The following is a 57,671-nucleotide window of genomic DNA, read 5'->3' as shown; positions in this document are numbered from 1 at the left end:
GTTCCCGGTCAAGGCCATCGACCAGGCCTGCCAGGACGTGCTGCGCGAACAAGGGGCCGCCGCCCTGCAGTATGCCGCCACCGAGGGCTTCGCCCCCCTGCGCCAGTACATAGCCGACCGCTATCTGGCCCGCCACGGCATGCGCGTCAACCCGGACAACATCCTCATTACCAGCGGCTCCCAGCAGGCGCTGGATCTGCTGGGCAAGGTGCTGATCGACGAGGGTCAGGATCTCATCATCGAAGAGCCGGGTTACCTCGGCGCCATCCAGGCCTTCTCCGTCTATCAGCCCGCCTTCAAGCCTATCACCCTCGGTGAAGAGGGACTGGATCTGGCGGCGCTGGATGCGCTGCTGGCCAGCGGCTCCAACGCCAAGCTGCTGTACGGCGTGCCCAACTTCCAGAACCCGAGCGGCGTCTCCTACAGCCGTGCCAACCGCGAGGCGCTGGCCGAGCGACTGGTCAGCCACGAGCTGCTGATGGTGGAAGACGATCCCTATGGCGAGCTGCGCTTCGAGGGCGAACACCTGCCCCCCATCGCCAAGCTGGCGCCGAACAATACAGTACTGCTCGGCTCCTTCTCCAAGACGGTGGTGCCCGCCTTCCGCCTCGGCTGGATGCTGGTGCCGGACTGGCTGCGCAAGAAGGTCACCATCGCCAAGCAGGCCACCGACCTGCACAGCAACGCCTTCAGCCAGCAGGTGCTGCACCGCTTCCTGATCGACAACTCGCTGGATGCCCATCTGGAGAAGATCAAGGAGGTCTATGGCCGCCAGCGTGCCGCCATGGAGGCCGCCCTGGCCCGTCACTGCCCGCCCGGCGTGAGCTACACCCGGCCGGAAGGGGGCATGTTCCTCTGGCTGACCCTGCCTTCGAGCGTCAGCGCCATGGCGCTGTTTGACGAGGCGATCAAGGAGAAGGTGGCCTTCGTGCCCGGCGCCCCCTTCTATGTGCGCCCCGAGATCCAGAACACCCTGCGGCTGAGCTTCTCCTGCGTGGACGAGGCCACCATAGAGGAGGGGGTCAAGCGCCTGACCCGCGCCCTCGCCCGCATGCTCTGACGAGCCACGGCATGAAAAAAACCAGCGACCTCGGTCGCTGGTTTTTTTATGTCCCGCCCTCTGCGGAGCCGGACCGCTCAGGCGCTCAGCGCGCTGGCGAACGCCTTCATCGGCATGGGGCGGCCATAGAGATAGCCCTGCAGGAAGGTCACCTGACGCGCTCTCAGGTAAGCGGCCTGCACCTCGTTCTCCACCCCTTCGGCAACCAGCAGCAGACCGAGCCGGGTCGCCAGATCGATGACGTTCTCGACGATGTGGCTGGAGAGCGCATCCGAGCCTATCATGCCGACGAAGCTCTGATCGATCTTGAGAAAGTCGACCTGGAACTGCTGCAGATAGGTGAGGCTGGAGTGGCCGGTACCAAAGTCATCGATGGCGATGAAGACCCCCAGCTGGTGCAGCTCGGCGAAGAGCCGATCCGTCACCTCGTCCGCCACTATCAGCTCCCGCTCGGTCAGCTCCAGCACCAACTTGATGGGGTTCTCCCTGAAGGCGTTGATGAAGTCACGGCAATCCGCCACCAGGCTCAGATCCTTGCAGTGGCTGGCACTGATGTTGAAGCCAAAGTGGAATCCCCTGGGCAGGGTATGCACAGCGCCGGCAAACTGATCGCGCACCTGCTCCATCAGCAGCCGGGTCATGGGCACTATCAGGCCGCTGTCTTCCGCCAGCGGAATGAAGCGATCCGGCGAGATCAGTCCCTGACGGGGATGCTGCCAGCGCATCAGCACCTCGCAGCCGCACCAGTGGGCGTCGTCGCCGGTCACCACGGGTTGCAGATAGGGGATGAACTCCCGCTGATCCAGCGCCCGCCGCAGCTCTTGCGAGGGGGACGTCGAGCGGCCGGTCAGCCAGAACACGCCAAACCCCACCAGTATGCCCAGCAGGGGATAGATGATGATGCTGGCCTTGGAGTAGTGCCAGATGTGGCTGCCGTACTCATCGTGGGACAGGTCAGTAACCACCCGGTATTGATACTTCTCCGACACCTGTTCCAGATAGCCGCGTGTTTTGGGCGGGATCTCCTCGCTGACCATGCCGCTGGCCAGCATGGCCTGCGACCCTACCACCAGCGCCAGCGGCGAATTGCGGCTCAGCATGTCGAGAATGTTGTGCAGATAGTAGCCATCCACCCCGACCAGCACGCTGTAATCCCCCACCGCCTGCCGATAGACAACCAGCGGCCGATCCGGCGTCACCGGGTTGCCCCGCATCAGGTCGAGCTGACCACCGGCATAGTCGGCCAGCGCAAAGGGGCCGCTATAGGCGCCATAGAGGGAGGAGCAATAGATGGTCTCTCCCCTGGCCAGGTTGACGGTGCGCACATCCGGCACTGTCGCCACCTGATCCCGCAGCCCCTGTACCACCTCGGCGCAAGGTCGCCCCACACCGCCCTGCACCATGGACGCAGCTCGATGGGCATTGTCCAGGGTACGGTCAAACATGCGTCTGGCATGCAGCAACCTATCCTCGGCATCCTGCTTCATGCCAGAGAAGGTCTGCCATGAGATGATCAGCACCCCCAGCAACACGGGGAGCAGACTCGCCAGCAGGGAGGCCCCCAGCCGGGTGTAGAACTGGCGTAACCTTAAACGACGAAATGGCATGGTCATCCTCACGGCAACGGCGAAAAAGCGGGCAAGTCTACTACTCTCCGCCCCCCTGACAAGTCATTCTGATACAAACAACAGCAAGAAAGTTTGGCCTGATTGGCACCGAACCTCGTCGAAACTGGGCTTGCAGCCACATCTTCAACGGCTCTGGAGCCTGACAGCCTTGCCTCCCCTGGCAGGGTCCAAGCCTGGCTCCCCTCTGCGCAGTGAAGATTATAATCTTTGCAAAAACAGTTGCTTGTTCATCTTGCGCCAGCCCACTAGAGTAGAGCCAACAGCGTCAGGGAGTCTGGACATGAAAATACTGATCACGGGAGGAACCGGTTTTATCGGCCGCCGTCTGGTGGCCCATCTCAAGGTCAACCACGAGGTGGTGGTACTGACCCGTCAGGGCAGCCGCGCCTATGAACTGCTCGGCCACGACGTCAAACTGCTCGACAACCTGGATCGGCTCGACGACCTCAACGACGTGGATGCCGTCATCAACCTGGCGGGCGAGCCCATCGCCACCGGGCGCTGGAGCGAGCAACGCAAGCAGCTGCTGTGTGACAGCCGCTGGCTGCTGACCGAGCAGCTGGTCGATCTCATCAAGCTCTCCAGCACGCCGCCCAGGGTGCTGATCAATGCCTCCGCCATCGGCTGGTATGGCAGGCAGGGGGATGTGGCGCTGGACGAGCAGTGCCGGACGCCCCACGACGAGTTCACCCACCAACTCTGCCAGCAGTGGGAAACCCTGGCCCGCGAGGCCCGCAGCAACCGCACCCGGGTCTGCATAGTGCGCATCGGGCTGGTGCTCGGCACAGATGGCGGCGCCCTGCCCAGGATGCTGACCCCCTATCGCCTCGGTCTCGGCGGCCCCATGGGCTCGGGCCAGCAGATCATGAGCTGGATCCACATTCAGGATCTGGTGCGCGCCATGCTGTTCCTGCTGGAGCATGAGGAGTGCGACGGCATCTTCAACGGCACGGCGCCACAGCCGGTCAGCAATCGCGAGTTCAGCCAGAGCCTGGCCAGCGCCCTGCATCGACCACACCTCTTCTTGGTGCCGGCCCCCCTGCTGCAACTGCTGATGGGCGAGGCGGCCGACCTGCTGCTCACCGGCCAGAAGGTGCTGCCCGCCCGTCTGCAAGAGGCCGGCTTTCACTTCACCTACCCGGAGCTGCCCCAGGCCCTCACCAATCTGTTGAGCACGCCCCGCTGACTGGATCCTGCAAATCAGGCAACCGGATAGCAATCAGCCCGGCCATTGGCCGGGCTGATCCGTTATTGCGCCTGGTGGCATCCGCGCAGGATGTGGCGATTACAGCAGGCCCTGACCCAGACCACGAAGCCGATCGCTCAAGGTGCCCGCCAGCAACTGGCGTTGCATGCCCTGCCCCGCCAGCGTCACCAGCAGGGCGCCCAGCAAGGGCAGGCCGGCCCAGATGGCCCAGTGGAACTGCCACTGCCCCTCGAACCACCACCATTGCAGGCCGAAAGAGCAGAGCTCGACCACAATGGCGGCGCACAGCCCCGCCAGCAGACCGCTGGCGACCAGCTCCCAGCGCAGCATCTTCTTGAGCAGCTCGCTGCTGGCCCCCAGGGTGCGCATCAGCAACAGCTCGCGACGGCGGTGGGCCATGCTGGCCTGGGTCTGGGTCAGCAGCACCAGCAGCGCCGCCACAGTCACCAGCCCCAGCATCAGCCCCAGCGCCCGGCTCACCTGCTCAGATACGGCCGTCAGCCGCACTATCAGATCGTCCACATCGATGAGGCTCACCGTGGGGTGTCTGCGGATCAGCTCCACCTCCGCCACCCGCCCCTGCTCCGGCAGCCGATAGCTGCCGAGCCAGGTCTGGGAGAAGGGGGCCAGCACGTCCGGCGAGAAGATCATGTAGAAGTTGGGCCGCATGTTGTCCCACTTGATGGCCCGCAGGCTGGTCACCTGCGCCTTGAAGCTGCGCCCCTCTATGGTGAAGCCCAAGGTGTCGCCGAGCGCTATGTCGAGCCGCTTGGCCAGATCCTTGTCCACCGACACCTGGCCGGGGCCATCCAGCCAGCGCCCCGCGGTCAGGGTATTGTCCGGCGGCAGGCCGGTGGTGGTGGTGAAGTTGAGCTCGCGGTTCACCCCTTCACGGCCATCCTCATCGCTGTCTCGCACCGCCTCGCTGGCGATGCTGACCAGCCGGCCCCGCACCATGGGATAGAAATCCGAGGTCAGGGCACCGGCACTGTGCAGATCGGCCAGGATCCCCTCCCGCTCATGGTCGGCTATGTTGACCAGGAAGCGGTTGGGGGCATCCGCCGGCAGGCGGGCGGAGAAGTCATCGAGCAGATCGACCCGCACCGCCCACAGCAGACCGAACAGCATGAGCGCCAGCGCAAAGCCCGCCAGCTGGAACAGGCCGCTGCCGCGCTCGCGGGAGAGGTGACTGATGGCCAGACGCAGCGCATGGGGGCCCTTGACCCGGCGACCAAACCGCAGCAGCAGGGAGGCGATCAGCGCCAGCAGGCCCATCAGCAGGCCCATGCCGCCGATCAGCCCCAACGCCAGGGTCACATCGGCGGTAAAGCCCCACACCAGACCAAACAGGCCGAGCAGGGCGACCGGCAGCGCCAGCCAGGGCGGGATCCCCGCCTCCAGCTCGCGGCGCAGCACCCGCAGCGGCGGCACCTTGAGCAGCCGCAGGAAGGGCACGAAGGCCAGCAGCAGGGTGATGAAGAAGGCGACCGCCAGACCGAGGGCAAAGGGCCGCCACGACGGCGGTGGCAGATCCGCCGGCAGCAGGTTGCCCAACAGATACAGGGTCAGCCACTGCATGGCGCTGCCCGCCACCAGACCGATGAGCGCCCCCGCCAACGTCAGGGAGAACAGCAGGGTGCCCATCAGTTGCCAGAGCGTGCGACGGGAGGCCCCCAGCGTCTTGAGCAGGGCCACCATGTTGGTCTGGCGCTCGGCGAAGTGGCGCACCGCTATGCCCATGGCCAGCGCCCCCAGCAGCACCCCGGCCAGGGAGGCGAGCCGGAAGAAGCGCTCGGCATTGGCCAGCGAACGCCCCACCTGGGAGCCCTGATCGTCCGGCTTGATCAGCTTCTGCCCCGCTTTGAGCTTGGGCCTGAGCCAGCGCTCATAGCCAGCAACGTCCTCGCGTGCCCCCTTGACCAGGTAGCGCCACTGCTGGCGACTGCCCGGCAGCAGGGCACCTGTCGCCTCTATGTCGGCGCTGTGGATCAGGGCCCTGGGCGCCAGCAGGAAGGGGCTGAAGCCCTGATCCGGCTCCTGCCCCAGCTCACCCGCCACCTTGAGGAGGGTGTTGCCCACCTCCAGTTCATCGCCAATTTTCGCCTCCAGCAGCTGCATCACCCGGGCCGAGAGCCAGATCTCGCCGGGCGCCGGCGCGCGCTGGGGGCTAAGTTCCAGCTTGCCGTAGAAGGGGAAATCGCTCGGCACGGCCCGGATGGAGGCCAGTTGCAACGCATCGCCATGAAACAGCATGCTGTTGAAGCTGACCGTGGTCTGCACCGACAGGCCCGCTTTTTCCGCCTGCTTGAGCCAGGCAGCCGGGGCCGGAGTAGCTGAACGCAGCGCCCGATCGGCGCCGATAAAGTCACGCCCCGAGGCCTTGAGCCCCGCATCCAGCCGGTCCGCCACCAGGGCCACGCTCAGCACGCAGGCCACACTCAATGCCAGCGCCAGCACGAACCAGCGCAGCTCGCCGCTGAAGCCTTCCCGCCGCAGCAGCTTCACACCCAATCGCCACCGACTCATAGCAGCTCCCTGACTCGAGAGGCCGCACCGGATGCTGGCGCATCCACCTCCAGTCGCCCCGCCGCCATCACCAGTTGCCGCTGGCAACGCTGAGCCAGCTCGTGGTCATGGGTGACCACCACGAGCGTGGTGCCGTGCTCGCGATTGAGCTGGAACAAGAGTTCGATCACCGTCTCCCCTGTCTTGCTGTCCAGGTTGCCGGTCGGCTCATCGGCCAGCAGCAGGCTGGGCCTTGTCATGAAGGCGCGGGCGATGGCGACCCGCTGCTGCTCACCGCCTGAGAGGCGCGGCGGCAGATGGTGCAACCGCTCGCTGAGCCCCACAGCCGCCAGCAACTCGCGCGCCCTCGGCTCGCAACGGGTCTCGCCGCGCAGCTCGGCGGGCAGCATGACGTTCTCCAGTGCGCTCAGGGTGGGCAGCAGCAGGAAGGACTGGAAGATGAAGCCCACCTGCTCGGCACGCAGGCGGGCGCGCCCCTCCTCGTCCAGCTGCACCAGCGACTGGCCGAGGATCTCTATATCCCCCTGGCTCGGCAGATCCAGCCCGGCCAGCAGCCCCAGCAGGGTGGATTTGCCGGAGCCGGAGGCACCGACCAGCGCCAGGGTCTCGCCGGTATTGACTTGCAGGTCGATCCCTTCAAGGATGGTGAGACTTTCCTGGCCCAGGCGAACGGTTTTGCCCAGACCCTTGACGACAATGATGGGAGTTGAACTCATGATGCGTTTCCTGTTTGCCCGGGCCAAAAAGTGGGGAGTGAACCCGTGATGTCTATCCTGCTCACCCCGGCATTGAATGACAATGCATGCCGGGTGTTGGCATCATCACACGTATCCCCTTTGCCCGGATCCTTGATGACAATGAATGATGGGAGTTGAATGCATGACACGTTTCCTGTTCGCCTTGTGTTGCCTGGTTTCATCGGTGCAGGCCCAGACCCTGCTGGTGCTGGGCGACAGCCTGAGCGCTGGCTATCAGATGCCGGCGGAGCAGAGCTGGCCTGCCCTGCTCAATCAGAAATGGCAGCAGCAGGGCGGCGAGCATCAGCTGGTCAACGCCAGCATCAGCGGTGAGACCACGCAGGGAGCCCTGGCCCGCCTGCCTGCCCTGCTCAAGGAGCATCAACCGGACTGGGTGCTGATCGAACTGGGTGGCAACGACGGGCTGCGCGGGTTCGCGCCCGCCATCACCCGTGACAATCTGACCAAGATGGTGGCCTTGACCAAGGCGCAGCAGGTGAAAACCGTGCTGACCCAGATCCAGCTGCCCCGCAATTACGGGGCCCGCTACCTGCGCCAGTTCGAGCAGATCTTCCCCGAGCTGGCGGCCGCCAACCAGCTGCCGCTGATGCCCTTCTTCATGGATGATATTGCGCTGCGCCCTGAACTTATGATGAACGATGGTATCCACCCCACGGCCGCAGCCCAGCCGCAGATCCGCGACCGGGTCGCCAGCTTTATCGAGCCCCTGCTGACCCAATGACGCCCCAATCGCCATACGCAGAAAAGGGCACTGTCGGCCCAAAACAAAGATCCCGCCGAGGCGGGATCTTTGTTTGCATGAGCATCAGCGTTCCAGTATCTGGCGCAGCCGCTCCTGGGCCACCCCGACCAGCAGATCTGGCTGGAATTTGGAGATGAAGCGATCACACCCCACCTTCTTGACCATGGCCTCGTTGAAGTTGCCACTCAGGGAGGTATTGAGGGTGATGAAGAGATCGGACATGCGGGCATCGCTGCGGATCTCGTGGGTCAGCCGGTAACCGTCCATCTCCGGCATCTCCGCATCCGTGATCATCAGCAGGATCTCGTCGGTCACCTTCTTGCCCGCATCGCACCAGCCCTTGAGCAGATTGAGCGCCTGCAGGCCATCCTGGCATTCGATCACCTCCAGACCCAGCTGACCCAGAGTTTCCCGCACCAGATTGCGGGCCGTGCTGGAGTCATCGACGATGAGCACCTTGCGGCCATGCATCTCGGGCAGTATCTCCCGATCCAGCACCTCTTCCGAGATGCGGATGTCGTAGGTGATGATCTCGGCCAGCACCTTCTCCACGTCGATGATCTCGACGATCTGGTCGACGCCGTCCTCGGGAATGCGGGTGATGGCGGTCAGGTAGTTCGCCCGCCCGGCGGAGCGCGGCGGCGGCAGTATGTCCTTCCAGGTCATGTTGACGATATGGGCCACCTGCCCCACCAGGAAGCCCTGAATGGTGCGGTTGTACTCTGTGATGATGAGGTTGGACTCGCTGTCGATGGGCATGGCGCGCATGCCGATGGCGCTGCGCAGGTTGATCACCGGGATCGAGGTGCCACGGATGTTGGCCACCCCGCTGATGTTGTGGTGCGCCCCCGGCATCTTGTTGAGATGGGGCAGCTTGACCACTTCCCGCACCTTGAACACGTTGATAGCAAACAGCTGTCGGGATCCCAAACGGAACATCAACAACTCCAGACGGTTCTCCCCTACCAGCTGGGTACGTTGATCCACTGAATCCAATATGCTCGCCATATAAAGCCCTTACGTCCGTTTCCCGAGTCTCGCCATAGTATAGAAGGGTCAGAATCCCAACACGACCCGTATTCTTATCCTATGTCGGCAAGATGATGACGGAACTTGATGAAAAAAAGCGAGATTCGGCTCAAGGCCGGACTCTCTTCACACTTATCAATAGCAAACTGGCCGTTCGATCGGGCCCAGGGCGGCCTGTGTGGGGCACATCCTTGATATCCGTCGCAAAAGCCCCGCCATCAGCGTGGCTCCCTCGATAACCAGACATAAAAAAAGCGGCAGATTGCTCTGCCGCTTGTTGTGCTGCCCTGACGGAATTACTTGTCGATATCCAGCAGATTGTTGCTCAGCATGTAGTCGATCACCTGGGAAGAGGTGGACGCCGCACTGCCGGTGAGGCTGTCGAACGTGTGGTTCATCAGCACTATCTCCTGAGTCACAGGGGCCGTGCTGGTCTCCTTGACCTGCAAGTGCACACCCTCGCTGTCCTGGAAGACAGAGAGCAGGCTCTTCAGATCAGTCTGGTTGTGGGAACCATCGTGATCCAGCAGATCGCTCAGATCCAGCTTGTCACCCTCAGCCTTGGAGAAGTCGACCACGTAATCCTTGGCGATGGCGCCTGCCGTGGTATCCCCCTGCTGCCAGGTGAAGATATCGGCCCCCGCATCCCCCTTGAGGATGTCGTTGCCCAGACCACCGACCAGAATGTCGTTGCCCAGACCGCCGCTCAGGGTGTCGTTGCCGGCGCCACCATACAGGGTATCGTTGCCGCTACCACCATAGAGCTGGTCATCGCCCAGACCGCCGAGCAGCATGTCGTCACCGGCACCGCCGAACAGTATGTCGTTGCCAGCACCACCATCCAGAATGTCGTTGCCACCCTGACCGAACAGAATGTCATTGCCCTCCCCGCCGATCAGTACATCCGCCTTGTCATTGGTGGAGGACTGATCAAAGTCGGCGGCATGGCCCGTGATGTAGTCATGAACCTGAGCATCGGTCACAGAACCGGTACTCAGCTTGCCAGCCACGTACTGCTTGATGGCCGCGTAGCCTTCTCCGTTGATACCGGCGAAGTGAACCGCATCACCGAACAGGATATCGTCACCGGCACCGCCATCGATCCGGTCACTGCCCGGCAGGTTGTTGACCGAGGTGCCCAGGATGGCGCCGGCCAGATCGTTGGCATTGACGCCCGTCATGATGACACCGTCAGAGTCATAGGACTTGAGATCGTTGTAGGAGATGTTGGCTCCCAGGCCGATCGCCTCCACCGTCACGCCCATGCCGGTCAGCAAGGCAAAACCAGCCACTGCATTGGCAATCGTCGTACTGCTGGTGGAGCTTCCTGTACCCGCCAGAGTCGAGTAGACATATCTTCCGGTCCCATCAGGTCTCATATAACCAATCTGGTTCCCGTTGTAGTCATAAACCACACCATTGGCGTTGATGACTGTGCGGTTACTTACCGTGTATATCTGCCCCTGAACGTAGTTACTGCCGATGACATTATTCAAATACACGTCATTCACTGTACCACTACGATCTCGGATCATCGGGTTGCTACCCTCATTCTCCAGATAGTAAGTAGGCTGCCCATCCGTGATGAAGTAGGTCAGGTTCTTGGCATTGGTGTTGCCCTGAGCGGTCGAACCGTTGAACCAGTTGGCCGTGGTCTTGAACACGTCTTCGTAGTTGGTACCGCCGCCGTTGTCCGAGCTGCCATCCATGCTGTCGAGAATCGCCTGCAGCTGGCTAAGGGCATTGCTGTCTTTCAGGTTCACGCTGACCGACTTGTTGGACAAGGTATCGAAGTCCACCAGGAAGACATTCACCTTGCCAGCCCCATCGGTGCCAGCGCTGGTCTTGAGGCTATTAAAGACCTGTGCCAGCTGGCTCTTGATGGTATTCATGGCCGTGCTACCGATACTGCCAGAGCTGTCGACCATAAAGGCGATGTTGTAGTTCTGGCCTGGCAGCACAACGCTGCCGTCCAGGTCGCCGACCACGATATTGTGCTCGCTGCCGTAGACGCGGTTTTGATCGCCCGGCTCCCCTTCGGTGGAGAGGAAGTAGCTCATGCGGATCGAATCCTGATCCGATGCGCTGCTGGTCTGGTCGGTCACCACCTCCTTGGCGATGGCCTCCACCTTGAGGTCAAACTGACCCGCATTACTGCCCGGCACCCGCAGGGTCAGACCGGTCAGCTTGACGTCCAGCGCACTCTGGTTCCAAAGGCCAGTAAGCGTCAACTTGCCATCCGCACCGACGGTTCCCAGCGCAGTGCCGCCCTGATACAGGGTCGCACCACTCGGCATTCCGCTCAGCACCAGGCTGTCGAGCTGCTCACTGCCATCTCGATCGGCAAGGGAGGCACTGATCTCGAGGGGATAATCCACCACGCTGGGCTGTACTGCCGTCAAAGTGCCATCGGTCTGGTTGAACTGGTAGATACCGTCATCAAACTGAACCAGCTCGATGTCATAAAGTGACTTGCTGATGGTGGCGCCGTTCTCCTTCACCAGGAAGTTGAAGCCGCCATCACTTCTGCGCTCGATGACATAGTTGGCGCGCGAGCCCATCAGTACGGCCAAGTCTGTACCTGCGCCGCCAAACAGGGTGTCACCACCCAGCCCGGCCACCAGAATATCGTTACCCACGCCGCCATCGAGCGTATCGCCCGAGACAGAGTTGCCACCGACCAGCACGTCATTGCCCAGGCCGCCGACGAAGTAGTCGCCGCCGCCCTTCACGCTGACGATGTAGTCGTTGCCGTTGCCGCCCACCACCTGATCCTGGGTGGAGGTGCTGTCGGTCAGGCTATTGGTGATGTCGAAGCTGCCCTTGTTGAAATTGCCGCTCTGGAACGCACCGGTCGAGATACCGGACGACGGGTATTGGGTATAGAGCGGTATGCCATTGCCGGTCAGGCTGATATCCACCACAGGTTTGTCAGCCACGGCAGCGATGTCGATCACCAGCTTGCCGCTATTGCTCAGGTTGGCACCGTCGCTGATCTGGTAACCCAGGCTGGCGTAGTCCCCTTGCTGGTTGCCCGTCGTCGCACCGTTGCCATTGACTGCACTGGTGCTGGATTCATTGAGACCGGGTACAAAGCGCAGATGGCCACTGTCGATATCAGCGTAGGAGATGAGATCCCCCGCCTTCACGGCAATCCACTGACCGGCCGCATTGAGATACTCCAGCTTGCCATTTTGCGGCAGGGTATTGATCTGCACGCTCAGATCAGACGCGGCCTGATCATCGCTGGCACCAAACTGGGACCACTTCAGTACCAGCGGCGTGTCTTCCGTCCCTGCACCGTGACCACCCGTGGTCACAGGAGCACGGTCGTTGTCGATGATGGTACCCGTGCCGTTCTGGCCACCCACGGTCACCGTCAGGGTCTCGTTCGCCTCGACCAGGCGATCGTTCACGGTCGGTATGGTCACGGTAAAGCCGGATACCCCGGCCGGCACAGTGATCTTGCCGGTGGCGCTGTTGTAGGTCACCCCATTGCTGAACTGGGCTGTGCCCCAATCAAGGCTGGAAGCCGGGTTGCTACCGCTGCCCCCAATGGCGAAGTCATACTGGGTCGCCTCCTGGGTCGCGTCAGACAGGGCCACCGTATGCAGCAGATTGCCGCCTTCCACTGTGTTCTCACTGGACACCGACTGCACTATCGGAGTGAACAGTGGCTTGGTCGCGAAAGAGCCCAGGCTGGAATCGCCATCCGCATCCACCACCTTGATCTGGAAGTCGATGTCGCCGTCTCCCAGTGGCCTGGACATGTTCTGGTACTGGAAGAACTCCCACTTGCCGGTGGCCGGGGTAAATTCCAGACGGAACACCAGGGTGCCATCGCTGGCCTTACCTATCAGGGTATTGGCCGACTCCATGGTAGTGGTGATCATCTTGCCGGTGGCCGTGGTCAGCCCGGTCTCGTTGGAGCCAAGCAGCTGCATATAGCCCTTGCCATCTGCCCCCCACTGCGGAGTAACGGAGCCGGAACCGTAGGCGATGGCCGGCGCCGTGGTGGCACCGAGGAACTCGATGCTCTTCACGGTGAAGTCGCTGTTGTCGGCGTACAGACCGTTACCATTGTTGGTGGCCTTGATGACCATGGTATCGAAGCCACCCTGCTGCACCTGGAAATTGCCCGCATAGTCGCCACCCGCAGCATTGGAGCTGAAGGTCTGGGTGCCGATCAACACGCCACCGCGATAAAACTCGACCACGCCGCTCTCCAGCTCGCCACCAAACATCTGGCTGAACTTGATATTGGCACCATAGGCAACCTTGCCCGCATCCAGCTTGATGGTGAGCTGCTCGGAAGCCGAGGTGCCATTTGCAAAGTGGCGGAAATCAACTTCGTTGGGGAGGTTGTGATTGGGCGAGCCCACGCTGGAGACCCCCAGCCCGGAGCTGGAGCCATTCACATTGGCCGTGACCAGCGCCGAGCTGGTTGACGAGGCAAAGCCCAGCGCCGTGATGCTGAAGCCTGACACGTTCAGGGTCGTCTGATTGCTGCCACTGTACTTGGTCAGATCAAACAGGCCGGTCAGGGTGTCAGGAATATTGGTCTTGATGACGGATACGGCCGCGGCATCGCCAGCGATCGGCGCATCATCCTCGACGGTGACATTCAGCTTGCCTGTGGTCGTGCCATTGCTATCGGAGACCTTGACGTCCAGCTGGAACGACAGGGAATCCTCCTGGCCCTTGACCGGATGGTCGAGCGGCGCCTTGAGGGTCAGATCATAGGTCCAATCGCCCTTGCCGCTGGCGTTCGGTGCGGTCAGTTTGACCTCGACCACCGCCTTGTAGCCGTCGCTTCCCAGAGTGCCGGTATAACCAACCAGCGTCTTGCTGCCGGCATCCCAGCTCCACTTCACCTCGGCGCCACCGGAGGTCAGCCCTGCCGGTCCACCCAGTGAAACAGCCACGCTGCTGCTGTCCACATCACCGACGGAGATAGTGCCAGACATGCTCTTGGCATCCGTGGTATCCGGGTTGCCACTGTTATCGGCTATGCCGTTGGGCAAGCCCTCTTCGGAAACAGTTGCACCATTGGAGATAGACAGGGTTGGCAAGTCATTGGTGCCGTTGATCACCACTGTCACTGTGTGGCTGGTGCCATCCACCGACTGCACGGTGAAGCTCTCGACCTTGGTTTCGCCCAGGCCCAGGTACTGCACCTTGCTGTTGTCGACGTTGTAGTTCCAGGTACCGTTCTCAGCGATGGACAGGTTGCCCAGCGCACCAGCACTGGCCACGCCCGCCCCGACCACAAACTTGGCCTGCCCCTGATCCGCATCGCTCACGGTCAGCACGCCAGTGTCGGTCAGCTTGCCGCTCACCACGTTCAGATCTTCGGTCACCGCACCCAGGTCATCGCCCGCCACCACGGCACCGTCATTGACGCCGGTGATGGTGATGGTGACGGTATGCTCGGTGCCATCCAGGCTCTTGACCACAAAGGTCTCGACCTTGGTTTCACCCTGCCCCAGATACTGCACGTCGCCGTTGGCCACGTTGTAAGTCCACTCACCGCCTTCGGTGATGGTCAGGCTGCCCAGCGCGCCATTGCTGGCCACGCCGTTGCCGGCCACAAACTTGGCCTCGTCGGCGCCGTCCACGTCGGTCACGGTCAGGCTGCCAGTCTCGGTCAGGATCGGGGTGCTTTCATCTTCAGTGACGCCGCCCTTGTCGTTGCCGCTGATCACCGCGCTGTCATTGACGCCGGTAATGGTGATGGTAACCGTGTGCTCGGTGCCATCCAGGCTCTTGACCACGAAGGTCTCAACCTTGGTTTCACCTTGACCCAGGTACTGCACGTCGCCGTTGGCCACGTTATAAGTCCAGACACCGCCTTCGGTGATGGTCAGGCTGCCCAGCGCGCCATTGCTGGCCACGCCGTTGCCGGCCACAAACTTGGCCTCATCGGCACCGTCCACGTCGGTCACGGTCAGGCTGCCAGTCTCGGTCAGGGTCGGGGTGGTTTCATCTTCCACCACGCCGCCGGTGTCATTGCCGCTGATCACCGCGCTGTCGTTGACGCCGGTGATGGTGATGGTGACGGTATGCTCGGTGCCATCCAGGCTCTTGACCACAAAGGTCTCGACCTTGGTTTCACCCTGCCCCAGATACTGCACGTCGCCATTGGCCACGTTATACGTCCAGGCACCGCCTTCGGTGATGGTCAGGCTGCCCAGCGCATCGGCACTCGGGGTGCCCGCACCGGCCACGAACTTGGCTTCGTCCGCCCCGTCCACGTCAGTCACGGTCAGCACGCCGCTGTCTGTCAGCACATCCGGGCTGGCATCTTCGGTAACCGCGCCAGTGTCAGCACCGCTGATCACCGCGCTGTCATTGACGCCGGTAATGGTGATGGTGACGGTATGCTCGGTGCCATCCTGGCTCTTGACCACGAAGGTCTCGACCTTGGTTTCACCCTGCCCCAGATACTGCACGTCGCCGTTGGCCACGTTATACGTCCAGGCACCGCCTTCGGTGATGGTCAGGCTGCCCAGTGCATCGGCACTCGGGGTACCCGCACCGGCCACGAACTTGGCTTCATCCGCCCCGTCCACGTCAGTCACGGTCAGCACGCCACTGTCTGTCAGCACATCCGGGCTGGCATCTTCGGTAACCGCGCCAGTGTCAGCACCGCTGATCACCGCGCTGTCGTTGACGCCGGTGATGGTGATGGTGACGGTATGCTCGGTGCCATCCTGGCTCTTGACCACAAAGGTCTCGACCTTGGTTTCACCTTGACCCAGGTACTGCACGTCGCCATTGGCCACGTTATACGTCCAGGCACCGCCTTCGGTGATGGTCAGGCTGCCCAGTGCATCGGCACTCGGGGTGCCCGCACCGGCCACAAACTTGGCCTCGTCGGCGCCGTCCACGTCGGTCACGGTCAGGCTGCCAGTCTCAGTCAGGGTCGGGGTGCTTTCATCTTCCACCACGCCGCCGGTGTCGTTGCCGCTGATCACCGCGCTGTCGTTGACGCCGGTGATGGTGATGGTGACGGTGTGCTCGGTGCCATCCAGGCTCTTGACCACGAAGGTCTCGACCTTGGTTTCACCCTGCCCCAGGTACTGCACGTCGCCATTGGCCACGTTATACGTCCAGGCACCGCCTTCGGTGATGGTCAGGCTGCCCAGCGCACCGTTGCTGGCCACGCCGTTGCCGGCAATAAACTTGGCCTCATCGGCACCGTCCACGTCGGTCACGGTCAGCACGCCGCTGTCTGTCAGCACATCCGGGCTGGCATCTTCGGTAACCGCGCCAGTGTCAGCACCGCTAATGACCGCGCTGTCATTGACGCCGGTGATGGTGATGGTGACGGTGTGCTCGGTGCCATCCAGGCTCTTGACCACGAAGGTCTCGACCTTGGTTTCGCCCTGCCCCAGATACTGCACGTCGCCGTTGGCCACGTTGTAAGTCCACTCACCGCCTTCGGTGATGGTCAGGCTGCCCAGCGCGCCATTGCTGGCCACGCCGTTGCCGGCCACAAACTTGGCCTCGTCGGCGCCGTCCACGTCGGTCACGGTCAGGCTGCCAGTCTCAGTCAGGGTCGGGGTGCTTTCATCTTCCACCACGCCACCGGTGTCGTTGCCGCTGATCACCGCGCTGTCGTTGACGCCGGTGATGGTGATGGTGACGGTATGCTCGGTGCCATCCAGGCTCTTGACCACGAAGGTCTCGACCTTGGTCTCGCCCTGCCCCAGATACTGCACGTCGCCGTTGGCCACGTTATAAGTCCAGACACCGCCTTCGGTGATGGTCAGGCTGCCCAGTGCATCGGCACTCGGGGTGCCCGCACCGGCCACGAACTTGGCTTCATCGGCCCCGTCCACGTCGGTCACGGTCAGGCTGCCAGTCTCAGTCAGGGTCGGGGTGCTTTCATCTTCCACCACGGCACCGGTATCGTTGCCGCTGATCACCGCGCTGTCGTTGACGCCGGTGATGGTGATGGTGACGGTGTGCTCGGTGCCATCCAGGCTCTTGACCACGAAGGTCTCGACCTTGGTTTCACCTTGACCCAGGTACTGCACGTCGCCGTTGGCCACGTTATAAGTCCACTCACCGCCTTCGGTGATGGTCAGGCTGCCCAGCGCGCCATTGCTGGCCACGCCGTTGCCGGCCACAAACTTGGCCTCGTCGGCGCCGTCCACGTCGGTCACGGTCAGGCTGCCGGTCTCGGTCAGCGTCGGGGTGCTTTCATCTTCCACCACGGCACCGGTGTCGTTGCCGCTGATCACCGCGCTGTCATTGACGCCGGTGATGGTGATGGTGACGGTATGCTCGGTGCCATCCAGGCTCTTGACCACGAAGGTCTCGACCTTGGTTTCGCCCTGCCCCAGATACTGCACGTCGCCGTTGGCCACGTTATAAGTCCAGGCACCGCCTTCGGTGATGGTCAGGCTGCCCAGTGCATCGGCACTCGGGGTTCCCGCACCGGCCACAAACTTGGCTTCGTCGGCGCCGTCCACGTCGGTCACGGTCAGGCTGCCAGTCTCGGTCAGGATCGGGGTGCTTTCATCTTCAGTGACGCCGCCCTTGTCGTTGCCGCTGATCACCGCGCTGTCGTTCACGCCGGTGATGGTGATGGTGACGGTGTGCTCGGTGCCATCCAGGCTCTTGACCACGAAGGTCTCGACCTTGGTTTCACCCTGCCCCAGATACTGCACGTCGCCGTTGGCCACGTTGTAAGTCCAGACACCGCCTTCGGTGATGGTCAGGCTGCCCAGCGCGCCATTGCTGGCCACGCCGTTGCCGGCCACAAACTTGGCTTCATCGGCCCCGTCCACGTCGGTCACGGTCAGGCTGCCAGTCTCAGTCAGGGTCGGGGTGGTTTCATCTTCCACCACGGCACCGGTGTCGTTGCCGCTGATCACCGCGCTGTCGTTCACGCCGGTGATGGTGATGGTGACGGTGTGCTCGGTGCCATCCAGGCTCTTGACCACGAAGGTCTCAACCTTGGTCTCGCCCTGCCCCAGATACTGCACGTCGCCGTTGGCCACGTTATAAGTCCAGACACCGCCTTCGGTGATGGTCAGGCTGCCCAGCGCGCCATTGCTGGCCACGCCGTTGCCGGCCACAAACTTGGCCTCGTCGGCGCCGTCCACGTCGGTCACGGTCAGGCTGCCGGTCTCGGTCAGCGTCGGGGTGCTTTCATCTTCCACCACGGCACCGGTGTCGTTGCCGCTGATCACCGCGCTGTCATTGACGCCGGTGATGGTGATGGTGACGGTGTGCTCGGTGCCATCCAGGCTCTTGACCACGAAGGTCTCGACCTTGGTTTCACCCTGCCCCAGGTACTGCACGTCGCCGTTGGCCACGTTGTAAGTCCAGACACCGCCTTCGGTGATGGTCAGGCTGCCCAGCGCGCCATTGCTGGCCACGCCGTTGCCGGCCACAAACTTGGCCTCGTCGGCGCCGTCCACGTCGGTCACGGTCAGGCTGCCAGTCTCAGTCAGGGTCGGGGTGCTTTCATCTTCCACCACGGCACCGGTGTCGTTGCCGCTGATCACCGCGCTGTCGTTGACGCCGGTGATGGTGATGGTGACGGTGTGCTCGGTGCCATCCAGGCTCTTGACCACGAAGGTCTCGACCTTGGTTTCACCTTGACCCAGGTACTGCACGTCGCCGTTGGCCACGTTGTAAGTCCACTCACCGCCTTCGGTGATGGTCAGGCTGCCCAGTGCATCGGCACTCGGGGTACCCGCACCGGCCACGAACTTGGCCTCATCCGCGCCGTCCACGTCGGTCACGCTCAGCACGCCGCTGTCAGTCAGCACATCCGGGCTGGCATCTTCGGTCACGGCACCAGCGTCAGCACCACTAATGACCGCGCTGTCATTGACGCCGGTGATGGTGATGGTGACGGTGTGCTCGGTGCCATCCAGGCTCTTGACCACGAAGGTCTCGACCTTGGTTTCACCCTGCCCCAGATACTGCACGTCGCCGTTGGCCACGTTATAAGTCCAGACACCGCCTTCGGTGATGGTCAGGCTGCCCAGCGCGCCATTGCTGGCCACGCCGTTGCCGGCCACAAACTTGGCCTCGTCGGCGCCGTCCACGTCGGTCACGGTCAGGCTGCCGGTCTCGGTCAGCGTCGGGGTGCTTTCATCTTCCACCACGGCACCGGTGTCGTTGCCGCTGATCACCGCGCTGTCGTTCACGCCGGTAATGGTGATGGTGACGGTGTGCTCGGTGCCATCCAGGCTCTTGACCACGAAGGTCTCGACCTTGGTCTCGCCCTGCCCCAGATACTGCACGTCGCCGTTGGCCACGTTATAAGTCCAGACACCGCCTTCGGTGATGGTCAGGCTGCCCAGTGCATCGGCACTCGGGGTGCCCGCACCGGCCACGAACTTGGCTTCATCGGCCCCGTCCACGTCGGTCACGGTCAGGCTGCCAGTCTCAGTCAGGGTCGGGGTGCTTTCATCTTCCACCACGGCACCGGTATCGTTGCCGCTGATCACCGCGCTGTCGTTGACGCCGGTGATGGTGATGGTGACGGTGTGCTCGGTGCCATCCAGGCTCTTGACCACGAAGGTCTCAACCTTGGTTTCGCCCTGCCCCAGATACTGCACGTCGCCGTTGGCCACGTTATAAGTCCAGACACCGCCTTCGGTGATGGTCAGGCTGCCCAGTGCATCGGCACTCGGGGTGCCCGCACCGGCCACGAACTTGGCCTCATCCGCGCCGTCCACGTCGGTCACGGTCAGCACGCCGCTGTCAGTCAGCACATCTGGGCTGGCATCTTCGGTCACGGCACCAGCGTCAGCACCACTAATGACCGCGCTGTCATTGACGCCGGTGATGGTGATGGTGACGGTGTGCTCGGTGCCATCCAGGCTCTTGACCACGAAGGTCTCGACCTTGGTCTCGCCCTGCCCCAGGTACTGCACGTCGCCGTTGGCCACGTTGTAAGTCCAGACACCGCCTTCGGTGATGGTCAGGCTGCCCAGCGCGCCATTGCTGGCCACGCCGTTGCCGGCCACAAACTTGGCCTCGTCGGCGCCGTCCACGTCGGTCACGGTCAGGCTGCCAGTCTCGGTCAGGATCGGGGTACTTTCATCTTCAGTGACGCCGCCCTTGTCGTTGCCGCTGATCACCGCGCTGTCGTTCACACCGGTAATGGTGATGGTGACGGTGTGCTCGGTGCCATCCAGGCTCTTGACCACGAAGGTCTCGACCTTGGTTTCACCCTGCCCCAGGTACTGCACGTCGCCGTTGGCCACGTTATACGTCCAGGCACCGCCTTCGGTGATGGTCAGGCTGCCCAGCGCACCGTTGCTGGCCACGCCGTTGCCGGCAATAAACTTGGCCTCATCGGCACCGTCCACGTCGGTCACGGTCAGCACGCCGCTGTCTGTCAGCACATCCGGGCTGGCATCTTCGGTAACCGCGCCAGTGTCAGCACCGCTAATGACCGCGCTGTCATTGACGCCGGTGATGGTGATGGTGACGGTATGCTCGGTGCCATCCAGGCTCTTGACCACGAAGGTCTCAACCTTGGTTTCGCCCTGCCCCAGATACTGCACGTCGCCGTTGGCCACGTTGTAAGTCCACTCACCGCCTTCGGTGATGGTCAGGCTGCCCAGCGCGCCATTGCTGGCCACGCCGTTGCCGGCCACAAACTTGGCCTCGTCGGCGCCGTCCACGTCGGTCACGGTCAGACTGCCAGTCTCAGTCAGGGTCGGGGTGCTTTCATCTTCCACCACGGCACCGGTGTCGTTGCCGCTGATCACCGCGCTGTCGTTGACGCCGGTGATGGTGATGGTGACGGTGTGCTCGGTGCCATCCAGGCTCTTGACCACGAAGGTCTCGACCTTGGTTTCACCCTGCCCCAGATACTGCACGTCGCCATTGGCCACGTTATACGTCCAGGCACCGCCTTCGGTGATGGTCAGGCTGCCCAGCGCATCGGCACTCGGGGTGCCCGCACCGGCCACGAACTTGGCTTCATCGGCCCCGTCCACGTCAGTCACGGTCAGCACGCCGCTGTCTGTCAGCACATCCGGGCTGGCATCTTCGGTAACCGCGCCAGTGTCAGCACCGCTGATCACCGCGCTGTCATTGACGCCGGTAATGGTGATGGTGACGGTATGCTCGGTACCATCCTGGCTCTTGACCACGAAGGTCTCGACCTTGGTTTCACCCTGCCCCAGATACTGCACGTCGCCGTTGGCCACGTTATACGTCCAGGCACCGCCTTCGGTGATGGTCAGGCTGCCCAGTGCATCGGCACTCGGGTACCCGCACCGGCCACGAACTTGGCTTCATCCGCCCCGTCCACGTCAGTCACGGTCAGCACGCCACTGTCTGTCAGCACATCCGGGCTGGCATCTTCGGTAACCGCGCCAGTGTCAGCACCGCTGATCACCGCGCTGTCGTTGACGCCGGTAATGGTGATGGTGACGGTATGCTCGGTGCCATCCTGGCTCTTGACCACAAAGGTCTCGACCTTGGTTTCACCCTGCCCCAGATACTGCACGTCGCCATTGGCCACGTTATACGTCCAGGCACCGCCTTCGGTGATGGTCAGGCTGCCCAGCGCATCGGCACTCGGGGTGCCCGCACCGGCCACGAACTTGGCTTCGTCCGCCCCGTCCACGTCAGTCACGGTCAGCACGCCGCTGTCTGTCAGCACATCCGGGCTGGCATCTTCGGTAACCGCGCCAGTGTCAGCACCGCTGATCACCGCGCTGTCATTGACGCCGGTAATGGTGATGGTGACGGTATGCTCGGTGCCATCCTGGCTCTTGACCACGAAGGTCTCGACCTTGGTTTCACCCTGCCCCAGATACTGCACGTCGCCGTTGGCCACGTTATACGTCCAGGCACCGCCTTCGGTGATGGTCAGGCTGCCCAGTGCATCGGCACTCGGGGTACCCGCACCGGCCACGAACTTGGCTTCATCCGCCCCGTCCACGTCAGTCACGGTCAGCACGCCACTGTCTGTCAGCACATCCGGGCTGGCATCTTCGGTAACCGCGCCAGTGTCAGCACCGCTGATCACCGCGCTGTCGTTGACGCCGGTGATGGTGATGGTGACGGTATGCTCGGTGCCATCCAGGCTCTTGACCACGAAGGTCTCGACCTTGGTTTCGCCCTGCCCCAGATACTGCACGTCGCCGTTGGCCACGTTATACGTCCAGGCACCGCCTTCGGTGATGGTCAGGCTGCCCAGTGCATCGGCACTCGGGGTGCCCGCACCGGCCACGAACTTGGCCTCATCCGCGCCGTCCACGTCGGTCACGCTCAGCACGCCGCTGTCAGTCAGCACATCCGGGCTGGCATCTTCGGTCACGGCACCAGCGTCAGCACCACTAATGACCGCGCTGTCATTGACGCCGGTGATGGTGATGGTGACGGTGTGCTCGGTGCCATCCAGGCTCTTGACCACGAAGGTCTCGACCTTGGTTTCACCTTGACCCAGGTACTGCACGTCGCCGTTGGCCACGTTGTAAGTCCACTCACCGCCTTCGGTGATGGTCAGGCTGCCCAGCGCGCCATTGCTGGCCACGCCGTTGCCGGCCACAAACTTGGCCTCGTCGGCGCCGTCCACGTCGGTCACGGTCAGGCTGCCAGTCTCAGTCAGGGTCGGGGTGCTTTCATCTTCCACCACGGCACCGGTGTCGTTGCCGCTGATCACCGCGCTGTCGTTGACGCCGGTGATGGTGATGGTGACGGTGTGCTCGGTGCCATCCAGGCTCTTGACCACGAAGGTCTCGACCTTGGTCTCGCCCTGCCCCAGATACTGCACGTCGCCGTTGGCCACGTTGTAAGTCCACTCACCGCCTTCGGTGATGGTCAGGCTGCCCAGTGCATCGGCACTCGGGGTGCCCGCACCGGCCACGAACTTGGCCTCGTCGGCGCCGTCCACGTCGGTCACGGTCAGGCTGCCGGTCTCGGTCAGCGTCGGGGTGCTTTCATCTTCCACCACGGCACCGGTGTCGTTGCCGCTGATCACCGCGCTGTCGTTCACGCCGGTGATGGTGATGGTGACGGTGTGCTCGGTGCCATCCAGGCTCTTGACCACGAAGGTCTCGACCTTGGTTTCACCTTGACCCAGGTACTGCACGTCGCCGTTGGCCACGTTATAAGTCCAGACACCGCCTTCGGTGATGGTCAGGCTGCCCAGTGCATCGGCACTCGGGGTGCCCGCACCGGCCACGAACTTGGCTTCATCGGCCCCGTCCACGTCGGTCACGGTCAGGCTGCCAGTCTCAGTCAGGGTCGGGGTGCTTTCATCTTCCACCACGGCACCGGTATCGTTGCCGCTGATCACCGCGCTGTCGTTGACGCCGGTGATGGTGATGGTGACGGTGTGCTCGGTGCCATCCAGGCTCTTGACCACGAAGGTCTCAACCTTGGTTTCGCCCTGCCCCAGATACTGCACGTCGCCGTTGGCCACGTTATAAGTCCACTCACCGCCTTCGGTGATGGTCAGGCTGCCCAGCGCGCCATTGCTGGCCACGCCGTTGCCGGCCACAAACTTGGCCTCATCGGCACCGTCCACGTCGGTCACGGTCAGGCTGCCAGTCTCGGTCAGGGTCGGGGTGGTTTCATCTTCCACCACGCCGCCGGTGTCATTGCCGCTGATCACCGCGCTGTCGTTGACGCCGGTGATGGTGATGGTGACGGTGTGCTCGGTGCCATCCAGGCTCTTGACCACGAAGGTCTCGACCTTGGTTTCACCCTGCCCCAGGTACTGCACGTCGCCGTTGGCCACGTTGTAAGTCCAGACACCGCCTTCGGTGATGGTCAGGCTGCCCAGCGCGCCATTGCTGGCCACGCCGTTGCCGGCCACAAACTTGGCCTCGTCGGCGCCGTCCACGTCGGTCACGGTCAGGCTGCCAGTCTCGGTCAGGATCGGGGTACTTTCATCTTCAGTGACGCCGCCCTTGTCGTTGCCGCTGATCACCGCGCTGTCGTTCACACCGGTAATGGTGATGGTGACGGTGTGCTCGGTGCCATCCAGGCTCTTGACCACGAAGGTCTCGACCTTGGTTTCACCCTGCCCCAGATACTGCACGTCGCCGTTGGCCACGTTATACGTCCAGGCACCGCCTTCGGTGATGGTCAGGCTGCCCAGCGCACCGTTGCTGGCCACGCCGTTGCCGGCCACAAACTTGGCTCATCGGCACCGTCCACGTCGGTCACGGTCAGCACGCCGCTGTCTGTCAGCACATCCGGGCTGGCATCTTCGGTAACCGCGCCAGTGTCAGCACCGCTAATGACCGCGCTGTCATTGACGCCGGTGAATGGTGATGGTGACGGTATGCTCGGTGCCATCCAGGCTCTTGACCACGAAGGTCTCAACCTTGGTTTCGCCCTGCCCCAGATACTGCACGTCGCCGTTGGCCACGTTGTAAGTCCACTCACCGCCTTCGGTGATGGTCAGGCTGCCCAGCGCGCATTGCTGGCCACGCCGTTGCCGGCCACAAACTTGGCTCGTCGGCGCCGTCCACGTCGGTCACGGTCAGCACTGCCACGTCTTCAGTCAGGTCCGGGTGCTTCATCTTCCACCACGCGCCAGTGTCGTTGCCGCTGATCACCGCGCTGTCGTTGACGCCGGTGATGGTGATGGTGACGGTGTGCTCGGTGCCATCCAGGCTCTTGACCACGAAGGTCTCGACCTTGGTTTCACCCTGCCCCAGATACTGCACGTCGCCATTGGCCACGTTATACGTCCAGGCACCGCCTTCGGTGATGGTCAGGCTGCCCAGCGCATCGGCACTCGGGGTGCCCGCACCGGCCACGAACTTGGCTTCATCGGCCCCGTCCACGTCAGTCACGGTCAGCACGCCGCTGTCTGTCAGCACATCCGGGCTGGCATCTTCGGTAACCGCGCCAGTGTCAGCACCGCTGATCACCGCGCTGTCATTGACGCCGGTAATGGTGATGGTGACGGTATGCTCGGTACCATCCTGGCTCTTGACCACGAAGGTCTCGACCTTGGTTTCACCCTGCCCAGATACTGCACGTCGCCGTTGGCCACGTTATACGTCCAGGCACCGCCTTCGGTGATGGTCAGGCTGCCCAGTGCATCGGCACTCGGGTACCCGCACCGGCCACGAACTTGGCTTCATCCGCCCGTCCACGTCAGTCACGGTCAGCACGCCACTGTCTCAGCACATCCGGGCTGGCATCTTCGGTAACCGCGCCAGTGTCAGCACCGCTGATCACCGCGCTGTCGTTGACGCCGGTAATGGTGATGGTGACGGTATGCTCGGTGCCATCCTGGCTCTTGACCACAAAGGTCTCGACCTTGGTTTCACCCTGCCCCAGATACTGCACGTCGCCATTGGCCACGTTATACGTCCAGCACCGCCTTCGGTGATGGTCAGGCTGCCCAGCGCATCGGCACTCGGGGTGCCCGCACCGGCCACGAACTTGGCTTCGTCCGCCCCGTCCACGTCAGTCACGGTCAGCACGCCGCTGTCGTCAGCACATCCGGGCTGGCATCTTCGGTAACCGCGCCAGTGTCAGCACCGCTGATCACCGCGCTGTCGTTGACGCCGGTGATGGTGATGGTGACGGTATGCTCGGTGCCATCCAGGCTCTTGACCACGAAGGTCTCGACCTTGGTTTCACCTTGACCCAGGTACTGCACGTCGCCGTTGGCCACGTTATAAGTCCAGACACCGCCTTCGGTGATGGTCAGGCTGCCCAGTGCATCGGCACTCGGGGTGCCCGCACCGGCCACGAACTTGGCTTCATCGGCCCCGTCCACGTCGGTCACGGTCAGGCTGCCAGTCTCAGTCAGGGTCGGGGTGCTTTCATCTTCCACCACGGCACCGGTATCGTTGCCGCTGATCACCGCGCTGTCGTTGACGCCGGTGATGGTGATGGTGACGGTGTGCTCGGTGCCATCCAGGCTCTTGACCACGAAGGTCTCAACCTTGGTTTCGCCCTGCCCCAGATACTGCACGTCGCCGTTGGCCACGTTATAAGTCCACTCACCGCCTTCGGTGATGGTCAGGCTGCCCAGCGCGCCATTGCTGGCCACGCCGTTGCCGGCCACAAACTTGGCCTCATCGGCACCGTCCACGTCGGTCACGGTCAGGCTGCCAGTCTCGGTCAGGGTCGGGGTGGTTTCATCTTCCACCACGCCGCCGGTGTCATTGCCGCTGATCACCGCGCTGTCGTTGACGCCGGTGATGGTGATGGTGACGGTGTGCTCGGTGCCATCCAGGCTCTTGACCACGAAGGTCTCGACCTTGGTTTCACCCTGCCCCAGGTACTGCACGTCGCCGTTGGCCACGTTGTAAGTCCAGACACCGCCTTCGGTGATGGTCAGGCTGCCCAGCGCGCCATTGCTGGCCACGCCGTTGCCGGCCACAAACTTGGCCTCGTCGGCGCCGTCCACGTCGGTCACGGTCAGGCTGCCAGTCTCGGTCAGGATCGGGGTACTTTCATCTTCAGTGACGCCGCCCTTGTCGTTGCCGCTGATCACCGCGCTGTCGTTCACACCGGTAATGGTGATGGTGACGGTGTGCTCGGTGCCATCCAGGCTCTTGACCACGAAGGTCTCGACCTTGGTTTCACCCTGCCCCAGGTACTGCACGTCGCCGTTGGCCACGTTATACGTCCAGGCACCGCCTTCGGTGATGGTCAGGCTGCCCAGCGCACCGTTGCTGGCCACGCCGTTGCCGGCAATAAACTTGGCCTCATCGGCACCGTCCACGTCGGTCACGGTCAGCACGCCGCTGTCTGTCAGCACATCCGGGCTGGCATCTTCGGTAACCGCGCCAGTGTCAGCACCGCTAATGACCGCGCTGTCATTGACGCCGGTGATGGTGATGGTGACGGTATGCTCGGTGCCATCCAGGCTCTTGACCACGAAGGTCTCAACCTTGGTTTCGCCCTGCCCCAGATACTGCACGTCGCCGTTGGCCACGTTGTAAGTCCACTCACCGCCTTCGGTGATGGTCAGGCTGCCCAGCGCGCCATTGCTGGCCACGCCGTTGCCGGCCACAAACTTGGCCTCGTCGGCGCCGTCCACGTCGGTCACGGTCAGACTGCCAGTCTCAGTCAGGGTCGGGGTGCTTTCATCTTCCACCACGGCACCGGTGTCGTTGCCGCTGATCACCGCGCTGTCGTTGACGCCGGTGATGGTGATGGTGACGGTGTGCTCGGTGCCATCCAGGCTCTTGACCACGAAGGTCTCGACCTTGGTTTCACCCTGCCCCAGATACTGCACGTCGCCATTGGCCACGTTATACGTCCAGGCACCGCCTTCGGTGATGGTCAGGCTGCCCAGCGCATCGGCACTCGGGGTGCCCGCACCGGCCACGAACTTGGCTTCATCGGCCCCGTCCACGTCAGTCACGGTCAGCACGCCGCTGTCTGTCAGCACATCCGGGCTGGCATCTTCGGTAACCGCGCCAGTGTCAGCACCGCTGATCACCGCGCTGTCATTGACGCCGGTAATGGTGATGGTGACGGTATGCTCGGTACCATCCTGGCTCTTGACCACGAAGGTCTCGACCTTGGTTTCACCCTGCCCCAGATACTGCACGTCGCCGTTGGCCACGTTATACGTCCAGGCACCGCCTTCGGTGATGGTCAGGCTGCCCAGTGCATCGGCACTCGGGGTACCCGCACCGGCCACGAACTTGGCTTCATCCGCCCCGTCCACGTCAGTCACGGTCAGCACGCCACTGTCTGTCAGCACATCCGGGCTGGCATCTTCGGTAACCGCGCCAGTGTCAGCACCGCTGATCACCGCGCTGTCGTTGACGCCGGTAATGGTGATGGTGACGGTATGCTCGGTGCCATCCTGGCTCTTGACCACAAAGGTCTCGACCTTGGTTTCACCCTGCCCCAGATACTGCACGTCGCCATTGGCCACGTTATACGTCCAGGCACCGCCTTCGGTGATGGTCAGGCTGCCCAGCGCATCGGCACTCGGGGTGCCCGCACCGGCCACGAACTTGGCTTCGTCCGCCCCGTCCACGTCAGTCACGGTCAGCACGCCGCTGTCTGTCAGCACATCCGGGCTGGCATCTTCGGTAACCGCGCCAGTGTCAGCACCGCTGATCACCGCGCTGTCGTTGACGCCGGTGATGGTGATGGTGACGGTATGCTCGGTGCCATCCAGGCTCTTGACCACGAAGGTCTCGACCTTGGTTTCACCTTGACCCAGGTACTGCACGTCGCCGTTGGCCACGTTATAAGTCCAGACACCGCCTTCGGTGATGGTCAGGCTGCCCAGTGCATCGGCACTCGGGGTGCCCGCACCGGCCACGAACTTGGCTTCATCCGCCCCGTCCACGTCAGTCACGGTCAGCACGCCACTGTCTGTCAGCACATCCGGGCTGGCATCTTCGGTAACCGCGCCAGTGTCAGCACCGCTGATCACCGCGCTGTCGTTGACGCCGGTGATGGTGATGGTGACGGTATGCTCGGTGCCATCCAGGCTCTTGACCACGAAGGTCTCGACCTTGGTTTCGCCCTGCCCCAGATACTGCACGTCGCCGTTGGCCACGTTATAAGTCCAGGCACCGCCTTCGGTGATGGTCAGGCTGCCCAGTGCATCGGCACTCGGGGTGCCCGCACCGGCCACGAACTTGGCTTCGTCCGCCCCGTCCACGTCGGTCACGGTCAGGCTGCCAGTCTCGGTCAGGGTCGGGGTGGTTTCATCTTCCACCACGCCGCCGGTGTCATTGCCGCTGATCACCGCGCTGTCGTTGACGCCGGTGATGGTGATGGTGACGGTATGCTCGGTGCCATCCAGGCTCTTGACCACAAAGGTCTCGACCTTGGTTTCACCCTGCCCCAGATACTGCACGTCGCCATTGGCCACGTTATACGTCCAGGCACCGCCTTCGGTGATGGTCAGGCTGCCCAGTGCATCGGCACTCGGGGTGCCCGCACCGGCCACAAACTTGGCTTCGTCGGCACCGTCCACGTCGGTCACGGTCAGGCTGCCAGTCTCGGTCAGGATCGGGGTACTTTCATCTTCAGTGACGCCGCCCTTGTCGTTGCCGCTGATCACCGCGCTGTCGTTCACACCGGTAATGGTGATGGTGACGGTGTGCTCGGTGCCATCCAGGCTCTTGACCACGAAGGTCTCGACCTTGGTTTCACCCTGCCCCAGGTACTGCACGTCGCCATTGGCCACGTTATACGTCCAGGCACCGCCTTCGGTGATGGTCAGGCTGCCCAGCGCACCGTTGCTGGCCACGCCGTTGCCGGCAATAAACTTGGCCTCATCGGCACCGTCCACGTCGGTCACGGTCAGCACGCCGCTGTCTGTCAGCACATCCGGGCTGGCATCTTCGGTAACCGCGCCAGTGTCAGCACCGCTAATGACCGCGCTGTCATTGACGCCGGTGATGGTGATGGTGACGGCATGCTCGGTGCCATCCAGGCTCTTGACCACGAAGGTCTCAACCTTGGTTTCACCTTGACCCAGGTACTGCACGTCGCCGTTGGCCACGTTATACGTCCAGACACCGCCTTCGGTGATGGTCAGGCTGCCCAGCGCGCCATTGCTGGCCACGCCGTTGCCGGCCACAAACTTGGCCTCATCGGCACCGTCCACGTCGGTCACGGTCAGGCTGCCAGTCTCGGTCAGGGTCGGGGTGGTTTCATCTTCCACCACGCCGCCGGTGTCATTGCCGCTGATCACCGCGCTGTCGTTGACGCCGGTGATGGTGATGGTGACGGTATGCTCGGTGCCATCCAGGCTCTTGACCACAAAGGTCTCGACCTTGGTTTCACCTTGACCCAGGTACTGCACGTCGCCATTGGCCACGTTATACGTCCAGGCACCGCCTTCGGTGATGGTCAGGCTGCCCAGCGCATCGGCACTCGGGGTGCCCGCACCGGCCACGAACTTGGCTTCATCGGCCCCGTCCACGTCAGTCACGGTCAGCACGCCGCTGTCTGTCAGCACATCCGGGCTGGCATCTTCGGTAACCGCGCCAGTGTCAGCACCGCTGATCACCGCGCTGTCATTGACGCCGGTAATGGTGATGGTGACGGTATGCTCGGTACCATCCTGGCTCTTGACCACGAAGGTCTCGACCTTGGTTTCACCCTGCCCCAGGTACTGCACGTCGCCGTTGGCCACGTTGTAAGTCCAGACACCGCCTTCGGTGATGGTCAGGCTGCCCAGCGCGCCATTGCTGGCCACGCCGTTGCCGGCCACAAACTTGGCCTCGTCGGCGCCGTCCACGTCGGTCACGGTCAGGCTGCCAGTCTCGGTCAGGATCGGGGTACTTTCATCTTCAGTGACGCCGCCCTTGTCGTTGCCGCTGATCACCGCGCTGTCGTTCACACCGGTAATGGTGATGGTGACGGTGTGCTCGGTGCCATCCAGGCTCTTGACCACGAAGGTCTCGACCTTGGTTTCACCCTGCCCCAGGTACTGCACGTCGCCGTTGGCCACGTTATACGTCCAGGCACCGCCTTCGGTGATGGTCAGGCTGCCCAGCGCACCGTTGCTGGCCACGCCGTTGCCGGCAATAAACTTGGCCTCATCGGCACCGTCCACGTCGGTCACGGTCAGCACGCCGCTGTCTGTCAGCACATCCGGGCTGGCATCTTCGGTAACCGCGCCAGTGTCAGCACCGCTAATGACCGCGCTGTCATTGACGCCGGTGATGGTGATGGTGACGGTGTGCTCGGTGCCATCCAGGCTCTTGACCACGAAGGTCTCGACCTTGGTTTCACCCTGCCCCAGATACTGCACGTCGCCATTGGCCACGTTATACGTCCAGGCACCGCCTTCGGTGATGGTCAGGCTGCCCAGCGCATCGGCACTCGGGGTGCCCGCACCGGCCACGAACTTGGCTTCATCGGCCCCGTCCACGTCAGTCACGGTCAGCACGCCGCTGTCTGTCAGCACATCCGGGCTGGCATCTTCGGTAACCGCGCCAGTGTCAGCACCGCTGATCACCGCGCTGTCATTGACGCCGGTAATGGTGATGGTGACGGTATGCTCGGTACCATCCTGGCTCTTGACCACGAAGGTCTCGACCTTGGTTTCACCCTGCCCCAGATACTGCACGTCGCCGTTGGCCACGTTATACGTCCAGGCACCGCCTTCGGTGATGGTCAGGCTGCCCAGCGCGCCATTGCTGGCCACGCCGTTGCCGGCCACAAACTTGGCCTCGTCGGCGCCGTCCACGTCGGTCACGGTCAGGCTGCCAGTCTCAGTCAGGGTCGGGGTGCTTTCATCTTCCACCACGCCGCCGGTGTCATTGCCGCTGATCACCGCGCTGTCGTTGACGCCGGTGATGGTGATGGTGACGGTATGCTCGGTGCCATCCAGGCTCTTGACCACAAAGGTCTCGACCTTGGTTTCACCCTGCCCCAGATACTGCACGTCGCCATTGGCCACGTTATACGTCCAGGCACCGCCTTCGGTGATGGTCAGGCTGCCCAGCGCATCGGCACTCGGGGTGCCCGCACCGGCCACGAACTTGGCTTCGTCCGCCCCGTCCACGTCAGTCACGGTCAGCACGCCGCTGTCTGTCAGCACATCCGGGCTGGCATCTTCGGTAACCGCGCCAGTGTCAGCACCGCTGATCACCGCGCTGTCATTGACGCCGGTAATGGTGATGGTGACGGTATGCTCGGTGCCATCCTGGCTCTTGACCACGAAGGTCTCGACCTTGGTTTCACCCTGCCCCAGATACTGCACGTCGCCGTTGGCCACGTTATACGTCCAGGCACCGCCTTCGGTGATGGTCAGGCTGCCCAGTGCATCGGCACTCGGGGTACCCGCACCGGCCACGAACTTGGCTTCATCCGCCCCGTCCACGTCAGTCACGGTCAGCACGCCACTGTCTGTCAGCACATCCGGGCTGGCATCTTCGGTAACCGCGCCAGTGTCAGCACCGCTGATCACCGCGCTGTCGTTGACGCCGGTGATGGTGATGGTGACGGTATGCTCGGTGCCATCCAGGCTCTTGACCACGAAGGTCTCGACCTTGGTTTCACCTTGACCCAGGTACTGCACGTCGCCGTTGGCCACGTTATAAGTCCAGACACCGCCTTCGGTGATGGTCAGGCTGCCCAGTGCATCGGCACTCGGGGTGCCCGCACCGGCCACGAACTTGGCCTCATCCGCGCCGTCCACGTCGGTCACGCTCAGCACGCCGCTGTCAGTCAGCACATCCGGGCTGGCATCTTCGGTCACGGCACCAGCGTCAGCACCACTAATGACCGCGCTGTCATTGACGCCGGTGATGGTGATGGTGACGGTGTGCTCGGTGCCATCCAGGCTCTTGACCACGAAGGTCTCGACCTTGGTTTCACCTTGACCCAGGTACTGCACGTCGCCGTTGGCCACGTTGTAAGTCCACTCACCGCCTTCGGTGATGGTCAGGCTGCCCAGCGCGCCATTGCTGGCCACGCCGTTGCCGGCCACAAACTTGGCCTCGTCGGCGCCGTCCACGTCGGTCACGGTCAGGCTGCCAGTCTCAGTCAGGGTCGGGGTGCTTTCATCTTCCACCACGGCACCGGTGTCGTTGCCGCTGATCACCGCGCTGTCGTTGACGCCGGTGATGGTGATGGTGACGGTGTGCTCGGTGCCATCCAGGCTCTTGACCACGAAGGTCTCGACCTTGGTCTCGCCCTGCCCCAGATACTGCACGTCGCCGTTGGCCACGTTGTAAGTCCACTCACCGCCTTCGGTGATGGTCAGGCTGCCCAGTGCATCGGCACTCGGGGTGCCCGCACCGGCCACGAACTTGGCCTCGTCGGCGCCGTCCACGTCGGTCACGGTCAGGCTGCCGGTCTCGGTCAGCGTCGGGGTGCTTTCATCTTCCACCACGGCACCGGTGTCGTTGCCGCTGATCACCGCGCTGTCATTGACGCCGGTGATGGTGATGGTGACGGTATGCTCGGTGCCATCCAGGCTCTTGACCACGAAGGTCTCGACCTTGGTTTCACCCTGCCCCAGGTACTGCACGTCGCCATTGGTCACGTTATACGTCCAGGCACCGCCTTCGGTGATGGTCAGGCTGCCCAGCGCACCGTTGCTGGCCACGCCGTTGCCGGCAATAAACTTGGCCTCATCGGCACCGTCCACGTCGGTCACGCTCAGCACGCCGCTGTCTGTCAGCACATCCGGGCTGGCATCTTCGGTCACGGCGCCAGCGTCAGCACCGGCAATGATGGCGGCATCATTGCCCGGCGTGACAGTCCCGGTCACGCCGCCAGTGGCGCTGTGCAAACCATCTGTGATTGTGTATTCGAACGAAATATTGCCATTGAAATCAGGGGATGGCGTAAAGACCAACTGGCCGTTGGTCAGGGTAACGGAACCATTGCTGATCGCTACCGAGCCGCCTTCGGCAATGGCCTGGCCATTGACGGCGGTGATGCTGAGGCTATCACCATCCAGGTCGGAGTCATTGCCGAGCACGTTGATGGTGACTGTCCCGTCCTCTTCCACGGTGAACTGGTCGTCCCCTGGCACAGGCGCGGCATTCACCACACTGTTGTCAGTGCCCTTGGGGGAGGTGTTGCCAGCGGGATCGGTCAGGGTGGCATCCACTGTGATGGGGCCATTGACCGGCAGATCCGTGGTGGGAATGGTCAGAGTAATCTGGGTCTTGCCGATGTCATCGGCGGTCAGGATGGAGCTGGAGTCAGGTACCCCGTCCCCATTCCAGTCCACATCGAGGCGATCACCAACTTTGGCATCGGCTGGCAAACGTATGATGACATCCACGCCGCTCTCGCGCTCATTGGCTGAGATGACGTTGTCCGCGCCGTCCTGGATTTCCGCCAGAGGAGCAGAGGGGGCAGTGCTGTCCACGCTGCCATCATCGGTCGCTGTGGCTGTGTTGCCGGCAGGATCGGTGACATTGGCGGTGACCGTATAGGAGCCGTCCGCCAGCGGTGTGGTGACATCCACGCTGAAGGTGCCATCCGGATTGACGGTCGTGGTCAGGGTCTGTTGATTGCCATTGGCATCCGTAACCAGCAGGGTCACAGTGCTGCCTGCGGGGGCATCAGTGGTACCGGTCAGGGTCGGGGTAGTGTCGTTGGTATTGTCAGGGGCGGAGACTGTGATCACCGGTGGCACCAGGTCGATCAGCTGATCTTCCTCGCCCGTGAACGCATCGCCAATCACGCCCGTGTCGGCCTGGGTGCCGGTATCAAAGCCCGCCGCCGCTATGGTGGCATCGCCGATGCGATCTATGGTGACGAAACCACCATTGCCGCTGGCACCCGCCACGCCGCCGATATTGCCACCGCCTGCGGCAGGAGCACCGCCGGCCGCCGCCGCTTCAAATGCCTTGGTCGGATCGGTGCCACCCAGAATGGCCTGTTGCAGGGCCGCTATGTCATCGGGATTGCCGGCAGGCACATCCTGATTCTGGGCCAGCAAGGGCGCCTGAGACGTTTCATCCTCAGCCTGCTGCTCGTTGGTCGGGCTCAGGGTGAAAGTCTGGTTGCCGCCGTTGAAGCTGGCGCCTTCAGGAGTGATCAGCACCGCATCCTTGGGCAGGACATCGCCTTCAGCAAGTGGCTTCTGGCTGCCATCTGCAGCGACCAAATAGATTTTGCCTTTCAACTGGGTAACGACGACGTCCTGATCCAATGCGATATTGTGGCTGCTCATGTTCTCTCCTGAATCTCTATTGGCATGCAATATTCCACCGTCTAATGTGCCCGTGAACGGCGCCAGAAACCAGTTAGAAAATTCGAATGGATAGACTGATTTGAAGCTGGATCGGCCGGTTAAACAGAAGGGTCAATGACGGGGGAAGGAATTAATAAAATCAAGATGATCAATGTGTTGCATTTTGATAACGGGAGCACATCGCTGTGCTCCCGTCCGGGTCATGATCAGGCACCCGCCCACAACAGGATGGCGAGTAACTGGGGGGAGATGATCCGCAGGAACATCACCAGGGGGTAGACGGTGGCGTACGACAAGGCGCTGGCGCCACTGGTGGGATGCATGCCGTTGGCAAACGCCAGGGCGGGAGGATCCGTCATGGAACCGGCCAGCAATCCGCACAGGGTGAGATAGTTCATCTTGCCATACAGGCGGGCCAGCACACCGACCACCAGCAGCGGGATCAGGGTGATCGCCATGCCGTACATCATCCAGGCCGGGCCATCGCCGTTGATCAGGGTGTCGATGAAACCGGCACCTGACTTGAAGCCCACCACGGCCAGAAACAGCACTATGCCGATCTCCCGCAGCGCCAGGTTGGCGCTGGGGGGCATGAACCAATAGAGCTTGCCGATGCTGCCGATCCGCGACAGGATCAGCGCCACCACCAGGGGGCCGCCCGCCAGACCCAGCTTGAGTGCAGCCGGGAACCCGGGCAGATAGAAGGGGATGGAGCCGAGCAGCACGCCCAGACCTATGCCGATGAACACCGGCAGCATCTGCACCTGCTGCAGCTTCTGCTGCACGTTGCCAACCACATTGGTCACCGCCTCTATGGCGTCGAGTCGACCCACCAGGTTGAGGATGTCACCAAACTGCAGGCTGGTCTGGCTGGTCGGCACCAGCTCGATGCCGGCCCGGTTGAGGCGCGAGATGACCACATCGTATTTCTGCTTGATGTCAAGATCGCGGATCTTCTTGCCGAGCACCTGCTCGTTGGTCACCACCACCCGCTCCACCCGCAGATCGGTGCCGCGGGTCGAGAGCGAGGTCTCCACCTCCTCCCCCAGCACCAGCAACACCTTGTGCAGCGCGTGCCGCTCACCCACCAGGTGCAACAGGTCGCCGAGTTCGATGCGCGAGTCCGGCCGCGGCACCATCAGCTCCTCGCCACGCTTGAGGCGGGAACAGATGACATCGGCTTCGTCCAGGCTCGGGATCTCCCCCAGCATCAGGCCGTGCATGTTGGGGTTGCGCACCGCTATGTTGATGGTCTGCAGGCTCTCCTTGGTCTTGCCGGCCTGTTGCTCGAACTGGGCTGCTTCTTCGTCGATCTTGATGCGAAAAAACATGCGAATGAGCCACATGGTGAGCAGGATGCCACAGATGCCGAACGGATAGGCGACGGCATACCCCATGCCCATCAAGCCGGTCGAACCGGGCACGGCCCCCAGCTCGGCCAGGATCTGCTGACCCGCACCGAGGGAAGGCGTGTTGGTCACGGCGCCGGAGAAGACCCCCAGGATCACCGGCAGCGGCACGTCAAACAGTTGATGCAGCGCCGCCGCAACCGCGCAGCCAAGCAACACCAGCAGAGCGGCGAAACCGTTCAGCTTGAGGCCGGAGCTGCGCAGGGAGGAGAAGAAGCCGGGACCGACCTGGATGCCTATGGTGTAGACAAACAGGATCAGCCCGAACTCCTGGATGAAGTGCAGGGTCTGTTCATCCAATGCGAGACCGGAGAGGCCGGCGAAGTGGCCCACTATGATGCCACCGAACAGCACACCCCCGATCCCCAAGCCAACGCCATAGACTCGCCAGTTTCCCAGCCAGAGCCCCAGCACTGCCACCAGCGACAACATGCTGATGGAAAGCGCGATATCACTCATTTCGTGCATCCTTTGCGAATTGAACTGTCCTTAGCTTGTCAGCAAACGCCGACGCCAACTGTGTGATACCGCACGAATTTATCCTTTTTAGCGGCAATAAATACCAATTAAGGGCTAGTTAGGCGACATAACCATAAATGGCCATAAAGTGACAAACACTGCCGCCCAGTACAAACAGATGCCAGATGGCGTGGTTATAGGGGATACGCTTGGCCACATAGAAGATGACCCCCAGGCTGTAGATGAGACCACCGAGCCCGAGCAGCAGCAAGCCTTCCCCCTCCAGATGGATGTAAAGCTGATAGATGACCACCAGCGACAACCAGCCCAGCATCAGATAGGTAAACAGCGACAGCTTCTTGAAGCGGTTGATGAAGAGCAGCTTGAACACCACCCCCGCCAGCGCCAGCCCCCAGATCACCACCATCAGCCCCTGGGCCAGCGGGGTATCGAGCGCCACCAGCAGGAAGGGGGTATAGGTACCGGCGATCAGCAGATAGATGGCGCAGTGATCAAACACCTTGCACCAGCGCCTCGCGGCCCCTTCCGCCATGCTGTGATACAGGGTCGAGGCGAGATAGAGCAGCACCAGGCTGCCGCCATAGAGGCTGTAGCTGATGAGCGCCTGGGTGCCCTGCTCCCAGCCCTTGTTCAACAACAGGATCAACCCCAGGATCCCGAACACCAGCCCCAAGCCGTGGCTGAGGCGATTGGCCAACTCCTCGCGGGGAGAATAATCCGTCACACTGCTCATTGCATACTCCTGCCCAAACTGGGCTCACTCTAGCCGCCGCCTTTTCAGAGTACAAGTGTTAGCTTAAAGAGGATGGCATCTGATTTGGCCAGCGCTCATGGCTGTCACCCGTTTGCCTTTGGTGTATGCTCTGCGGCCGATGCCCACCTAGCTGCTGCCGCCACGGCTGCTCACCACACAGTGACTCCCTGGCAACCCGGTCTGGAGAACCTGATGAAGTTGACTGAACTGTTTGCACTACCGGATCCGGCCTTCGGCCAGGCCGTGACGGCCCTGCTGGAGACCTTCCACCACTCGGATGACAGTCAGGCCCCCTACCAGCGCGACCACTTCACCCACCAGCTCGATCAATCCTGCATGCCGGCCATCGGCATCTCCATGGATGACTACCTGGCCCGGCTGGCCAGCCTGGTGCCCGGCGCTTCCCATCTCACCTCGCCACGCTACATGGGCCACATGACGGCGCCACTGCCGGCCTTTACCGCCGAGCTGTCGCGCCTGCTGGTGATGCTCAACCAGAATCCGATGAAGATGGAGTCCTCCCGCCTGCTCAGCTTTCTGGAGCGGGAGGTGCTGGCCAAACTGCACCGCCTCATCTATCGCGCCGACGACGCCTTCTATGACGAGCAGATGCATGCCAAGGATGCCGCCCTCGGCGTCATGACCAGCGGCGGCACCATAGCCAACGTCACCGCCCTCTGGCTGGCGCGCAACCGTGCCTGTGGCGACAACCTGTTCGCCCTCTATGAGCAGGGCTATCGCGGCGCCGTGATCCTGGGCTCGCGGCTGATGCACTACTCCTTCGACAAGGGGATGGATCTGCTGGGGCTGGGCGCGCACAGCGTCTGGCGCCTCGCGACCGACGACCAGAACCGGCTCGACATGGCGGCGCTGGAACAGGCTCTTGCCCAGTGCAAGGAGCAGAAGCTCAAGGTGCTGGCGCTGGTCGGGGTAGCCGGCAGTACCGATTTTGGCTCCATCGATCCCCTGCCCGAGCTGGCGGCCATCGCGGCCCGCGAGCAGATCCACTTCCACGTGGACGCCGCCTGGGGCGGCCCGACCCTGTTTTCGCCCCGCTATCAGGGGCTGCTTGCAGGGATTGAACTGGCCGATACCGTGACCCTGGATGGTCACAAGCAACTGCTGGTGCCGCTCGGTACCGGCATGCTGCTCTGCCGCCAGCCGGATCTCATGATGACGGTCAAGCGGGAGGCACCCTACGCCATCCGTGCCAGCTCCTTTGATCAGGGCCGCTTCACCCTGGAGGGCACCCGCCCCGCCAATGCGCTCTATCTGGATGCGGCCTTCCAGCTGTTTGGCCAGCAGGGTTACGCCCGACTTATCGAGGCCAACTACGACAGAGCCCGCCTGATGGCCGCGCTCATCAATGCCGACCCCGCCTTCGAACTGATGTCTGCCCCTGTGATGAACCTGCTCTCCTACCGCTGCATTCCCCCTCATCTGCAGGGCAAGGCGCCGGACGAGGCGGCCAACGACCAGATCAACGCATTCAACGTCGCATTGCAGAAAGCCCAGCGGGCCGAGGGGCACAGCTTTGTCTCCCGTACCCAGCGGGCGGTGGGGCGCTACGGTGCCCAGCCGCTCACCCTGCTGCGCGCCGTGCTGCTCAATCCGCTCATCGAAGAGCGGCATATTCGCGAGCTGCTGGCGGACCAAAAGCGGTTGGGTGACCAGATTTCCCGCCGGCTGTTCGGCTAGGCAGGCGACAGGGAACTGGACGCCAAATGGGCGGTCTTATTCATTTGCCGTTGTCTACCTTGCAGGTAGACTGGACAAAATTTTGCGGTCTTTTTTGAGGGCTATGAGCCAGACATGAAGCAATTTATTGAATTTATTCCACTTATCGTTTTCTTTGCGGTCTACAAGTTCTACGACATCTACACGGCCACCGGCGCCCTGGTGGTCGTGACCGGTCTGCAGCTCATCTACAGCTGGGTGCGTTATCGCAAGGTCGAGAAGATGCAGCTGTTTACCTTCCTGCTGGTCGGTTTCTTCGGCGGCCTCACCGTCTTCTTCCACGACGACACCTTTATCAAGTGGAAAGTCACAGTCATCAACGTGCTGTTCGCACTGGGCCTGCTCATCAGCCGCTACGGCTTTGGCAAGAACCTGATCAAGCAGATGCTGGGCAAGGAGCTGCAGGCACCTGATGCCATCTGGGATAGAGTCAATCTGGCCTGGGTCGGCTTCTTTACCGCCTGTGGCCTGCTCAACCTCTACGTGGCCTTCAACCTGCCGCAGGAGATGTGGGTCAACTTCAAGGTGTTCGGCTTGCTTGGCATGACGCTGGTGTTTACCCTGCTGAGCGGTGTCTATCTCTACCGCCACCTGCCCGCCGAGCAGAAAGGCGAGCTGAAAAAATAACCGCCATCAGAAAAGGATCCTCTCATGTGGTATCTCATCTACGCCGAAGATGTTCCCAACAGTCTGCCGCTGCGCAAGCAGGTGCGCCCAGCCCATCTGGCCAGGCTGCAGGCCTTGCAGGATGAAGGCCGGCTGCTGACCGCCGGTCCCAACCCGGCCATCGATGCCGACGATCCCGCCGATGCGGGCTTCACCGGCAGCACTGTCATCGCCGAGTTTGCCAGTCAGGCCGATGCCAAAGCCTGGGCCGATGCCGACCCCTATGTGGCGGCCGGTGTCTACGCCAGGGTGACCATCAAGCCGTTCAAGAAAGTGTTCTGACAGAACGCCATACCCAAGATGCAAAGAGGCCGGACGCTGGTGTTCAACTAGGTCCGGCCTCTTTCTATTGCGCGCTATCACCAACGGGCTCACGCCATGGCGACAAACCAGGGGTTGAGGATATCCGGCTTGTTGTAGATCAGGGGTGACCCATCGAGCTGGGTCACGCTGCCTCCGGCTCCTTCCAGCACCGCCTGCGCCGCAGCGGTATCCCACTCGCAGGTGGGGGCGAGGCGCGGATAGAGCTCGGCGCCCCCTTCGGCAATGATGCAAAACTTGAGAGAGCTGCCCATGGAGACCAGCTCAATCTCGCCCCGCGCTATGTCACCAAAGCGCGCCAGGTAATCCAGGGTAGCCTGGGACAGGTGATTGCGGCTGCCCACCACCCGCCAGGGCGCCCCTTCCTGATGAGGCAAGGTCTGGATGGCTTCACGCTTGCCATCGGCCACACGCCAAGCCCCGACCTCCTTGCCGCCATACCAGAGCCGGTCCAGCACGGGGGCATAGACCAGACCCCACAGCGGCTTGCCATCCTCGATCAGCGCGATATTGACGGTGAACTCGCCGTTGCGGGAGACAAACTCCTTGGTGCCGTCGAGCGGATCCACCAGCCAGTAGCGTGACCAGCCATGGCGCAACCCCATCACCTCGGGACCGGACTCCTCCGACAGCACAGGAATATCGGGGGTGAGCCCTGCCAGCGCCTGCACTATCACCTCATGCGCCCCCTGATCGGCTGCGGTCAACGGGCTCTCGTCCCCCTTGTACTCCACCGTAAAGGGCTGACTGTAGATGGCCATGATGGTGTCACCGGCGGCGCGGGCTATGGGCTCCAGCTCGGAGATTGCGGGAAAAAACATAGAAAAGACATCCTGGTCAAATGGTTAGCACAGTGTACCCATTTTGGAATGGCATGGGTTATAGCCGATTTAGCTGAGTTATAACCCTGTCACTTCTGACAGACAAAAAATGGCGCGACTCGACTAATCCTCAATAGCAACCCCACACAACACAAGGACGTGAAGCCATGAACTACAAGACCCTGACCGCCACCCTGCTGCTGAGCTGCCTGCCCCTGTTGAGCCAGCCTCTGCTGGCCGCCGACAAGCCGGCTGCCAAGCCAGCCACCACAGTCACCACCGCGAAGGAGAGCGGCAAGGTGAACCTGAATACGGCGAATATCAATGAGTTAACTGCCCTCAAGGGGATCGGCGAGAAGAAGGCCCAGGCCATCGTCGACTTTCGCGAAAAGCAGGGCAAGTTCACCACGGTCGAACAACTGGCCGATGTGAGTGGCATAGGGCCGGCAACCCTGGAAGCAAATCGGGACATGATCATCGTCAAGTAACCGCTTTGGACCTCCCCATCATGAGGGCAGCCTGTGGCTGCCCTATTTTTCTTCGGGTATCATGAGCCCACTTTGTATCTCTGGACTCTCTCCATGAAAAAGACACCGCTCGTTGTACGCAAGGCCGTTCTTCCTGTCGCCGGTTTGGGCACCCGCATGCTGCCTGCCACCAAGGCCATCCCGAAAGAGATGCTGCCAGTGGTCGACAAGCCGCTGATCCAGTATGTGGTGCGCGAAGCCATCGCCGCCGGCATCAAGGAGATCATCCTGGTGACGCACTCGAGCAAGAACTCCATCGAGAACCACTTCGACAAGAGCTTCGAGCTGGAAGCGACCCTGGAAAAGCGGGTCAAGCGACAGCTGCTGGAAGAGGTACAACACATCTGCCCCAAAGACGTCACCATCATGCACGTCCGTCAGGGCGAAGCCAAAGGCCTGGGTCATGCCGTGCTCTGTGCCCGCCCGCTGATCGGCGACAACCCGTTTGCGGTCCTGCTGCCTGACGTGCTGATCGATGAAGTGGCCAGCAACCTCAAGCAGGACAACCTGGCCGAAATGGTGCACATGTTCGAAGAGGATCACATCAGCCAGATCATGGTGGAAGCCGTCCCCGAAAGCGAAGTGGACAAATACGGCATCGCCGACATCAAGGGCGAGGCCCTGAGCGAAGGCATGTCCCTGCCGATGCAGGCCATCGTCGAGAAGCCGCCCCGTGACGAAGCCCCTTCCAACCTGGCCGTGGTCGGCCGCTACGTGCTCTCCTCCAACATCTGGCCGCTGCTGGAGAAGACGCCGGCCGGTGCCGGCGACGAGATCCAGCTGACCGATGCCATCGCCATGCTGATGGAGCAGGAGCAGGTCAACGCCTACTTCATGAAGGGTCGCAGTCACGACTGCGGCAGCAAGATGGGCTATATGAAAGCCAACGTGGAATATGCCGTGCGCCACCCGGAACTGAACGGTGAATTCATTGCGTGGCTGAAACAGTTCGTCAAACAGTTGTAATAGCTGAATATTTAACCTGTTAATAGAATTATATACTGGGCATCATTCGATGCCCTTTTTCATTTTATAAACAAATATTCAACCATTGATAGATAAAATATCGCTAAATCATAATATTGTAATTTAATCACGCTTGTTCTATAAGGATTAAGGCTTGTTCCTAGCCCTTGCATAAAATTCCTAAAAAAATATAAGACACAGGTGGAAGTTCCAATGAATAATCCGTCCAAAGGGACCTTTTTAGGTCACCCTAAAGGGCTTTTTTTGCTCTTTAGTACCGAACTGTGGGAGAGATTCTCCTATTACGGCATGCGTGCCGTGCTCGTCCTCTATCTGACTGACATGACTGCCAACGGCGGCATGGGCTGGACTCAGGCCGACGCCCTCAAGCTGTACGGCATCTATACCGGTCTGGTCTACATCACCCCCATCATAGGTGGCTGGCTGGCGGATACCTTCCTCGGCCAACGCCGTGCGATCCTGATCGGTGCCATCTTCATGGCCGCGGGTCAATTCACCCTGGCCCTGCCGCACGCCATGTTCCCGGAGATGGTCAACAACGTCTTCTACGCTGGCCTGGCCCTGTTGATCCTGGGTAACGGTCTGTTCAAACCGAACATCTCCACCATGGTGGGTGACCTGTACAAGGAAGGTGACCACCGTCGTGACGGTGCCTTCACCATCTTCTACATGGGCATCAACCTGGGCTCCCTGCTGGCCGGCGTGATCTGTGGCGCCGCCGCGACTGCCTACGGCTGGCAAGCCGCCTTCGTCAGCGCAGGTATCGGCATGCTGCTCTCCCTGGTAGTGCAGGCCACCATGGCCCAGCGTTTCCTGGGTGACATAGGTCGTGTACCGGCCGCCCAGCGCGCCGCCGAGCAACGCTCCAAGGAGCAGAAGGCGCCGCTAACCAAGCAGGAAGTGGATCGCATCAAGGTCATCCTGGTACTGGGTCTGTTCACCATCATCTTCTGGGCTGGCTTCGAGCAGGCCGGTGGTCTGATGAACCTGTACGCGCAGGAATATACCGACCGCATGATCGGCAGCTTCGAAGTGCCGACCGCCTGGTTCCAGTCCCTGAACCCCTTCTTCATCATCACGCTCGCCCCCATAGTCGCGGCTATCTGGATCAAGCTCGGCAGCAAAGAGCCGAACTCCCCGGTGAAGTTCGCCATGGGTCTGCTGTTCCTGGCCGTGGGCTTCCTGTTCATGATCGGTGCCGTGCTGGAGCAAGGTGGCGATCAGGCCGTCAAGACCTCCATGTTCTGGCTGGTCGGTGCCTATCTGTTCCACACCCTGGGTGAGCTCTGCCTCTCTCCGATCGGTCTCTCCATGGTGACCAAGCTGGCTCCGCTGCGTCTGGCCTCCCTGATGATGGGTGCCTGGTTCGGCTTCGTTGCCCTGGCCAACTACATCGCCGGCTTCGTCGGTTCCTTCGTCGGCGAGTCCGGTGCCATCGCCATCTTCGGCGGCATCGCCATCGCCGCCGTGATCAGCGCCCTGATCCTGCTGACCATGGCCAACCGCCTGGTTTACTGGATGCACGGTGCCGAAGGTCCGGCCAAAGAGCCGGAAGAGCACGACAAGAAACTGCAGTCTGCCACCGTCTAACCGGTTCGGATTGTGATGAACAAACAGGGCGCCCGATGGGCGCCCTGTTTGTTTCTGTCTGCGGCGGATCTGCCTCAGTGGTGGCGTACCTGCACATGGAGGGCGCTGCCGCTGTCGCTGCGAAACTGCAGGTCAAACGGCTCGTGCCAGCTGCGCTTGTGCAGCGCGTAGTGGCTGCTGCGCAGCAAGCCGAGCGGCAGGCCGCCGGAGCGCATCAACCAGTGCGGTGAGGTGAGCCCGGCATTGGCAAACACCAGACCATCTTCCTGATCGAACAGCAGGGCGGCCATGGCGAAGGAGTGGCGCAGGCCGGATTCGATGAGCTGCAGGTTGAGGTAGTCGAGCAGCCGGTGCGGCTGGGTCAGCAGCAGGCTCTCCTTGTGCTGAAACTGGCGATAGGGAGCATTCATCAGGGAACGCACCAGGGCGCCGCAGAAGGCGGCATCCACCCCGAGCACCGGCAGCTCCATCACCAGCACCAGCAGCTTGTCGTCCAGCTTGAAGGTGTCTGGAATGAACAGGTTGCCCATCCCCTCGAACGTCACCTGCCAGGGGCCCCACTCCTGCAAGCCGGGTGGCCTCAACCAGGCCAGCAGACGGGTGGCCGCCTTGTCGTGATCGCGAAAGAAGTCGATGTGATCCATCAGCTCCAGTTGCTGCCCGTGACCATAGTTGGCCGCCAGACACTGATCTATGCTGCGGCGCACCTGACCGAAGTCCGAAACCGGCTTGATCAGAAAATCGCAGGCACCGGCGCGCAACGCCCGCTCCACCGCCTCCATCTTGCTCTGCCCGGAGATGACGATGACGGGGATATGGGGATAGCGGGCAGACAGGCAGGCGATGACCTCATGCCCATCCATGTTGGGCATGTTCAGGTCGCACAGCACTATATCGGGGTGGTAGAGCGCGGCGGCAGAGAGGCCTTCAATCCCGTCCTCGGCCTGAAACACGCACGCCCCGTCATGCTCGAGATAAGTTACCAGCGAGTGGCGAAAAACCGCTTCATCTTCCACCACCAGGATCCGTAGTCCGGCTTTTGACATCTTGACAAAGCTCTTATTAGTCAATTAGTTATTTGAGTATTAAGCCTAGACCATAAGGGGCGGGCTTGACCAATCAGATGATTGCATAATCGTAATGGCGGGTATGCCATATGGCTATCCTGGCAGCCAACTGTTTGAAAAAGAGCGGGTAATGCCGCCCGCACGGCGCAATGACCCCGGCGAGAATGCTGGCCTTTTGGCCAGCCAGCAACCCCAAAAAAGGCGCCATGCCAGTACGCATGCCCGGCTCATTTCACACTCGCTATTGCCACCAGGGTGGAACCGAACCTCATTTCCGACCCACAAACAGGCCTGCCGGCCCCCTTGCCCGAGCGGCACGAATTGTATGAGACCCCGCCATGGGGGATAATGCCCTCCACTCCAGATCGTGAAGAGCACCATGACACCAGCCGAATACAGCGCCCTCGCCCATCCCAGATTGTCCCATCCGGCTCGCAGCCTCTATACCCTGCAGCTGCGCAGACTGGTGCAGGAAAATCAGCTGGCCCGGCTCAACTATCCCGAACTGGGGCGAGCCTTGGCGGTGGTCGATCCCGGTGATCCCAGCGGCTTCTGTTTTCAGGTCAACGCCCGCCAGCTGACCGAGCTGTTCGATGAGCTGATGGAGGCCGGGCTGCTGCAGGTCGAGGCGCAGGCCGACAGTGAGCACTACCATCAGTGCCCGTTCCTGCTGCCGCTGCTGACCCAGAAGGTGCGCAGTCCGCTGCCGGAGCGCCCCTTCCAGATGCACCTGCAGTGGCGCCCGGATGAGGAGCTGCCCGCCCTCGCCCGCCTGTGTGGGGTGATAGATGCCAGTTACAACGAAGAGGATCTGGGGGAGTTCATCGCCTACTGGCTGGGCCGCCCCGAGGTGTTCGACTCCCAGCATCAGTGGATGCTCAAGTTCATTCGTGCCCTCAAGACCCGCCGCTACGTCCGTCGCCAGCCGATGGAGGCGAAAGGTTACCAGCAGGTCACGTCAGCCCCTGCAGACTCAGGCCCGAGCAAGCGGGCGCAGCAGATGATAGAAGAGGCCAAACGGCTGACCCAAGTGCAGACCCAGGAACAGGCGCCGCAGCAGGAACCGGATAATGATTGATAGCGGCCCCCGCCTGCAGGCAAAATCAGTGCCTTGCCCCCCCATCCCTGACCCAGCAGAAGGAGCATTCCATGACTGACCCGCAAGATCCCCTGCGCCAGGAGCTGGAAGAGATCGAAGCCAAGCGCAAAAGAATCGCCAAGGCCAAACAGGACCACAGGGTGCACGACACCGAACTGAGCCAGCACGTGGGCGGCCTGCTTGAACGCATTCGCCGTCTGCAGGCCCAGACAGGTGGCAGCCAGTACGACTACGAGACCCTGCGCAAGGAGTACGACGCCAAGGCCAACGCCGAGGTGCGCGAGCTGCAGAAGGCGGCCCGCCTGGAGCGGATCCAGAAGCTGATCGCCCAGGCCGACCTCAACCCGGACTGGGTATTCGAGAAGATGGATGCCACCGATCCGGCGCTGCAATACCCCATGGAGACGGCTCGCTACTTCATCAGCGGCTTCGAGCACTGGGAGAAGAGCGGTGGTGGCTGCATGCTGATCTATGGCGACTACGGCACCGGCAAGTCCACCCTGGCGGGCGCCGTGGCCCATGAGCTGATCGAACGTCACCAGAAATCGGTGATCTTCCAGCAGTGGGCCTCCATAGTGGACCGCCTCTTCTTCAACGTGATCCAGGATCAAGAGGAGCGCAACCAGTACCGCCGCGCACTGGAAGAGGTCGACCTGCTGATCATCGACGAGGTGTCGGCCAACCGCGCCAAGATGGCGGAGAGCCAGTCCAGCTTCCTCGGCCACCTGCTGCGCCGCCGGCGCAACCTGTCGAAAAGCGTCATCATCATCACCAACCACAGCCCGCAGAGCCTGCATCAGGCCATCGGCGACTTCAGCTTCGAGGCGATCAAGGCGTTCAATCCGGTGGATATCCACCTGAGCGGCCCCAGCCGTCGCCCCAACATAGGCCACTACAACGGCTGATCCTGCGAGCCCGGGCCACCCGCCCGCGGCTCGCCGCATTTCCCCTGCTCACCCCTTTCAAATAAAAACAACTCTCATTTACAGCGCTGCGCCAACCCTCTAGGCTACCCCTTTCATCACAGGGAGCAGCACAATGCCAACCACACTCATCTTCGGAGCCAGCCGCGGGCTGGGCCGCGCCTTCACCGAACACGCCCTGCGCCAGGGCCACAGGGTCGTGGCCCTGGTCCGTAACCCGGAGATGGCCGCCGAGCTGCGCGCATTGGGAGTCGAGGTGGTTGAGGGAGACGCCCTCGACCATCAGGCCGTCGCGCAGGCTTGCTCACTCGCAGGTGACGAGGCCGGGGTGATCTCGACCCTCGGCAGCTTCCGCCAGCCGACCCCTGTCGATTATCAAGGCAACCGCCAGGTGATCGATCAGATGGAGCTGGCCGGGCTCAAACGTCTGCTGCTGGTCACCTCGCTGGGTTGCGGCGACAGCTGGCAATACCTGCCCGAACGGGCCAGGGCCGCCTTCGGTCACGAGGTACGCTTGAAGAGCCTGGCGGAGAGCTGGCTGCAGACCAGCGCGCTGACCTGGACCATAGTTCGCCCGGCCGGCTTGCAGGATGGCGAGGCCACAGGGCTGGCCGTGTTGAGTCAGGGGAGCGAGGTGCACGGTCTGGTGCACCGCGCCGATGTGGCGGAGCATGGATTGCAGCTGCTGAACGATGAGCGGGCAGTGGGGCAGATCTACGCCATCGGCGATCCCACCCTCAGCCGGGGGTGAGCAATCCGGATAACAAAACGGTCAGCCCCAGGGCTGACCGTTTTATTGTCTGATATCGTCTAGCTGGCAGAGGGACCAGGCTCAGTTGCCGTCTCCGCAGCCACTTCGCCCGACGCGGCAGCCTCGTCCACAAGCGACCGCTGGCGCCAGCGCAGCAGCAGGCAAGCCAGAGCGCCGTAAAGCAGTGCCAGCCCCCACAACTGCCACCAGTAACGGGCAACCTGGGCAAACTCGGCCCCCATCTGGTTGAGGCGCAAGAAGCCCTCGATGGCCGGGGTGCTCGGCACCCACTGGGCCAGCCAGTTGAGGGGGGTCGGGATCAGCTCCAGCGGCCAGATGAAGCCCGCCAGGAAGACCAGCGGCATGGAGGAGAGCAATACCACCTGGGTCGGCAGATCCCGGCGGGTAAACAGGGCCCCCAGCACTATGCCAAGCCAGGTGGTTGCCAGCAGGAACGGCAGGGTGAACAGCCACAGCTCGGCCGGCTCGGCGGTGCGCACTATGTTGTAGTGATCGAAACAGAAGCCGAAGAAGTAGGTCACCGGCAGCACGAACAGCCCGCCCACCACCAAGGTTCTGGCCAGCAGCAGGGCAAGCACGGGGGCGCTCTGCCAATAGCCAGACTCCCCGCGACCGCTGCGCTGATTCTGGGTTGCCCCCAGGATCCCGGTGCCCATCAGCAGCACCTGATGCAGGATCAGCACGAACACGGCGGGCACCACATAGTTCACATAGCCCATGGTGGGGTTGAACACCGGCAGCACGTTGAGCCCGACCGAGTTCCAGCCCATGGCAGCCTGCGGCAGCGCCTCGCCCTGACTGAGCAGACGCGTGACCTTGATCTGGGCCGCCAGGCTGCCACCCGCTAGGGCCAGCCCCTCGGCTATGGTGCCGTAGACCAGGAAGTAGGAGGCATCACCGGCATAGCTCAGGGTGACGCTCCTGCCCTGCATCAGATCCCGGTAGAAGTGACGGGGAATGTGCAGTATGCCGCTCCCCTGCCCCGCCATCAGCAGCTGGCGCGCCTCTTCCAGGCTGTTGGCCCGTGCCACCAGTTTCACCTGCGGGGTAGCATCGGCCATGAACTCCAACTGACGGGAGAGCTGACTGCCATCCTCATTGACCACCACCACAGGCTCTTCCCTGGGCAGTTGCTGCAGGTAGGGCTGCGGGTAGAGGAAGGAGTAGAAGAAGACGCCACCGAACAGGGTCAGCATGATGGCCCGATCGGCCAGCAGGGTACGCAGTTCCAGTCGCAGCAGATCCCAAAAACCTAGCATGACATCCACTCCTTCCACTGCCCGGCAGCAGAGCACGGTTCGGGCCGTATCAAACCCCAAAAACCTAGCATGAGGCAGGCTCCTTATCGGCAGCTTGGCGCGCCAGCTCGGCCTGCTGCTGGTAACGACGAACAACCAGCAACAGGGGCAGCAGGAACAGCAGCAAGGCGCCGAGCTGGGGCAGGGCCGCAGCGAGCGGCTGGCCGTAGTTGGTCTGCCCTATCTGCAGCTCCACATAGTGGGAGATGGGCAGCAGGCTGCGCCAGAACTGGGCAAAGTCCCCCATGGCACTGACCGGAAAGGTCACGCCCATGAAGGCAAAGCCTGGGGCCGTATAGGCGCCCGCCAGCGACAGGGCGCGGGCCGGATCCCGGATGACACCGTAGAAGAAGGCCCCCATGCTGACGCAGGCGGCCGAAGCCAACCCCAGTCCCAGTGTCAGCACCAGCCAGCTGCCTTGCATCGGATAGCCAAACGCCTTGAACAGCATCAGGCTCCACGCCAGACCCCAGGCCCACCCAATCAGCACATGAGGCAGCAAAGTGCGCCAGAGGCCGAACCAGACCCCTTGGCTGGTCCAGTCCAGCCCCAGCCGATCGGTACGGGCCAGGGCGTTGATCCCATAGAGCACCACCAGGATCTGCCACACCGCCGGCAACAGGGCACTCAGCAGGAACTGGGCATAGCTGGAGTTGATGTTGTAGAGCGCAGTCACCTGATTGCTGATGGGCACGGATTGCCCCAGGGCGCCGGACATGACCTTGCCATCGGCCATGGCGGCCAGTACGCCCACCTGGCCGTTGAGGGTCCCCACCACCTGGGACAAGGCCGAGTTGACCAGCTTGGCGATCAGGATGAACTGGCTGTTGTTGAACACAGTCACCTTGGGCTGGGTACCCTGACGGGCATCCCGCTCCAGATGGTGAGGGATCACCACCAGGGCATAGATGTCTCCCCCGCGCAGGGCGCGTGCCCCCTCGTCGATGGAGTCGAACTGGCCGGCAAGGCGCAGGCCGGCTGAACCGTCCAGCGAGAACGCCAGCTGACGAGAGAGGACGCTCTGATCCAGATCCACCAGACCAACGTTGAGATCCCGGGCCAGCCCGGCCGAGAAGATCCAGCAGAGGGTCCCCATCAACAGCAAGGGAACCCAGCTCATCAGGGCACGACCGAACGGATCCTGCCACAACAGCCGCCATTCGCGTCTCATCAGAGTTCGACCAGCACACTCATGCCGACTCGCAGACCGTCAACCGGTTGCAAGGGGCGCGCCTCCACCTGGAAGCTCTTCATGTCGAAGCCCTGACGGGTATCCGTGGCACGCCAGGTGGCAAAATCCCCCATCACGGCCACGTGGGTCACCTTGAAGCGTACCGTCTGCTCACCCAGGCCCGGAATGGTGGCATCGAACTCAGTGCCCAGCGCGAAGCGGGGCAGCAGATCTTCGCGCACATGGAACTGGGCCCAGGCATCCTGCATGTCGAGCAGAGTCACCACAGGGAAGCCCTGTGGCGCCAGCTCACCGCTGCGCAGCAGCACCTGGGACACCTCCCCCGCGTGCGGGCTGGCGATGCGGGTATCGGCCAGATAGGCCTCCACTTCCGCCACCGAGCCCGCCGCCATGTTGGCCTGCTCCCGTGCCGCCACCTTGGTCTCTTCCCGCGCCCCTTCCAGGGTCATCTGGTATTGCTGCCAGGCCATGCCTTCGCTGTACTTGGCTGCCTGCCAGGCAGTCCAGGCCTCATCCCGTTTCTGCAACGGCATCACGCCATCCCGGTGCAGGCTGGCGATGCGCTCATAAGTCTTGGCCCGCAGCAGGGCTGCCGCCTTGGCCTTTTGCCACTGATCCTTGGCACCCGCGATCTGCTGGGCACGCGCGCCCTTCTCCGCTTCCTCGGCCATGGCCCCGGCCGCAGCCTGACCCGCCTTGGCCTGGCTCAGCTTGGCCTCGATCTCGGGACTGGCCAGGGTGAACACCAGCTGATCCCGGGCCAGCTGGTCGCCCTTCTTCACCAGCACCTCGTCGATGCGGCCCGCCACCTTGGAGGAGACCGAATACTGCTGCGCCTCAACCTGGCCTTGCAAACGTACCGGCTCGGGCTGATAGGCGAGCCAGAAACGCCAGCCCAGCCAGATCATCAGCAGGACCAGCGCCAGTGGCAGCAGCAACGGCTTGGCCTGGCTCATCTTCTTCTTGATGGGGGGATGACTCATGCATTCACCTCGACAAACGGGCGACCCTTGGCGGTCGAAACAGACATGGAAAACGGGACAGACAGGGCCGCGATCATGAATTCACCTCGATCGCCTGACCATGCTGATATTGATTGAAACTGTTCATCTGACCGGAGAGTGCCAACAGGCGCGCCAGCGAGATCACATATTGATAGGCGGCAGCGGCACGCTGGGTCTTGACCCCGGCTAGCTGGTTCTGGGCATCCACCACATCCAGCGAGGTGGAGAGCCCCTGCCCGAATGCCTTGTCCCGCAGCAGCACGTTCTCCTCGGCCAGCGCCTGAGTGGAGGAGAGAGACTGGTACTCTTCCAGCCCCTGTGCCGCCTCGCGCCAGGTCTTCTCGACCAGCAGTTCCAGATCCTCGCGGGTCTTGGCCTGCAGCAGATTGACCTGCAGCTCGGCGCTCTTGGCCGCTTGTACCGTCTCGGAGCGGCCGTCGCGGCTCACCAGCGGCATGCTGACGCCGACCCCGACCACCCAGTCAGGGGTGATCTTCGCGGCCAGGGTATCTCGTTCGTAGAGGTTGTAGTTGCCGAACATGAAGAGCTCTGGTGCATATTTGCCCTTCTCGGCCCGGATCATCGCCTTCGCCTGCTCACGCTTGGCGATCAGCATCTTGAGACCCGGGTGCACCGTCAGCGTCTCCTCGACGAAAGCCGCCAAGGGGGGCACGTCGTCATTGATGAACAGCTGGGTAGCCGGTTCGGCTCCCTTGAGCTTGATCATGCGATCCAGCGCCAGCTCGGCTATCTCCAGGCTGCGGCGGGATTTCTGGGTATCGATGCGCGCCCTGTCATAGGCAGACTGGGCCGACAGCCGCTCGACCTTGGCGATCTGGCCCTGGGCTTCCAGCTTCCTGGCATGATCCAGATGGCGGGCCAGCCCCTGCTCTATCTCCTGCTTGGTCTGCACCACCTGCGCCGCCAGCACCACGCCGAAATAGGTCTGGGACAGGCTCTCGAAGCTGGCTTGCTGCTTGATGGCCAGCAACTCCTTGGCTTCATCCACCTGCGCGGACCGAATATCCTGCATCGCATCGATCCGCCCTCCGACAAACAGGGGCCAGAGCATTCTGACCGAACTGGTGACGCGATTTTGCTCGGTCAGCGACGAGGCCAGCCATTTGGAGTCGATCCCCATCTGCCCCAGAATCGCGCCCAATGCGGGAGAGTTTTCCAGCTTGTCGTCCAGCCCCATCAGATCCGGCTTGGAAATGCGCGCATAATCCGCCCCCAGACTGATGTCGGGCAGATACATGGCCTTGGCCGCCTCACGCAACTGTTGCGCCCGATCCACACCGGCCTGTTCCGCCGCCAGCCCGTCATCCTGCTGGATGACCCGGCTCCAGGCCTCGCCGAAGCTGACGGTCTGCGCCTGGGCAGAACCCAGCACGGCACCCAGCAGACACGGGTAGAGAGATTTGATGAACCTTGACGTCATACATCCCCAATCTGTTTGTAATAAAATTGTTTGGAGCCTTTGCTCGATTCAAGCTCGCTATCATAGCGCAAACCCCAACCGGATGGGGACAGGCAAATCGTCAAGTCCCTCGCTCATTTGACCCCGTAAACTCACCCCGACAATATGCCTGATTTTCAAGCACTCCTGAATTTGCAAGCCTTGGCGCGACGTTTTTTTCAGAAAAAAATGGCTGACGCTCAAATACTAACCTTTTCTCCTGACTAAAAAATGCGTAATATACGCCGCCCTAAGCCGATGGTAACCGTGGAATGCAGATAGGTCCCCACACGCTTGAAACTCCCTTGATTGTGGCTCCCATGGCCGGTGTAACAGACCGACCATTTCGTGAACTTTGTTTGCGATTGGGCGCTGGCATGGCCGTTTCCGAGATGCTGCTGGCCAACCCGGATGTCTGGGATACCCAGAAAACCAGGATGAGAATGGATCACTCTGCAGAAGGTGGCTTGCGATCGGTCCAGATTGCCGGAGCCGACCCCGAGATGATGGCGTTTGCCGCCCGCTACAACGTGGAGCAGGGCGCTCAGATCGTCGACATCAACATGGGTTGTCCAGCAAAAAAAGTGAACAAGAAGTTGGCAGGTTCCGCCCTGCTGCGTCATCCCGATCTGGTCAGAACCATCTGCCGGGCCGTGGTGGATGCAGTCAAGGTGCCTGTTACCTTGAAGATCCGCACAGGATGGGATCCGGATAACCGCAATGGCGAGGAGATCGCCCGAATCGCCGAAGATTGCGGTATCGCGGCCCTCGCCGTGCATGGTCGTACCCGTGCCTGCCTCTACCGGGGTCACGCTGAGTACGACACGATTAAGGCGATTAAGCAGGCCGTATCGATTCCTGTTGTCGCCAATGGCGACATAGACAGCCCGGAGAAGGCCCGGTATGTCCTCGACTATACCGGCGTTGATGCCGTGATGATCGGCCGTGCAGCGCAAGGACGACCCTGGATTTTCCGGGAAATCCGTCATTTTCTTGAAACGGGTACCAAGCTGCCGCCTCCTGAAAGGGAAGAGGTTCGCACCCTGATGAACGAGCATGTAACCAACCTGCACCAGTTTTATGGTGCATATCTGGGAGCGCGCATTGCCCGTAAACACGTGGGCTGGTATCTGGATGAAGAAGAGACGGGCCGAGAATTCCGTAAGCACTTCAATGCCCTGGATTGTGCAGACGCACAACTAGAGGCACTCGAAGCGTATTTCGATGGATTAGGTTAACGCATAACTAAAGAGCCGACCGAATATGTTCGAACAAACCCTGACTTCTGATGCATTGGTAACAACTACTCACAATCACGCTGCCGAGCCGACCCAGCGCCCCCTGCGTGACTCTGTGCAACAGGCCCTGCGTAACTACCTGGCCCAGTTGAACGGTCAGGAAGTGATTGATCTGTACGATATGGTCCTCTCCGAAGTCGAAGCTCCCATGCTGGACGTGATCATGCAATACACCCGCGGTAACCAAACCCGCGCCGCTGTGATGATGGGCATCAACCGTGGCACCCTGCGCAAGAAACTCAAGCGCTACGGCATGAACTGATCTCGATCAGACCTGCAGCAGTGCAGACGAAGGCGTATTCCAGCGATGGGATACGCCTTTTTCTATGCCTAGTTGTCTCTAATGGCGGAGCCTCACTCCGTGGCCAGCTTGATACCCAGCCCCACGAACAGCCCCCCCATCAAGCGGTTGAGCCAAGCTCCCAACCGGGTCGACAAACGTACCTTGCGACTTGCATAGGCGGTAAAGAACGCCAGCAGGTGGCACCAGATCATGCCGTTGAAATTGAAGATGCAGCCCAGCAGGATGAAGGCCAGCGCCTTCTGCGGCGCATCGGGGGCAATAAACTGGGGCACGAAGGCGAGGAAGAAGAGCGCTACCTTGGGATTGAGCACATTGGTCAGCAATCCCTGCCGATAGATCCGGCCATAAGAGAGCACAGGCAACGCCACAGCCGCATTGGTGGCGGAAGGAGCCTTGGTACCTTGCCAGAACATGGAAAACCATAGGTAGACCAAATAGAGCGCCCCCATCAACTTGATGACGGCGAACAGCTCGGCCGAAGCGCTCAGCACAGCCGACAACCCCAGAGCAGCCGCCAGCACATGCACCATGGTGCCCGTCCCAATCCCCAGCGCCGCGACTGAGCCCGCCCGCCAACCCTGAGAGCCGCTGCGCAGCATGATGAGCAGGGAATCCGGCCCGGGCATCATGTTCAACAGCAAACCAGACACGATAAACAACGCCAGATCGTGGATCCCCAACATACACGACTCCTTGCTCGTGAAAGAGACAGTCTATGGATCCCGCGTCTATTGTCATCCCCCATCGCAGCAATAGTGATTATCAACGAAGGGAATAGCAGATAAGCCTGGTGCACATTAGTCCGAGTTGGAACCCAAGGTTGAGAGGATATTGAGCAGAACCCACATCCCAGCCTTCGTTAGCGCCAGCAAACGACATGGACGGGGATATATAACGCTGGATGGCGCAGCCATCCGGAATAGAGCGGGGGAAAAATAAACAAGTGAGGGCTCAGAAGGAAAGCATCACCTGGCTATTGCAACCCGGCGCTTAAATGTCAGGCAATAAAAAAACCCGCTCAAATGAGCGGGCTTTCAATGTTGGGTGCCTGGCAGTGTCCTACTCTCGCATGGCGAATGCCACACTACCATCGGCGCTACCGCGTTTCACTTCTGAGTTCGGCATGGGATCAGGTGGTTCCACGGCGCTATGGCCGCCAGGCAAATAACTTCAATCTTGGAAAGCTGACGTGAGTAACGACTGATGCCTTGGGCTTCGTCGCTATCACTGAATTAGGTAAGTAGTCTCGCACTTGCTACAAGTCTCAGAACACTTCTTGGGTGTTGTATGGTTAAGCCTCACGGGTAATTAGTATGGGTTAGCTCAACACGTCGCCGCGCTTACACACCCCACCTATCAACGTTGTGGTCTCCAACGGCCCTTTAGGACCCTCAAGGGGTCAGGGATGACTCATCTCAGGGCTCGCTTCCCGCTTAGATGCTTTCAGCGGTTATCGATTCCGAACTTAGCTACCGGGCAGTGCCACTGGCGTGACAACCCGAACACCAGAGGTTCGTTCACTCCGGTCCTCTCGTACTAGGAGCAACTCCCTTCAATCATCCAACGCCCACGGCAGATAGGGACCGAACTGTCTCACGACGTTCTGAACCCAGCTCGCGTACCACTTTAAATGGCGAACAGCCATACCCTTGGGACCGACTTCAGCCCCAGGATGTGATGAGCCGACATCGAGGTGCCAAACACCGCCGTCGATATGAACTCTTGGGCGGTATCAGCCTGTTATCCCCGGAGTACCTTTTATCCGTTGAGCGATGGCCCTTCCATTCAGAACCACCGGATCACTATGACCTACTTTCGTACCTGCTCGACCTGTCCGTCTCGCAGTTAAGCTGGCTTATGCCATTGCACTAACCTCCTGATGTCCGACCAGGATTAGCCAACCTTCGTGCTCCTCCGTTACTCTTTGGGAGGAGACCGCCCCAGTCAAACTACCCACCAGGCACTGTCCGCGATCCCGATTCAGGGACCTGCGTTAGAACATCAAACATACAAGGGTGGTATTTCAAGGACGGCTCCAGCGCAACTGGCGTCACGCCTTCAAAGCCTCCCACCTATCCTACACATGTAGGTTCAATGTTCAGTGCCAAGCTGTAGTAAAGGTTCACGGGGTCTTTCCGTCTAGCCGCGGGTACACCGCATCTTCACGGCGAATTCGATTTCACTGAGTCTCGGGTGGAGACAGCATGGCCATGGTTACACCATTCGTGCAGGTCGGAACTTACCCGACAAGGAATTTCGCTACCTTAGGACCGTTATAGTTACGGCCGCCGTTTACCGGGGCTTCGATCAAGAGCTTCGCTTGCGCTAACCCCATCAATTAACCTTCCGGCACCGGGCAGGTGTCACACCCTATACGTCCACTTTCGTGTTTGCAGAGTGCTGTGTTTTTGATAAACAGTCCCAGCCATCTGGTCACTGCGACTCCCAACTGCTCCATCCGCGAGGGACTTCACTGTCAAGAGCGAACCTTCTCCCGAAGTTACGGTTCTATTTTGCCTAGTTCCTTCACCCGAGTTCTCTCAAGCGCCTTGGTATTCTCTACCCGACCACCTGTGTCGGTTTGGGGTACGATGACTTGTAATCTGAAGCTTAGAGGCTTTTCCTGGAAGCAGGGCATCAATGGCTTCACCACCGTAGTGGCTTCGTCTCGTGTCTCAGTGTTGTGTCTCCGGATTTGCCTAGAAACACCACCTACGCACTTTCACCAGGACAACCGTCGCCTGGCCCACCTAGCCTTCTCCGTCCCCCCATCGCAATTACAAGTCGTGCAGGAATATTAACCTGCTTCCCATCGATTACGCCTTTCGGCCTCACCTTAGGGGTCGACTCACCCTGCCCCGATTAACGTTGGACAGGAACCCTTGGTCTTCCGGCGAGGAGGCTTTTCACCCCCTTTATCGTTACTTACGTCAGCATTCGCACTTCTGATATCTCCAGCATACCTCTCGATACACCTTCGCAGACTTACAGAACGCTCCCCTACCACTCACACATAAGTGTGAATCCGCGGCTTCGGTGCCTGGTTTGAGCCCCGTTACATCTTCCGCGCAGGCCGACTCGACTAGTGAGCTATTACGCTTTCTTTAAATGATGGCTGCTTCTAAGCCAACATCCTAGCTGTCTGAGCCTTCCCACATCGTTTCCCACTTAACCAGAACTTTGGGACCTTAGCCGGCGGTCTGGGTTGTTTCCCTCTTCACGACGGACGTTAGCACCCGCCGTGTGTCTCCCGGATATTACTTACTGGTATTCGGAGTTTGCATGGAGTTGGTAAGTCGGGATGACCCCCTAGTCCAAACAGTGCTCTACCCCCAGTAGTATTCGTCCGAGGCGCTACCTAAATAGCTTTCGGGGAGAACCAGCTATCTCCGAGTTTG

At 61.6% G+C, this 57,671-nt stretch carries 35 protein-coding genes and 2 rRNA genes (2 of these 37 only partly in view); 14 read left to right on the top strand and 23 right to left on the bottom strand.

Annotated features, from left to right (window positions below; all coding sequences use genetic code 11):
- A protein-coding gene (locus CK910_RS09625) for an aminotransferase-like domain-containing protein (RefSeq protein WP_043556280.1) crosses the window boundary here: on the top strand, window positions 1–1,060 show its 3' portion. 122 nt of this gene lie to the left of the window's left edge; 1,060 of the gene's 1,182 nt are visible here — the last part of the coding sequence; its start codon lies beyond the left edge, outside the window; the stop codon is at window positions 1,058–1,060.
- Between the two features lie 77 nt (window positions 1,061–1,137).
- On the opposite strand, the gene CK910_RS09620 is transcribed toward CK910_RS09625, so the two are convergent.
- Window positions 1,138–2,667 carry an EAL domain-containing protein gene (locus tag CK910_RS09620; protein ID WP_043556283.1) on the bottom strand — a complete coding sequence of 510 codons (1,530 nt, stop codon included), beginning with the start codon at window positions 2,665–2,667 and terminating at the stop codon, window positions 1,138–1,140.
- Window positions 2,668–2,968: 301 nt separating this feature from the next.
- Between CK910_RS09620 and CK910_RS09615 the strand changes: the two genes are divergently transcribed.
- Window positions 2,969–3,874 (top strand): TIGR01777 family oxidoreductase, encoded by a 906-nt coding sequence (locus CK910_RS09615; RefSeq protein ID WP_098982537.1) that lies wholly within the window; start codon window positions 2,969–2,971, stop codon window positions 3,872–3,874.
- Between the two features lie 99 nt (window positions 3,875–3,973).
- Here CK910_RS09615 and CK910_RS09610 read toward each other — a convergent pair whose 3' ends face one another.
- Together CK910_RS09610 and CK910_RS09605 are read right to left on the bottom strand one after the other, a co-directional pair.
- Window positions 3,974–6,421 carry an ABC transporter permease gene (locus CK910_RS09610; protein WP_098982535.1) on the bottom strand — a complete coding sequence of 816 codons (2,448 nt, stop codon included), beginning with the start codon at window positions 6,419–6,421 and terminating at the stop codon, window positions 3,974–3,976.
- The gene (locus tag CK910_RS09605) at window positions 6,418–7,137 is read right to left on the bottom strand and encodes an ABC transporter ATP-binding protein (RefSeq protein WP_098982532.1); all 720 of its coding nucleotides are present in this window, start codon (window positions 7,135–7,137) and stop codon (window positions 6,418–6,420) included. Before CK910_RS09605 ends, CK910_RS09610 begins: the two co-directional genes overlap by 4 nt.
- A 163-nt stretch (window positions 7,138–7,300) precedes the next feature.
- Here CK910_RS09605 and CK910_RS09600 point away from each other — a divergent pair, with 163 nt between their 5' ends.
- On the top strand, window positions 7,301–7,900 hold the full coding sequence (locus tag CK910_RS09600) for an arylesterase (RefSeq protein ID WP_043138031.1): 600 nt from the start codon (window positions 7,301–7,303) through the stop codon (window positions 7,898–7,900).
- Window positions 7,901–7,984: 84 nt separating this feature from the next.
- Here CK910_RS09600 and CK910_RS09595 read toward each other — a convergent pair whose 3' ends face one another.
- From CK910_RS09595 to trhA, 10 genes are all read right to left on the bottom strand, one after another.
- Entirely contained in the window at window positions 7,985–8,929 is a 945-nt protein-coding gene (locus CK910_RS09595; RefSeq protein WP_042870959.1) for a chemotaxis protein CheV, read from the bottom strand.
- A 317-nt stretch (window positions 8,930–9,246) separates the two neighbouring features.
- Complete coding sequence (locus CK910_RS24180) at window positions 9,247–21,141, bottom strand: VCBS domain-containing protein (RefSeq protein ID WP_216640191.1); 11,895 nt, start codon at window positions 21,139–21,141, stop codon at window positions 9,247–9,249.
- 32 nt (window positions 21,142–21,173) lie between these two features.
- A complete protein-coding gene (locus CK910_RS09585; protein ID WP_216640190.1) occupies window positions 21,174–24,080 on the bottom strand; it encodes a VCBS domain-containing protein in 2,907 nt (968 codons plus the stop codon).
- The gene (locus CK910_RS24055; protein WP_172955284.1) at window positions 24,035–24,247 is read right to left on the bottom strand and encodes a hypothetical protein; all 213 of its coding nucleotides are present in this window, start codon (window positions 24,245–24,247) and stop codon (window positions 24,035–24,037) included. The genes CK910_RS09585 and CK910_RS24055 overlap by 46 nt, the downstream gene beginning before the upstream one ends.
- Window positions 24,201–24,320, bottom strand: a complete 120-nt coding sequence (locus CK910_RS24050) for a VCBS domain-containing protein (protein ID WP_253852856.1) — start codon at window positions 24,318–24,320, stop codon at window positions 24,201–24,203. The genes CK910_RS24055 and CK910_RS24050 overlap by 47 nt, the downstream gene beginning before the upstream one ends.
- A 13-nt stretch (window positions 24,321–24,333) precedes the next feature.
- Window positions 24,334–24,897 carry a VCBS domain-containing protein gene (locus tag CK910_RS24175; protein WP_216640189.1) on the bottom strand — a complete coding sequence of 188 codons (564 nt, stop codon included), beginning with the start codon at window positions 24,895–24,897 and terminating at the stop codon, window positions 24,334–24,336.
- A 160-nt stretch (window positions 24,898–25,057) separates the two neighbouring features.
- Window positions 25,058–25,267 carry a VCBS domain-containing protein gene (locus CK910_RS24170; protein ID WP_216640188.1) on the bottom strand — a complete coding sequence of 70 codons (210 nt, stop codon included), beginning with the start codon at window positions 25,265–25,267 and terminating at the stop codon, window positions 25,058–25,060.
- Between the two features lie 115 nt (window positions 25,268–25,382).
- Window positions 25,383–34,544: a VCBS domain-containing protein gene (locus CK910_RS09580; protein WP_172955283.1), complete on the bottom strand. Its 9,162-nt coding sequence runs from the start codon at window positions 34,542–34,544 to the stop codon at window positions 25,383–25,385.
- A gap of 227 nt (window positions 34,545–34,771) precedes the next feature.
- Window positions 34,772–36,433: a putative transporter gene (locus CK910_RS09575; RefSeq protein WP_098982529.1), complete on the bottom strand. Its 1,662-nt coding sequence runs from the start codon at window positions 36,431–36,433 to the stop codon at window positions 34,772–34,774.
- Window positions 36,434–36,551: 118 nt separating this feature from the next.
- Window positions 36,552–37,187 (bottom strand): PAQR family membrane homeostasis protein TrhA, encoded by a 636-nt coding sequence (gene trhA, locus CK910_RS09570; RefSeq protein WP_043135324.1) that lies wholly within the window; start codon window positions 37,185–37,187, stop codon window positions 36,552–36,554.
- 213 nt (window positions 37,188–37,400) lie between these two features.
- On the opposite strand from trhA, the gene CK910_RS09565 reads away from it, so the two are divergent.
- The 3 genes from CK910_RS09565 (at window position 37,401) to CK910_RS09555 (ending at window position 39,893) form a co-directional block, all read left to right on the top strand.
- Entirely contained in the window at window positions 37,401–38,906 is a 1,506-nt protein-coding gene (locus CK910_RS09565) for a pyridoxal-dependent decarboxylase (RefSeq protein ID WP_098982526.1), read from the top strand.
- 114 nt (window positions 38,907–39,020) lie between these two features.
- The gene (locus CK910_RS09560) at window positions 39,021–39,572 is read left to right on the top strand and encodes a septation protein A (protein WP_042866146.1); all 552 of its coding nucleotides are present in this window, start codon (window positions 39,021–39,023) and stop codon (window positions 39,570–39,572) included.
- A 24-nt stretch (window positions 39,573–39,596) separates the two neighbouring features.
- Window positions 39,597–39,893, top strand: coding sequence for a YciI family protein (locus tag CK910_RS09555; RefSeq protein ID WP_043135321.1), 297 nt, complete (start codon window positions 39,597–39,599; stop codon window positions 39,891–39,893).
- Window positions 39,894–39,982: 89 nt separating this feature from the next.
- Here the strand turns inward: CK910_RS09555 and cysQ are convergent, their stop codons facing one another.
- The gene (gene cysQ, locus CK910_RS09550) at window positions 39,983–40,753 is read right to left on the bottom strand and encodes a 3'(2'),5'-bisphosphate nucleotidase CysQ (protein WP_098982523.1); all 771 of its coding nucleotides are present in this window, start codon (window positions 40,751–40,753) and stop codon (window positions 39,983–39,985) included.
- Window positions 40,754–40,920: 167 nt separating this feature from the next.
- Between cysQ and CK910_RS09545 the strand changes: the two genes are divergently transcribed.
- The 3 genes from CK910_RS09545 to CK910_RS09535 all read left to right on the top strand — a co-directional run bounded on the left by CK910_RS09545 (window position 40,921) and on the right by CK910_RS09535 (window position 43,857).
- Window positions 40,921–41,241, top strand: coding sequence for a ComEA family DNA-binding protein (locus tag CK910_RS09545; protein WP_042866149.1), 321 nt, complete (start codon window positions 40,921–40,923; stop codon window positions 41,239–41,241).
- Window positions 41,242–41,334: 93 nt separating this feature from the next.
- Complete coding sequence (galU, locus tag CK910_RS09540) at window positions 41,335–42,246, top strand: UTP--glucose-1-phosphate uridylyltransferase GalU (protein ID WP_043135330.1); 912 nt, start codon at window positions 41,335–41,337, stop codon at window positions 42,244–42,246.
- Window positions 42,247–42,459: 213 nt separating this feature from the next.
- Window positions 42,460–43,857 carry a peptide MFS transporter gene (locus tag CK910_RS09535; RefSeq protein ID WP_042866150.1) on the top strand — a complete coding sequence of 466 codons (1,398 nt, stop codon included), beginning with the start codon at window positions 42,460–42,462 and terminating at the stop codon, window positions 43,855–43,857.
- A 74-nt stretch (window positions 43,858–43,931) separates the two neighbouring features.
- Here CK910_RS09535 and CK910_RS09530 read toward each other — a convergent pair whose 3' ends face one another.
- Both CK910_RS09530 and CK910_RS23695 read right to left on the bottom strand, forming a co-directional pair.
- A complete protein-coding gene (locus CK910_RS09530) occupies window positions 43,932–44,903 on the bottom strand; it encodes a response regulator (protein WP_043554002.1) in 972 nt (323 codons plus the stop codon).
- A 73-nt stretch (window positions 44,904–44,976) separates the two neighbouring features.
- Window positions 44,977–45,144, bottom strand: coding sequence for a hypothetical protein (locus CK910_RS23695; protein ID WP_157774608.1), 168 nt, complete (start codon window positions 45,142–45,144; stop codon window positions 44,977–44,979).
- 159 nt (window positions 45,145–45,303) lie between these two features.
- On the opposite strand from CK910_RS23695, the gene CK910_RS09525 reads away from it, so the two are divergent.
- The 3 genes from CK910_RS09525 (at window position 45,304) to CK910_RS09515 (ending at window position 47,697) form a co-directional block, all read left to right on the top strand.
- Complete coding sequence (locus tag CK910_RS09525; RefSeq protein ID WP_098982521.1) at window positions 45,304–46,002, top strand: DnaT-like ssDNA-binding domain-containing protein; 699 nt, start codon at window positions 45,304–45,306, stop codon at window positions 46,000–46,002.
- Between the two features lie 71 nt (window positions 46,003–46,073).
- Complete coding sequence (locus CK910_RS09520) at window positions 46,074–46,928, top strand: DnaA ATPase domain-containing protein (protein ID WP_098982518.1); 855 nt, start codon at window positions 46,074–46,076, stop codon at window positions 46,926–46,928.
- 133 nt (window positions 46,929–47,061) lie between these two features.
- Window positions 47,062–47,697: an SDR family oxidoreductase gene (locus tag CK910_RS09515; RefSeq protein ID WP_098982515.1), complete on the top strand. Its 636-nt coding sequence runs from the start codon at window positions 47,062–47,064 to the stop codon at window positions 47,695–47,697.
- A 59-nt stretch (window positions 47,698–47,756) separates the two neighbouring features.
- On the opposite strand, the gene CK910_RS09510 is transcribed toward CK910_RS09515, so the two are convergent.
- The 4 genes from CK910_RS09510 to CK910_RS09495 form a co-directional block, all read right to left on the bottom strand.
- Window positions 47,757–48,977, bottom strand: coding sequence for an ABC transporter permease (locus tag CK910_RS09510; protein ID WP_098982513.1), 1,221 nt, complete (start codon window positions 48,975–48,977; stop codon window positions 47,757–47,759).
- Between the two features lie 64 nt (window positions 48,978–49,041).
- Window positions 49,042–50,187, bottom strand: coding sequence for an ABC transporter permease (locus CK910_RS09505; protein ID WP_098982510.1), 1,146 nt, complete (start codon window positions 50,185–50,187; stop codon window positions 49,042–49,044).
- Window positions 50,187–51,191 carry an HlyD family secretion protein gene (locus CK910_RS09500; RefSeq protein ID WP_098982507.1) on the bottom strand — a complete coding sequence of 335 codons (1,005 nt, stop codon included), beginning with the start codon at window positions 51,189–51,191 and terminating at the stop codon, window positions 50,187–50,189. Before CK910_RS09500 ends, CK910_RS09505 begins: the two co-directional genes overlap by 1 nt.
- 73 nt (window positions 51,192–51,264) lie before the next feature.
- A complete protein-coding gene (locus tag CK910_RS09495; protein WP_172955282.1) occupies window positions 51,265–52,653 on the bottom strand; it encodes a TolC family protein in 1,389 nt (462 codons plus the stop codon).
- Window positions 52,654–52,943: 290 nt separating this feature from the next.
- On the opposite strand from CK910_RS09495, the gene dusB reads away from it, so the two are divergent.
- Window positions 52,944–53,909: a tRNA dihydrouridine synthase DusB gene (gene dusB / locus CK910_RS09490; protein WP_043135312.1), complete on the top strand. Its 966-nt coding sequence runs from the start codon at window positions 52,944–52,946 to the stop codon at window positions 53,907–53,909.
- 25 nt (window positions 53,910–53,934) lie between these two features.
- Window positions 53,935–54,231: a DNA-binding transcriptional regulator Fis gene (gene fis / locus CK910_RS09485; protein WP_005309538.1), complete on the top strand. Its 297-nt coding sequence runs from the start codon at window positions 53,935–53,937 to the stop codon at window positions 54,229–54,231.
- A gap of 92 nt (window positions 54,232–54,323) precedes the next feature.
- On the opposite strand, the gene CK910_RS09480 is transcribed toward fis, so the two are convergent.
- From CK910_RS09480 to CK910_RS09470, 3 genes are all read right to left on the bottom strand, one after another.
- Complete coding sequence (locus CK910_RS09480) at window positions 54,324–54,956, bottom strand: LysE family translocator (protein WP_098982505.1); 633 nt, start codon at window positions 54,954–54,956, stop codon at window positions 54,324–54,326.
- A gap of 363 nt (window positions 54,957–55,319) precedes the next feature.
- Window positions 55,320–55,434, bottom strand: a 5S ribosomal RNA gene (rrf, locus tag CK910_RS09475).
- A gap of 126 nt (window positions 55,435–55,560) precedes the next feature.
- Window positions 55,561–57,671 (bottom strand): 23S ribosomal RNA (locus CK910_RS09470) (it continues 779 nt past the right edge of the window).

Source organism: Aeromonas sp. CA23 (genome assembly GCF_002587065.1).
GTDB lineage: Bacteria > Pseudomonadota > Gammaproteobacteria > Enterobacterales > Aeromonadaceae > Aeromonas > Aeromonas bestiarum.
The sequence above is the reverse complement of the archived record's forward strand: the minus strand, read 5'-3'. Positions and strand labels throughout refer to the sequence as shown.

Bases quoted from the DNA above. Each gene is read 5' to 3' on its own strand.
- CK910_RS09620 (WP_043556283.1), bottom strand. From the start codon at position 2,667: ATGCCATTTCGTCGTTTAAGGTTACGCCAGTTCTACACCCGGCTGGGG.
- CK910_RS09615 (WP_098982537.1), top strand. From the start codon at position 2,969: ATGAAAATACTGATCACGGGAGGAACCGGTTTTATCGGCCGCCGTCTG.
- CK910_RS09610 (WP_098982535.1), bottom strand. From the start codon at position 6,421: ATGAGTCGGTGGCGATTGGGTGTGAAGCTGCTGCGGCGGGAAGGCTTC.
- CK910_RS09605 (WP_098982532.1), bottom strand. From the start codon at position 7,137: ATGAGTTCAACTCCCATCATTGTCGTCAAGGGTCTGGGCAAAACCGTT.
- CK910_RS09600 (WP_043138031.1), top strand. From the start codon at position 7,301: ATGACACGTTTCCTGTTCGCCTTGTGTTGCCTGGTTTCATCGGTGCAG.
- CK910_RS09595 (WP_042870959.1), bottom strand. From the start codon at position 8,929: ATGGCGAGCATATTGGATTCAGTGGATCAACGTACCCAGCTGGTAGGG.
- CK910_RS24055 (WP_172955284.1), bottom strand. From the start codon at position 24,247: ATGGCACCGAGCATACCGTCACCATCACCATTCACCGGCGTCAATGAC.
- CK910_RS09580 (WP_172955283.1), bottom strand. From the start codon at position 34,544: ATGAGCAGCCACAATATCGCATTGGATCAGGACGTCGTCGTTACCCAG.
- CK910_RS09575 (WP_098982529.1), bottom strand. From the start codon at position 36,433: ATGAGTGATATCGCGCTTTCCATCAGCATGTTGTCGCTGGTGGCAGTG.
- trhA (WP_043135324.1), bottom strand. From the start codon at position 37,187: ATGAGCAGTGTGACGGATTATTCTCCCCGCGAGGAGTTGGCCAATCGC.
- CK910_RS09565 (WP_098982526.1), top strand. From the start codon at position 37,401: ATGAAGTTGACTGAACTGTTTGCACTACCGGATCCGGCCTTCGGCCAG.
- CK910_RS09560 (WP_042866146.1), top strand. From the start codon at position 39,021: ATGAAGCAATTTATTGAATTTATTCCACTTATCGTTTTCTTTGCGGTC.
- CK910_RS09555 (WP_043135321.1), top strand. From the start codon at position 39,597: ATGTGGTATCTCATCTACGCCGAAGATGTTCCCAACAGTCTGCCGCTG.
- cysQ (WP_098982523.1), bottom strand. From the start codon at position 40,753: ATGTTTTTTCCCGCAATCTCCGAGCTGGAGCCCATAGCCCGCGCCGCC.
- CK910_RS09545 (WP_042866149.1), top strand. From the start codon at position 40,921: ATGAACTACAAGACCCTGACCGCCACCCTGCTGCTGAGCTGCCTGCCC.
- galU (WP_043135330.1), top strand. From the start codon at position 41,335: ATGAAAAAGACACCGCTCGTTGTACGCAAGGCCGTTCTTCCTGTCGCC.
- CK910_RS09535 (WP_042866150.1), top strand. From the start codon at position 42,460: ATGAATAATCCGTCCAAAGGGACCTTTTTAGGTCACCCTAAAGGGCTT.
- CK910_RS09530 (WP_043554002.1), bottom strand. From the start codon at position 44,903: ATGTCAAAAGCCGGACTACGGATCCTGGTGGTGGAAGATGAAGCGGTT.
- CK910_RS23695 (WP_157774608.1), bottom strand. From the start codon at position 45,144: ATGCGTACTGGCATGGCGCCTTTTTTGGGGTTGCTGGCTGGCCAAAAG.
- CK910_RS09525 (WP_098982521.1), top strand. From the start codon at position 45,304: ATGACACCAGCCGAATACAGCGCCCTCGCCCATCCCAGATTGTCCCAT.
- CK910_RS09520 (WP_098982518.1), top strand. From the start codon at position 46,074: ATGACTGACCCGCAAGATCCCCTGCGCCAGGAGCTGGAAGAGATCGAA.
- CK910_RS09515 (WP_098982515.1), top strand. From the start codon at position 47,062: ATGCCAACCACACTCATCTTCGGAGCCAGCCGCGGGCTGGGCCGCGCC.
- CK910_RS09510 (WP_098982513.1), bottom strand. From the start codon at position 48,977: ATGCTAGGTTTTTGGGATCTGCTGCGACTGGAACTGCGTACCCTGCTG.
- CK910_RS09505 (WP_098982510.1), bottom strand. From the start codon at position 50,187: ATGAGACGCGAATGGCGGCTGTTGTGGCAGGATCCGTTCGGTCGTGCC.
- CK910_RS09500 (WP_098982507.1), bottom strand. From the start codon at position 51,191: ATGAGTCATCCCCCCATCAAGAAGAAGATGAGCCAGGCCAAGCCGTTG.
- CK910_RS09495 (WP_172955282.1), bottom strand. From the start codon at position 52,653: ATGACGTCAAGGTTCATCAAATCTCTCTACCCGTGTCTGCTGGGTGCC.
- dusB (WP_043135312.1), top strand. From the start codon at position 52,944: ATGCAGATAGGTCCCCACACGCTTGAAACTCCCTTGATTGTGGCTCCC.
- fis (WP_005309538.1), top strand. From the start codon at position 53,935: ATGTTCGAACAAACCCTGACTTCTGATGCATTGGTAACAACTACTCAC.
- CK910_RS09480 (WP_098982505.1), bottom strand. From the start codon at position 54,956: ATGTTGGGGATCCACGATCTGGCGTTGTTTATCGTGTCTGGTTTGCTG.